This window comes from Streptomyces sp. NBRC 110611 (genome assembly GCF_001590865.1).
In the GTDB taxonomy this organism is placed as follows: domain Bacteria; phylum Actinomycetota; class Actinomycetes; order Streptomycetales; family Streptomycetaceae; genus Streptomyces.
The window spans coordinates 305,713-363,383 of sequence record NZ_BBUY01000002.1 but is presented as its reverse complement, the minus strand read 5'-3'; the positions used below and the strand labels follow the sequence as shown (position 1 = coordinate 363,383).

The window sequence follows — 57,671 nt, the reverse complement described above, 5'->3', positions numbered from 1 at the left end:
TAGATCTCGGCCTTGTCCTCGGGTTCGGCCTGCCGGACGACGGCAGCAAGATCACTGACAGACCGGACGAGGCGGGTGATCTCGTCACGGGACATGCGGCCGCTCGGGCCTTTGGCGGCGGTGCGCAGCTCGGCTTCGGCGCGGGCCCGGCGGGCCTGGGTTTCGGCGGTCCACTGGCTGATCAGGGCAGGGGCGGCACCGGCTTCGAGCGCGGCGCGGTGGGTGGCGAGCTTGGCATCACAGTCGGCGATCCGCGCGCGGGCGGCTTGGGCCGCGGCGGTGTCCTGTGCGGGGGCTGCTCCGGCTGCCATGAGGTCGATGATGTCGTCGAGGCGGTGCGGCAGAACACCTTGCCGAGCCAGTCGTCGAGCGGGGGCAGGATCCAGCTCTCGCGCAGGTAGACGTTGCGGGGGTGGTGCCGGTCCGAGGCCGGCCCGCCGAGCAGGTCGCTGAGGGGCAGCACGACGATCTGCTGCGCGTAGTCCGCCACGATGTCCCTGCCCGGCCCGGCGTTCATCGCCGACGACAGCAGATCGTCCGCCGCCGCGTGCACCGTCGGGCGCTGCTCGTCGATACGGGATTTGCTGAGGGCTTTGAGCAACAGCGTGCGCAGCCGGGTGTGTTCGGGGGCATCCAGGGTGATGTTGATGCCCGATGAGTGCGGCAAGCAGCTCCTTATCGCCGACCGACTCCGCGGGGAGCCGCAGATGCTTGATATCGACCCACCTGAAGGCGGGCGACCTCGAATCCTGGAACTTGTAGTTCCGAAAGTTGATGAAGGTGCTGCCTTCGTGGGTGAGCTTGTTCTGCACGCCTGTCAGCCCTAGATGCGCCCAGGACACGCTCGGCGGATCCCTCGGATACGCCCTAGCCCCCAAACCAGACTGGGCGTACCCCGCACACCAAGTGGGATGCGCCCCCGGCGTCCTGGCCCCGTGCCCGGGGAACCGGATCGGGGCCGTATCCGTGCCAGGGTCTGTGCTCCTCTTGGAGGCCCGCGTGTGCGTCGCGCCGGGGCTGTTGCTCTGCTGGATGGAAGGTGTCTGTGCCGCGTAGCCGGCAGAGGGGCCGATACGGAGGCCTGCCGTCAGGGGTGTGCACTGGCCCTGGCGCTCGACGTGTGAACCCGTCGGAAGGTTGTACCTCTGGACGGATTCGCCGCTCGTGATCGTTTTCACAGCGGACTCAGAGTGGCGCGCCGCCCTCCTTTTTCAGCTGATTTTGCGGGGTGCGGTCCGGTAGCTGTCGGTCGCCCTGTCGGGACTGGTCCGCGCCGACAGTGAATCTGTGAGCACCCTCGGAGGGTTCGACCGGTGTCTTGTTTTCGCTGTTTGGGGCGTAGTTGGCCGGGGTTCGTGTCGACTCATCCGGCTTGACGGTTTTTCAGGGAATCTTAAGACTTCGTCGTGTCCGCCCTGTACACATCAGGTCGCCCCATTGTGTGGGGCTAGAGGGGTTCCTGACACACCATGCACAAAACTCACACCACTTTCGCGCGCACGCGGAAGGTCATCACATGCGGGATAGTGACCGCCGCCGCGTTGGCCGCTGTCACCGGCGTGGCCGCACCGGCCGTTGCCGTCACTGAGACACCGAACGCGGTGGCGGCGGACGCTGTCGGGACCACTGGCCCACAGCGTGTTGCCGCAGCGGCTGTGGTTGGCCTCGACCCGACCCCGGACGTGATGCTGCTCAGCGACCGGGACTTCATCTTCGCGTTGTGGGAGAAGGCCCGGGATGCCGGGGAGCGTTTGACGGCGGTGCGCCTGGCCGACGAGGAGGCCATGGCCAGCACGGTGGCCGAGGACCATGTGCGGTTCATTGCCACCGGCATCCACCAGGCGTATGAGGTGGACAAGCAGCGTGAGCAGGAGAGGGCAGCTGCCGAGCGCGCGAACCGGCAGGCCAAGACCCAGGTACTGATCGCGGTGGGTATCCCGGTTGCCCCGGAGCTGCTGGGGCTCAGTGATGACAACTTTATCCGCAAGGTCATGAAGCATCCGGACGCGGGTGCGGAGGTCAGGGCTGCGGCCGCGCGCGCTCTGGCCGACGGGCCGGCGCAGTGGCGGGAGTTCATCACCAACGGGGCCCGCGAGGCGCATGACCGCGATGTGGCCAAGGAGCTCAAGGAACTGGAGGAGAAGGACCGCGAGGAGGCGCAGCGCCGCAAGGAGCTGGCCGCCCGCACGAAGACCGCGGCACTGTTCGGTATCACGCCCACCGAGGCCATGCTCGCCCTGGGTGACGACAACTTCATCCGTGAGCTGATCCGCAGTGCACCGGCCCGCCTGAAGGGCTCCGAGCTCCTGGCCGCGGCCCAGCACGCGGTGCTCAGCTCTGATCCGGCGGACTGGAAGCAGTTCCTGTACACCGGTGCCGAGCAGGCCTACAAGCGCGATGCCGAGGCCGAGCGCAAGAAGATCGCCGACGCCAACCGCAGGTTGGTGCTGAAGGTCCAGGCGGCGGCTGCGAAGACCGGGATGTACCCCAACCTGGTCGAGGCGGCGAAGAAGGCACTGGCCGGCAGTGACGAGGACGTCGCCGAGTTCCTCAAGCCGGACAACATCTACCGGGCGGCGCGGCAGTCGTTCATGTCGTATGACCCCAATCTGCTGAACAAGGACCCTGGCGGCAGGTACACCTGGTACATCCGCCAGTCCACCGCGGACGGAGGCGCGGCCTTTGTCGCTCCAGTCGACTATGGGAGCAAACAGTCCGTCAAGGAAGACGCCACCTGGGTCATCAAAGGCGCGCTGAACGGCCAGCGCGGCTGTTACTCCTTCGAATCGGTGAGCAAGAGCCACTACTACCTGACCGTCTCTGACGGCCACCGCGCGCGGATCTCCCCGGACGACGGCAGCGCAATATTCCGCAAGGCCGCCACCTGGTGCGCCCGTAAGGGCCTCAGGGATGGCTTCGGGACGTCGTTTGAGTGGGCCGGTCAGCGAGGCTACTGGCTGCGGGCACACCAGGGGAGCCTTTATGTCAGTGGTGCCACCAAGGACGAGGACTTCAAGAACGAGTCCACCTGGGTGATCTTCCCCCCGCTCGCGGCCTGACACACACCGCCCCGGTCGCATCCCCTCTTTGAGAAGAACGGAAAATCCTCTATGTCTTGGACCTTGCGGGCGGCACTCGCCGCCGGTGCCGGTGCCCCCGCACTGATCGGCAGCGCGACTGCCGCCCACGCCGCCCAGGCCACGCCCCGCGCCGCTGCTGCCGCCCCGTCGGTCGTGCAGTTCCAGAATGAGCACAGCGGCAAGTGCCTGACCATCGACAAGGGGGGCCTTGCCAACGGTGCCAACGCCGTCCAGGCGACCTGTGCCGACGATGCGGACAACCAGGCCTTTGAGCTGATCCCTGCCGGCAACGCGACCTTCATGGTGCGGGCCCTGCACAGCGGCCAGTGCCTCGAAGTGGAGAACAGCGGCAAGGGGGACGGCGCGAACGTCCAGCAGTGGTGGTGCTCGGAGGGCCCTCAGATGCGCTGGCGGCTGGTCATGGTCGATACCACCAACAAGCTCTACGAGCTGCGCCCCGCGCACGTCGACGACCGCTGTGCGGGCATCGCCATATCCAGCAAAGACGACGACGCGAACGTACTGCAGTGGACCTGCAACCAGACCACGCCCGAGCACTGGCGGCTCAAGCCGGTCACGGCCTGACGGCCTGCTGCGCGGATCGCTGAGCGGCCGCGACACGATACCGAGCCGCGTTGCAGCGGTGACTCTCAACGAAAAGAAACGGAAGTTCCACGATGTCCCGGACCATCCGAGCCGCGCTGGCCATGGCCGGCAGCCTTGCCGCGCTGGCCGGCGGCGCAACCACCGCCCACGCAGCAGGCACTTCCCCTTCCGCCGACAGGGTCCAGACCGCCAGGGACGCCGCTTCGGGGAGGGGCGACGTCGTCCAGCTCCAGGCCGCTCACAGTGGCAAATGTCTGGGCATCGGTGATCCCAAGACGGACAACGGTACCGGTGCGCTGCAATGGACCTGCAACGATGGCACGCCACAGCAGTGGCGCGCCATCCCCACCGTCGGCTCCTCCTACGTGCTGCGTAACGAGCGCAGCGGTAAGTGCCTTGAGGTGGAGAACAGCGGCACCCAGGCCGGTGCCCGCGTCCAGCAGTGGGACTGCAGTGGCGGCGGCCCCCAGTTGCGCTGGCAGATGCTCCTCATCGACCCGGCCAAGGGGCTCTACCAGCTGCGCCCCGCGCACACCAAGGACCGTTGCCTGGACATCGATCACGCTCAGCAGGGGGATGGAGTGCGGGCCCAGCAGTGGTACTGCAATCAGACCGATGCCCAGCTGTGGCGGATCCAGCCGGTCAAATGACACCGGTCAACGTCGTGCGCACGCGGGCGGGTGAGTTCCGCAGTTGAAGGGGACACGGCCGTCTTCGCGGCTGTGTCCCCGTACAGAAGAGGACTGCCGCTTTCGGTGAGAGAGCTTCAGGTGTTCCTCTCTTCCTTCTCGTCCGGTGGTACGCGGCCTGTCGGACGTTTCTTTTCCTCCAGGGAGTTTGAATTGAGTCGTACATGGTGGGCCGCGAAGGCGTTGACGGTCGGCGTGCTGGCCGGCGCGGGTGCTGCCGCGCCCGTCGCACCGGCATGGGCACAGGCCAGGCAACCGGCCGCCGTCTCGGCCGACGAGCCGTCCGGCCAGCAGGTCAGCCAGTCATCTGATGAGCTGTCGCGTATCAGGGACACGGCGGCGACGCAGGCGCGTGAGCGTGTGCGGGCGATAGCGATGTCGTACCTGCCGGCGGAGATTCGGGTATCGGCGTGGAATGCGTTGCGCAGTTCGCGGGGAGATGAGGCGATCGCGGAGTGGTTCGCCCCTGGAGGCGGCTATGACTTCGCCAAGCAGTGGGCCAGCAGTACCCGGGCGAGGAACAAGGCCTTCTGCGAGCGGGTGGTGCGCACCCATACCAGGGAGTTTTCCCCCGAGGTGCGCCGGGCGGCGGAGCGTGCGCTGAGGGGTTCGGCGGCGGATCAGGCGGCGTTTGTGAAGACCGGGTATGCCCAGGCGAAGGAGAAGGACCGGGCGGCGCGGGAGGCCGATGCCGCACACCGGCAGCAGATCGCCGACAGAGACCGGGACTTCGTACGTTCCCTTGCTGAGCATGATCCGGGCGAGCAGGTGCGGGTGGCGGCGCAGTGGGCGCTGCGGGACGGCGCCGGTGGCGAGGATGTCGCGGAGTTCTTCGGCTACGGCTGGATGAGCGGTGCGGCGCTGGACCTGGCCGGTTACCGGATGCGGGTAGCGGATGCCGGCGTCGGGCAGCACCGCGTACTGTCCCGTCTGATCGAGAAGGCCGAGGCGGCCGAGGCGGCAGTGCAGGGTTCGGCCGATGCCGCCAAGGCCCGGGCCGAGGCCGGGCGTGCCTGGAAGGCGGTGGCCGATCACGCCGGTGCCGCGCACCAGGCATGGCTCGCTGAGCAGGCCGCCGCTGCGGCGCAGGCGGAGAACTGGAAGAAGATCGCCCAGGCCGCGAGGGAGACCACGGACGGGCTGTGGAAGAACATCGCCGGCCCGGCTGAGAAGAACCAGGATGCCTGGGCCAGGGAACATCAACAGGCCGGCCGGGAAGCGGCGTTCTGGAAGGGCATGTCCGACCGGGCCCAGGATGCCGAAAGCCGCGTCACGAGCTGATCTGTCAAGGTCCGTCATACATGGGCCTCATCGGCGCCGCTGCTGCTTCTTCCCGCTTTTGCTGCTGTGTCAATTGTCCCTGCCCTGCTCGCACATGCAGGGCAGGGGGCTTTTATGTTTCCGTTCACGAAGAGGGGGTTGTTTCCCTTGATAGGTAGATTCCGGCCGAAGGCCGGGCGCCCACGCCGTCGTGTGGGCGGGGTGATGCACAAGGCCGTGTCCACGGCAGTGGCCGCGGCCATGCTGGGCGGTATATCGGCCCAGTCTGCTGCCGCCACTCCTGCGGCTTCGCCGTCTGTCCGCCCCGGCGCGTTCACCCAGGCTCTGTCCACCCTGGACCATGCGGCCGCTTCGCTGCCGGCATCGGATTCCACACCGGCTCCTGCTCCGCCGTCGAAGTTGGAGCGGATGAGCCGGGACTGGGACCGGGAGATGGTGGAGACCTACGCGGAGTTCGACGAGTTCGAAGAAGTCCGCGAGGCCGCCAAGAAGGCCCTGGAAAGCAGCGATCCGAACGCGATCCGGGAGTTCCTGGAGCACGGTATGGCCGAGGCCCGCAAGCGGGCCCTGGAGAAGAAGGACGACACCGACGCTGGCAACCGCAAGAAGATCGAGGCGATGCGAGGCACCGGCGGCCCGCACTTCAACGCCGAGGTCGAACGCGTTCTGGGCCCCAAGGCCACGGCCAGGGACCGTGCCGACTTCCTTGCCTTCGGCGCCGAGATCGCCCGGGAGCGGGATCAGAAGGACGAGAAGACCGCCAAAGAGCGTGCGGCCGAACTCCGCCGCCGAGTAGAGATGCTGGCCGGTGCCGGCGGGCCGGAGGTGCAGAAGGCAGCTCGGGCCGCGCTGGCCGCCGGCAGTGACAAGGCGATCGAGGAGTTCCTGGAAAAGGGCTACCAGATCGCCGCGCAGAAGGATGCCGACGACCGGGCGGCGCACGAGAAGGCGCTGAAGGAGGCCCGGGAGGCGGCGGAGAAGCTGCTGGATCTGGCGGAGCGGACCGCCCGCGCGGCCAAGGCGCGTACCGAGCTGATCGCTGTTCACGGCGATGCCGTCAGGGAGCTGAAGACGGCTTCCAATGCGATGACGCAGGCAGCCGCGGCCGCCCGAGAGGCCGACCGGATGCTGTCGGCCGACCGGGCCGGCAAGCGCCTGTCGGACTACGGCAACGTCAAGGCCGAGGTTGCCCGGCAGGTGAAGTACGCCGGTGATGCAGCCTGGCGTGCCAAGGTCGCCGCTCTGCAGGCCAAGGGGCAGGCCGACATTCTGGTGGAGACCGGGCTGACGCACGGCGTCCAGTGGGCCGAGGTCGCCTACGGCATCGAGGCTGCTGCGGAGGCGGCGGCCAAGGCTGCCCAGACCGCCCAGCACGCCGTGGACGCCACCGAGGCCGATGCCAAGGCGCTGAACTCGAAGAACGCCGCCCAGGCGCATGAGCAGCAGGCCAAGAAGTGGCGGGCCAACGCCGAGGAGCAGGCCAAGGCCGCAGCACAGATGGCCGCTGCCGCCGAGAGGCAGGCGAAGATCGCTGCCGATGCGGCCGCCCGCTCCAAGCAGGCTCGTATAGGGGCCGAGAAGGCTCAGGAAGAGGCCTGGGAGCACGCCAAGAAGACCCGCCAGGCACGCCTCGAGGCCGAACGGCAGGCCAAGATTGCCGCCGAGCAGCGCAAGATCGCTGAACGTGAGCGCAACCTGGCCGCGCAGGCGCGGGCACGTGCCGAGCGGGAACGGAACGCTGCTGCCGCGGCACGCGCTCGCGCGGAGGCTGAGGCACGTACGGCGGCGGCGCTGCGGGCGCAGGCCCAGGCAGCCGCGGCGCAGGCAGCTTCGGCACGGGCGAGCGCTGCCGAGAAGGAAGGCATCGCCGCCAAGGCCGACGAACGAGCCCGCAGCGAGGAGAACAACGCCCGCGAGGCCCGGAACAAGGCGTTCAAGGCTGAGCAGAACCACCAGGCCAAGGAAGCCCGCGCTCGGGCGATCGAGGCGATGGCCGCCTCGGGCCGGGGCACCGCGGCCGCTGGTGAAGCCAATGCCGCCGCCCAGGCAGCACGAGCGGATGCCAACGCCGCCGGGGCAGCAGCCAGTTCGGCCCGCAGTTCGGCCGACGGAGCCAGCGGCGCGGCCATGAGATCCCGCGCAGCGGCCACGGAGGCCGCCGGGCACGCCGCCCGGGCACGGGCCGCGGCGGCCGAGGCCACCGCGCACGCCGCCAAGGCCAACGCCGCGGCGAACAAGGCCGAGTACGCGGCTGCCCAGGCGAATGCTGCGGCGAACAAGGCCGAGGCCGAAGCCGCCGCCACCCACGCGGCGGCGCAGAAGGCGAACGCCGAGGCCGCCGAGGCCACCGCCCAGGAGGCCCGGGCCGGCATCGCCGCCCACGAGTCGGCTCGCCTGGCCGGACTGGCCGCGATGCACGCCAGCAATGCCCTGCAAACAGCCAACCGCACCAAGGACGAGGCTGACGGCGCCGTCCGCGAAGCCGCGATGGCCCGCATCCAGGCCACCATCACGGTCCAGGCGGCCGGTGCTGCCCGGACCACCGCGGCCGGTATCGCCGACCCGGCCAACACCGCCCTCACCCTGACCGCGCCGTTCTCCGGTAAGGACGTCGACGCGGACTTCGCCGCGGCGGTGGCCAATGCTGCCCTGCAAACCGGGCAGGAACAGGTGGCCTCGGCCGAGGCCAAGGCCACCGAAGCGCTCAAGGCCGCCCAGGCCGCCGAAAACGCCGCCAAGAACGCCAATGCTCAGGTAGCTCCGGCGTTCAAGGCCGCCGCTGATGCGGCACGCTCCACGGCGAACGCGGCGCGTTCAGCTGCGGATGCGATGAAGTCGGCCGCCCAGGCCGCCGAGGACGCAGCCAAGGCCAGGGCAGCAGCTGCCAGTGCCAACAAGGCTGATGTGCAGGCGCAGGCTGACGCCAAGCTCGCCCGCGAGGCAGCCACTCAGGCCTACAAGGACGCGGCAGCCGCCCGCAAGGCCGCCAACGAGGCCGAAGCCGAAGCAGCCCGCGCCCGCGGCGCCGCTGCCGACGCGCAGAAGCAGGCCAACGCCGCCAACAGCGCCGCCAGCCAGGCCGAACACGAAGCCAGCGTCGCCCAGGGAGCAGCAGCCCAAGCCGAAAAGGACGCCGCCGACGCCAACAACCTCGCCGCCTCCGCCGAGAAGCACGCCAAATCAGCGGAAGAAGCAGCCAAGAACGCCAACACATACGCCCAGGAAGCCAAGAAGGCCGCCGAAAAGGCCGAGGAATACGAGCGCGAACAGGAACGCAAACGCCGCGCAGAAGCCGCCAAACAAGCAGGCAAGGGCAGCGAATCCGAATTTTCCGAAGAGGAAGAACTGGCGCTCGAAGATGAGGGATTCACGCCCGAAGAAATTGCTGAGGCTCGCAAGAACGACGGGAAGTCAATTGGTGACTTCCTGAAGGAAAACGGCGGCGAGATCCTCGAAGAACTCGTCGGTCTCGACGACATCAAGAAGTGCTTCACCGAAGGCAACGTCGAAAGCTGCATCTGGACACTCGTCGGCGCCCTCCCCTGGGGCAAGGCCCTGCAGGTTGTCAAGAAATTCCCGGAAATCTCCAAAGCCGTATACCGTGCCGTCACCGGATTCGGCAAGTTCATCCGTGAGTCCTCTGCGGCAAAGAAGCTTCTCGGTAGGCGCGGAGAGGCTCTTGCCAAATATCGGGAAGAAATTGAGGCATGCGTACGCGATAGCAACAGTTTCACGCCCGAAACCCCGGTATTGATGGCTGATGGTACGCCTGAGCTGATCAAGGATGTCCGAATCGGGCAGCGGGTTTTGGCAACCGAACCCAGTACCGGGCAGACTGGGGCGCAGACGATTGCCGATGTCATAATTCACACGGGGCAGAAGAACCTGGTCGCGATCACCATCGATTCTGATGGCGAAGCCGGGAACGCTATCGATACTGTCAATACCACCGAGGGGCATTCTTTCTGGGTGGATAGCCGGGGTCGATGGCTGAACGCCAAGAATCTGAAGGCAGGCGACTGGCTCCGCACTCCGCAGGGTGAAATTCGAGAGGTCGTTAGCACCCGAACCTGGACCGAGAGCCGCAAGGTCTATAACCTCACAATCGAGGGCGTTCACACCTACTATGTATTGGCAGGCGAGACGCCCGTACTCGTCCACAATGCAACCTGTGGTGCCTTCAATGCACTCAAGGGTTGGCAGACCCGGCACTTCGACGCTGGAACGGACACCCTTCGATTGACGAAGGAGCGGATGAAGCACATCCTGGAACGTCATCACCCTAAATACCGTGTGGGTGCGGACAAGACCACTCAGACCAACTTCCGGAAGTCCATGACGATCGATGATATCGCGGATGCGGTCGGTGAGGTCGTGCAACAGAATCGTGGCCTCATCGTAAAGAAGGGAATCCACGAATTCTATAACGTGGAAGGCGTATACAAGGGCGTGCGCTACCAAATGGGCATAAGTGGCGGCCGCATCGGCAACTTCTTTCCGCTGGAGTGACCAGTGATCACTATCGAGACCTACTGCAGAACAGAGGCTGGTGAGTTCCTTCCCTTCGAGTCCATGAGCGACTTCTCGAGCGAGTTTGACCTCATCGAAGGGGCCGTCGAGATTACGATCGACGGTCAGACGCTGATTGGCATCCAGGAGTGGGACTACGTGTTCCCTCTCTGGGCCTATATCACTGATATGGCAGCAGAGCTGGGATCGGTGAATTCTGCATCGCTGCGCTTCCCGGATCAACCAATTCGAATTGATGCCCTTCGCGGCCCGAATGGAATCCGTCTCCATCTCCATGGTGGTGCCCTGGACCGAACGGTCGTCGCAAACGAAGCGGAGTTCCTGGAAGCTGTTCACGGTAGAGGAAAATCCTTCTTCGAGGGGGTTATCTCCCAATTCCCCACCCAGCTTTCTGTCATTGCGACCTACCGTGACAAACTCGAGGAGTTGCACGAGAACTCGTCTCATGCAGTGCGTTGGGAGGAGAGGATCGGCAGTCAAAAAGTGGCGGCATTTCGCGAAGCCGAGCGACAGGCAGGTCGCCGTCTGACTCCGGCAGAGCGCGAGAGTCTGATCACCGAAGTAGCCGGCTGTCGGATCGCCTTCCAGGACCTGGTAATGCGAGTGATCCGGGTTCTGGAAAAGGGATGATTAGCCAAAGCGCCTGAGAGGAATTCGCCCGCATCTGAAGGTCGGAGGCCACGCTGTAGCACTTCAGCGTGGCCTCCGCGCTACTGAAACTCGCATAACGGCTGTCGTGAAACAGCGTTGTTTGATGCCAATCGGTCGTAGACCTCACCCCCAAAGGCAAGAGGGAAATGATGCATGTGTATGCGGATGACGGGCGGTCAGGCCATCAACATTGAGCAGCTCATGGAATGTCTCAGAGAGTCTGGCGCCTGCCCAGGCGACTGGAAGTGGCTCGACGAGCTTTTCTAGAATGAGGCATGGACATTCGTGATCGATAGCAGAAGCCCTACTGGAGTTGGATCCAGCAGGGCTTCTGCCCGTCTACTGAGGGGGCAGCGTGACTGGGTGTTGCACTCATTCAGGGATCACCGCTCGGTGAGGAAGCGTGATTAATTCATGGGGTTCTATAGCTCTGAAGATTCTCTTGTCGAGGTTGCCGTTCTGAGCGGCGGGTAGGGGTGCCGCTCCGGCGGTACCGGAGCGGCACCCGGGGTTTCAGGTGTGGGTGGTGGTCAGGGCGGTGGTTGCGGCTTTGGCGATGGCGGTGGTGGCCTGGGCGGGGTCGGCTTCGTCGGGGGAGTGGCCGTGGGAGGCGACGACCAGGAGGCAGCCTGCTTCGGGGCGGTCGAGGTCGAGGCCGGCTGTGAGGACGTCGGTGACTTCGGCGAGGCTGTGGCCCATTCCCTTGGCGCTGAATTGTGTGACGCGGGTGGGGGTGCGGCCGGGTGCGGTGATGGCGGTGACGGGCCGGCCGTAGGCGGCGGTGGCGGTGGCGGTGCGGGAGTCGGGGTCGGTCAGGGCGGTGGCTTTGGCGAGGATCCAGGCGGCTGAGGCGATGGGGGCGGTGGCGCGGTGCATGGATCCGGAGACGCCGACCGTCGCGGGCCAGGGCCTGGCGCATGTCGAGGCGTCCGGGCGGGGCAGCGGATGCGGTGTGGGTGGTGGTGCGTTCCCGGTAGGCGGCGGCCCGCAGGGCTCGGGCCGGCCGTCCGGCGGCGGTCTTTGCCGCCTGCCGTGCCTGTGTGGCTTGGCATGGCGCGGGTGGCTCGGGCGGCAGCAGCCTTGGCCCTCGGTTGCGGCTTGGGCGGCCTCGTTCGCCTGGATGCGGCTGATGACCTTGCCGATGGCTTCGGCCAGCTTGCCGCCGGTCGCTGGGGGTCTGGTTGGTGAAGCCGTCGAGCACCAGGGTGTGTACGGCGGTTCGGAGGTGGCGGCGGTCGCCGGGGCGGCGGCGCAGGTGTGCGTGTTCGGCGCGGGACTTCTCCAGCACCCGGCCTGCCTGGTCCAGGGCGGTGCCGCGCAGCTGGGGTGGGGTGTGCCAGCGTCTGTGGGCGGCGTGTGCGGCTTCGTGGAGGAAGGTTCCCCAGGCGGTGGGGTAGTGGTCCTGGTCGCCGGGCTGGTGGGGGCGGATGGTTGAGGGGGTGAGCGGGGCGAGCGTCCGGGAGTTGTGCCAGGGCCCTGGGGTGGTACTGCTGCCCGTTTGGGCGGGTGACGGGCTGCGGCTTCCCGCCCGGCGGTGTTGGTGCCTGCGGAGTGGCCTTGGCGGGCCGGCCAGTGGGCGTGGCGCAGGCACATTCGAGCCCGGACCGGGTGGGGCGTGGGGGGGGACTGGGCGGCGGCAGTGGTCTGGGGAGTAGAGCGGTACATACGGGGTTTGGAGCCCACCCGATCACTGTTGAGGCCGCGTACAGCCTTTCATAACCCTGTGGCGGGCACGGACCCTGCCGAGTGGTGGTCAAGCGTGGCGGTGTGCCCTTGGCGTGTGAGCTGGTAGGACCATGGGCAGGCGACTTCGAGGACCGATCGGGACGCTGCACCGACGAGATGCAGCAGACCTTCTATGCCATGACCGCCCACCTGTGCTGCCAGACCCTCTTCTGATCCGACCGTGCTCGCCATCCGGTGCCGTTGCATGCGGCACTGCAAACAGACCTTGACCACTCGCAGTACCGGCGCGAGGTAGTCGATGCGGAGCCAGGGAGTGGGGACGAAGCGGGAGAGGGAGAAGCCATGGAGTAGGGGCGACGCCGTGGGGGTTGCCTTCCAGCAACGCCTTGGCGAGCAGGGCGGGCTTCGGCCCGGTGCCGGCGCGGCGGCCCTCGTGGCCGCTGATGGTTGCGACCACTCCCCGGCAGGATTCGAACCTGCGACACCTGCTTTAGGCGTTTCGCCTGGGCGGGGCTGCGACCTGTGAAAAAGATCACCGTAGTGCGGTTGACCTGCGGAAACAAGTTTCGCTAGTTCTCGTGCGTTCGCAGCGTCTCTCGGCATCATGTGTGCCTCATATGTGCCGAACACCGGGAGGGGGGAAGCGCCCAGGAGCAGTTGCCCCAGGTCGCGGCCCGGCGCCACCGCATGGTGCGCATCTGGCACGCTCGCGATTTTGCCATCTTCCAACGCCCTGTGGAGTTGCCGTCCCGGCAACGTGTGCAAGTACCTGAGCCGATCGGCAAGAGCACGTCGAGGGGCCCATAGCTGAACCATGGGACCGTGGCTGCTGTCTCTGGCAAAGTAGTCGTCATTGCTAGACGATTCTCGTGAGGAACTTGTGAGTACGCTCGGTAGCTTCATCTGGTCAATCGCTGACCGGCTTCGGGGTCCCTATCGCCCCAACCAGTACGGGACAGTGATTCTTCCGTTCACGATCCTGAGACGGCTCGACTGCGTACTCGAGCCGGACCGCGCGGCGGTACGGGAGCTGGCTGCGAGGTACGAGAACCCGAATCGGCTCAAGGTCGAGGTCAAGAAGGCCACAGGGCGGACGTTCTACAACACCTCCAACTACGAGTTCGACAACCTGCTGGCCGATGCGGACGGGCTGGCGGACAACCTCACTGACTACATCGACCGGTTCTCCGCCGACGTGGACGTGTTCGAGTACTTCGACTTCAAGAAGGAGATCCTGGCCCTGGAGAAGGCCGGGCTCCTGCGCGAGATCGTCAAGTCCTTCGGCGCCGTCGACCTGCATCCCGAGGTGGTGTCCAACGCAGACATGGGGGATGCGTTCGAGTACATCATCCGCAAGTTCAACGAGGCCGCGAACGAGACCTCCGGAGACCACTACACACCGCGCGACGCGATCCGGCTGCTGGTCGACCTGATCTTCGCGGAGAGGGACGTCGACCTTACCGAGGACGGCATCATCCGGTCGCTGTACGACCCCACCGCCGGCACCGGCGGCATGCTGTCCCTGGCCGAGGAGCACCTGCTCGCCGAGAACCCTGAGGCGAAGCTGAGCTTGTACGGCCAGGAGTACAACCCGCAGTCGTACGCCATCTGCAAGTCCGACCTGCTCGCCAAGGGCCACGACGCGACCAACATCGCCTTCGGTAACACGCTCACCGACGACGCCTTCATGGGCCGTCAGTTCGACTATTGCATGTCCAACCCGCCCTACGGGGTGGACTGGAAGCAGTACGCCAAAGCGGTCAAGGAGGAGCGCGACTCCGCCGGCCCCTACGGTCGCTTCGCGCCGGGACTCCCCGCGACCTCGGACGGCCAGATGCTCTTCCTGCTCCACCTGGCCCACAAGATGCGCGCACCCGAGGATGGCGGCGGCCGCGTCGGCATCGTCATGAACGGCTCGCCGCTCTTCAACGGCGCCGCCGAATCCGGTCCCTCCAACATCCGCAGGTGGCTGTTGGAGAACGACCTCGTCGAGGCGATCGTCGCCCTGCCGACCAACATGTTCTTCAACACCGGCATCGCCACCTACATCTGGATCCTCGACAACACCAAGCATCCCGACCGCCAGGGCAAAGTCCAGCTCATCGACGGCACGTCGTTCTGGACCAAGATGCGCAAGAACCTCGGGTCCAAGGGACGCCAGATCAGCGACGATGACCGCGCCGAGGTCGTGCGGCTGTACACCGACTTCCAGGACGCTGACCCCGACCTTTCCAAGGTGCTGCGCAACGACGAGTTCGGCTACTGGACCATCACCGTCGAGCGTCCCCTGCTCAATGAGGACGGGAACCCTGTCGTCGACCGCAAGGGCAGGCCGAAGCCCGACTCGAAAAAGCGTGACACCGAAAACGTCCCCTTCACCTACGGCGGTTCAACCGCCGGCGCGGCAGGGGAGCGCGAAGTCATCCAGATGTACTTCGACGCGGAGGTGAAGCCACACGTTCCTGACACCTGGATCGACTGGGCCAAGACCAAGACCGGCTACGAGATCCCGTTCACTCGCCACTTCTACAAGTATGTTGCACCCCGCACGCTCGCCGAGATCGACACCGACCTGGAGAAGCAGGTCGCCAAGATTCTCGAACTGCTGCGAGAGGTGGAGCAGTGATGCGCTTCGGCCACGCGATGGAGAAGATCGACGAGCGAATCCCCGGTGTCGACCTTCCGCTCATGTCGGTGTCCCAGACGCGAGGTGTCATCCGGCGAAGCGAGTTGACGGACGCCCCTCAGCGGGCTGAGTCACTCGACAACTACAAGGTGTGCCGGGCCAACGACATCGTCTTCAACAAGATGAGCATCCGCTCGGGCGCTATGGGTGTCGCAGCAGAGGACGGGTTGGTCACCTATCACTACGAGGTCATGCGACCGCGCGAAGGGGCGGATCCACACTTCGTCGCGTACCTCATGAAGTCTTCGTGGTTCACCGAGGAGCTCATCAAGCGCGAGCGGGGAATCGGCGCAGGCAACCAAGCCAACGTTCGGACCACGGAGGTGCCGTTCTCGGTCCTGAAGACGATTGACGCCTACATTCCCGACCGCGCCGAGCAGCGGGCCATCGCCGGCTACCTCGACCGTGAGACGGCCCGCATCGATACGCTCGTCGAGGAGCAGCAGCGACTGATCGAGTTGCTCCGCGAGCGGCGTAATGCCGTCCTCTCCGCAGCGTTCAGTCCCGGGCCCTCAACTGACACAACCAGGGTTGGCAGGTTGCTGTCGGTTCGTCCCTCGTACGGGGTGCTGGTGCCGAGGTACGTGGACGAGACGGAGGGCGTCCCGTTCGTCCGGGTCGGCGACATCCTGAACCTCGCGACGGAACGACCCCTGCTGGCGATTACGCCTGAGCAGTCGAATGAGTACTCTCGCACGAAGATCAGCGGCGGAGAGGTCCTCCTTGGCGTTGTCGGCAAGATGGGACAGGCTGCGGTCGCGCCTCGGTGGCTCGCGGGGGCGAATGTGGCGAGGGCTGTGGCGGTGCTCCGTTGCAGAGACACGGCTGTGGCGCCACTCCTGTGCGCCTGGCTCGGATCGAACGGCTTCCTGCGTCAGGCCGAGTTGGCGACGAGCGGCGACAGCATTCAGCCCACGCTCGGCATGAAGGACCTCGCGCGGTTCGATATCAACCTGCCGACTCATCCGCATGCGGCCGCGGATCTCGCAGGTCAGTTGGCGAAGATCGACACGCTCATCGCGGAGACGGAGCGTTTTCTCGAGCTTGCCGGCGAACGCCGGTCGGCACTGATCACGGCTGCTGTAACGGGGCAGATCGACGTACGAGAGGTGGCGTGATGGCCGACCACAACGAGGTGGTCTTCGAGACGGAGATCTGTGAACACCTCGAGGCTCACGGTTGGCTGTACTCGGCGAACGACCGTGACGGTGGTGACTACGACCGGGAGCGGGCGCTGTTCCCGGGCGACCTGTATGCGTGGCTGGAGGAGACACAGAAGCCGGCGTTCGAGAAGGCGTTGAAGGCGGCAGGGTCGCAGGCGAAGTTCCTCGACGTGCTGACCGCGGCGCTCGACCGGCCGCTGGAACATGGCGGCGGGACGCTGAACATCCTGCGCAACGGGGTGCAGTATATCGGCGGTGGCCGGTTGAAGATGGCGCAGTTCCGTCCGGAGACGTCGCTCAACGAGACCACGACGGCGCACTACGAGGCGATGCGGGTGCGGGTGGTGCGGCAGGTACACTTCTCGACCGCTGACCAGCGCAGTATCGATCTGGTGTTCTTCGTCAACGGGCTCCCGGTGGCCACGGTGGAGCTGAAGACCGACTTCACCCAGTCGTTGGACGAGGCGGTCAACCAGTACAAGCAGGATCGTCATCCGTTGACGAACGGGCGGCCGGAGCCGTTGCTGTCGTTCGGCCACCGCGCGCTGGTGCACTTCGCGGTCTCGAACGACCTGGCGGCGATGACCACGAGGCTGGAGGGGGAGAAGACCCACTTCTTGCCGTTCAACATCGGCTTCGACGGCGGTGCCGGCAACCCGCCCGGCGCGGACGGACGGTCGGCGACGGCGTACCTGTGGGAACGCGTCTGGGAGAAACACGCCTGGCTGAACATCATCGGGCGGCTGATGATCGTGCAGACCAAGGAAGAGTGGGACGTCACCACCGGCACGTCGGTGCGGCGTACGAGCATGCTCTTCCCGCGGTTCCACCAGTGGGAGGCCGTCACGAGCATCGTCGAGGCGGTGAAGAAGGAGGGTGTCGGGCAGCGGTACCTGATTGAGCACTCAGCCGGGTCGGGGAAGACGAACACCATCGCCTGGACGGCCCACCGGCTGGCGCGGCTGCATGTCGGTGATCGGAAGGTCTTCGACTCGGTCATCGTGGTCGTGGACCGCACCGTACTCGACTCCCAGCTGCAGGATGCGATCCGGCAGATCGACGGCACCGGCAAGATCGTCGCGACCATCAGCCCCGAGGACGTCCGCAAGGCCGGCGCGAAGTCGAAGTCAGGGCTGCTGGCGCAGGCGTTGAAGAACGGTGAACTCATCATCGCGGTGACGGTGCAGACCTTCCCGCATGCGCTGACCGAGATACGGACCGACGCTGGCCTGAAGGGCAAGCGGTTCGCCGTCATCGCCGATGAGGCGCACTCCTCCCAGTCGGGTCAGATCTCCTCAAAACTGAAGCAGGTGCTGACTGCTGAGGAGGTCAAGGAGATCGAGGAGGGCGGCGAGGTCGATGTGGAGTCGATCCTGGCATCGGAGATGACCGAGCGGGCCGAGTCGGAGAACATCTCCTACTTCGCCTTCACCGCGACGCCGAAGAACAAGACCCTCGAACTGTTCGGCCGCCAAGGGGTCGACGGCAAGCCGTGCGAGTTCCACCTGTACTCGATGAAGCAGGCGATCGAGGAGGGCTACATCCTCGACGTACTCAAGGGCTATCAGTCCTACGACACCGCGTTGAAGATCGCTGGCAGGGCCGAGAGCGGTGACGGGAGAGAGGTTGAGGAGGCAGCCGCCCGCAAGGGTCTGATGCGGTGGGTGCAGCTCCATCCGACGAACATCAGCCAGAAGGTGCAGATCATCGTCGAGCACTTCCACGCCAACGTCTCCTACCTCCTCGAAGGCAAGGCGAAAGCGATGGTGGTAACCGACTCGCGCAAGTCCGCGGTGAAGTACAAGCTGGCCATCGACGCCTACATCGCCAGGCGCCGCACCGAGGACGCCTCGTACAACTACCGCACCCTGGTCGCCTTCTCCGCCGGGGTGACGATGACCGAGGACGAGACCTGGCACAGCGCCTGGGGCCCGCAGCCGTCGAAGGATGACGAGTTCACCGAGGCCAACATGAACCCGGGCGCCGGGGCTGATCTGGCAGCCGCATTCAAGGGCGAGACGTACAAGATCATGCTGGTCGCCAACAAGTTCCAGACCGGCTTCGACCAGCCCTTACTCTCGGCGATGTACATCGACAAGAAGCTGTCAGGTGTCACCGCGGTGCAGACGCTCTCGCGGCTCAACCGCACCCATCGCACCGCTGGTGGGGAACAGAAGCGCAAGACGTTCGTCATCGACTTCGCCAACAAGCCCGAGGACATCAAGGCAGCCTTCGAACCGTACTTCAAAAACGCCACCCTGGAGACCGAGACCGACCCGTACGTCGTCATCCACCTGGCTAACAAACTCGCCCAGGCCGGAATCTACACCGACGACGACGTCCGCAAGGTCGCCGAACTGTGGGTGACCCGGAAGGGCAACAACGCGCTCTCGGCGGCGATCAGCCCGGCGCAGCACGACTTCCGACGCCGCTACGCGCGGGCGATCGAGGAAGAGGACAAGGTCACGCTCAAGGCGCTCGACCTGTTCCGCAAGGATGTCTCCACCTACGTACGTCTCTATGACTTCATGTCCCAGATCGTCGACTACGGCGACCCCTACATGGAGATGCTCTCCATCTTCCTGCGCTTGCTGGAGAAGGTCATCGCCGAGTCCGCCTGGGCCGCCGACGTAGACCTCTCCGACGTGGTGCTGGTCGGGGTCAAGCACAACAAGGCAAGCCCGGTCAACATCTCGCTCGTGGGCGACGGGCAGCTGAAGGGCATCAGCGCAGCCGGCACGGGCACGAAGAAGGATCCGAAGTACGTCGCGCTCCAGGTCGTCATAGACAAGATGAACGACCTCTTCGGCGCTGAATCGTTCGCCGAGTCCCAGGTCAGGGAGTTCGTGCAGGGACTCGTCCAGCGGTTGCTCGCCGACCCGAACCTGATCAAGCAGACCAAGGTGAACTCCAAGAAGCAGTTCGTGGAGTCGCAAGACTTCCAAGCAGCCGTTACGGAGGCGGTTGCAGACAACCAGGACGCCCACAACACGATGGCTGACTACTTCTTCACCGACGGGCCGGCCATCAACTCGATCATCGTCGCCCTCGCGGATGCCTTCTACGAAGCAGCGGTCGATCAGCAGGTGAATTAGACACGGCGGCATGAACGTCCCGCACGCCCCGCCCCAGCAGGCCACCAGCACCGGGCACACACCACTTGGGACTACACCCCCGGCAGTCACCGCCCGTTCGCCCAGCTCGACCACGCACTCAGTGATGCCGAGGTCGAAGTCCGCTTCCACGCCATCGTCACCGACCTCGCAGGCACACCGACCGAACTCGTCTCCCCCGACGGCACCCTGGCCTGGCATCTGCGCACCACCCTGTGGGGCCTCCCGCTCCCCGGGCAGGACCAGGGGCAGCATCGACTGCCCCTGCGCTTCGCCGACCAGATGGCCGCGCAGGACGGACGAAGGGCTCGCACAAGGCGGCGTGCCGGTCTACCAGAGCGGGCCGAACGCGGGCATGAGGATTTCGAGGAGCGAACTGACGTGGCGTAACTCCGACCGTGACATCATCCCGTCGCACGAACTCACCTACTAACACCTGAACTCGGTCGTGCAATACTGGAACAGTATCGGATGCAATTTGGGACGGACAACTCGGAATGGCTTCTGCAGCGACGTAGACGATATGGAACCGATGGCGCGCAGCGAGAGCTCCAGTGGCGGGGCCCGCATGGGTGCAACCTGCCGGCAGGGTGCCGGCCCCAACTACTCCTGCAATTAACGCACGGCGAGGGACAGGAGGCGCTTAAGTGAATCTGACTGCCAAAGTTTCCGGCATTCCCGGAGCTGCGCCTTTTGGCTCCCTTCTAGGGGCATGGCACTGGTCACCGAACCCCCGCTTCAACTTCTTCGCCGCGCTGGACAGGGACGGCGAGCACTTGCTCCAGGTCAACGTGGTGGACGCCTGCGACCACGACCTGGTGCGCGCGCTCCTGGAGTTCGCACGCGAGCACGCCGCTGAGGTGATCGCTGTCGGCCGCCCGCTGACGTTGCTGGAGGGATTTCGCCACCCTGGTCATGATTTCGATGGTGTGGCCATCGCTGCTCCCGGCATACACGGATACCTGGCCAGAGAGTTCCCGGATCTCCATTCCGTCGCCTACGCAGTATTTCCCGGATGCCACTCGGAATTCTCTGGAACTGAGAGTGAGGAAGAAGCCCAGGAGCGGGTCCGGAAAATGCTGCGGACAACCGAACTTGACCGTGACCCGGTCCCCTTCCTGAAAATTCGCTACGAGAACACGCGGACCAAAAGCAAAAGCACCGGCCTGGACCGCGGACTTGCCACGCTCCCGGTACTCCTGCAAGAGCTTCAGCTCCTGCAGGACGCTCCCGGAAGCTTCGTGGAGTGGGAGAACCGCCACGGCGACATCTGGCGGGCCCAGTGGGACGACGGCCTCCGCTTGCACGGCCCCTCAGTGGCGGATCGGCCAACGGACCCCAATGCGCTTCTCCCCTTTGCAGAGCAGACCATCACCGGTGACTACCGCCCTTCCTAGCCTAGGCGCCTTCGGATTCTGTCTGGGGGGTCCGAAGAAGCGAAGCGTGGTGTCGAGGCCTCCTCGGGTGGTCGCTGGGGCGAAGGTCGGTGTGAGTGCCTTGGCTCGGAGTTGTGCGATGGCTGCGACCTCGGTGGGTGGGGCTCCGCTGCCTGGTTCTGGGAGTCTTCCGTCCGGGGCAGTGGTGGTGAGTCGGATGACCGGATGAGTAGGGCGGGCAGGTGCGGCAGGATGCGGTCCTCGCGTATGTACGCGTTCTGCGGCCGGGCAAGGCCGGGTGGGGTGGCGCTGGTGTGGCCGTGGCGGCAGCGGTACGCGGGCCGGTGGTTTCGACCAGCAGGATTTCATCCGGCGGCTGCATACCCCGCAGCGCAGCAGTCCTGCCAGCAGCAGATAGGTCCGGCCTGGTGCAGTTTCTCTGACCGCTCGGGTGTGCTGTGCGGCGATGGAGTCGGCTTCGGATATCAGCGCCGGATGTGCGGGCTTGGTGGAGGTGACCCAGTCCTCGGGGGTGTTCCCGCGCATGACGTCTCGGTGTCCGAGCCCGGTGTTGTCCGGAAGCTGAGCTGATAGGTATGGCCCATGTTCATGGTGCGGACCGTCGCGGGGCTTCTCGATGCGTCTACGCTTCTCGGTCCGGTGTTGTCCCACGAGCACCTGCGTCTCGATCTTTGTCGGCGGGGCGACGAGGGTGCCGTTCTCGATGGCCGGCATGCCGAGCATGTCGTCGCCGAACTCTCTTCTCTGCGCGAGGAGTTCGGACTGTCCTTGGTCGTCGAGCAGACGTGCCGAGGTATGGGGCGGGATGTGGCCGCGCTCGTCGGCCTCTCCGCGGCCTGCGGCGTCGCCGTGGTGGCCGCGACCGGCTGGTATCACGAGGCGTTCCACCCCGCGGAAGTGCGCGGTGCGGATGCGGACTTCCTGGCCGAGGTGCTGGTGCGGGAGATCGAGGTGGGGATCGGTCCGCGGCGGATCCGGCCCGGGCTCATCGGGGAGGTCGGGACCAGTGGTGAGGAACCCAGCGCGGCGGAGCGCCGTACGTTCGCGGCCGCGGCCCGGGCCGCCGTCCGCACCGGACTGTCGGTGGCCACGCACGCCCACCTCGGGTGTGGCGGCCTCGTCCAGCTACGGCTGTTGACCGGTCAGGGGCTGGCACCGCACCGCATCGCGATCGGTCATCAGGACCTGCTGGACGACCCCGCCACCCATCGCCGGCTGGCCGCCGAAGGTGCCTACGTCTCGTTCGACACCATCGGCAAGTACCGCTACCAGGACGACGACGTCCGCCTCCGGCTGCTCCTGGCGCTGCTGGAGGCCGGTCACGCCGACCGGCTGCTGCTCTCCTGCGACGTCTCCCGCCCCGCCTACCTCACCAGTCGCGGTGGCATGGGCTACGGCCATCTGCTCCGCACCTTCCTGCCCCGGCTGCGGGCTGCCGGTGTCACGGACGACCTCGTCCAGCAGATGACTCGCCGCAACCCACTGAGCTTCCTCACGGGCGCGAGCGGCGAGGAGTCCAGCAGCGAGTCCAGTGGCAAGTCCAGCGGTGAGCCCAGTGGCGAGTCCGGCAGCGAGTTCAGTGGCGAGTCACCGCGGCAGAGTTCGTGACAGGTGGGCCGTTACTCGTGAGCGATGGTGAGGTGGGCGCGTGCCCGGAGTTCGGTGGTGGTGAAGTAGTGCCGTTCGACGGCCTGCCAGGTGGTGATCCAGGCCAGTCGCCGGGCGTCGCGGCCCCGTGCGTAGAGGCGCCTCAGGCACACGTCGCCGGGGGTGTCGACGAACACGACGAGGTGGTAGAGCGCGGCGAGTTCCGGGCGGGCGGTGAGTACGCCTTCGACGATGACCGTGCCGGTTGGGGTGATGTGGCCCGGTTCATCGTGTCGCAGGCTGTTGGTGGCCGGGTCGTATCGTTCGTAGTGCGCGGCGCGGCCCGCGCGCAGCGGGACGAGTACCTGGTCACGCAGCCGTTGCCAGGTGAACAGTCGCGAGTAGCCCTGCCGTGGGGTCATGGCGACCCGCTCGCGCCAGGGCAGGGGGCGGAAGAAGTCGTCCCCGTGCACCACCGCGGCCGGGCGGGGGCCACCGAGGCGGTGGGCCAGCTGGGCGGCCAGGGTGGTCTTCCCTGCCCCGGCCGGACCGTCGAGCGAGACCAGGGCCGGTCCACGGCCCGCGCTGCGGGTGATCATGTGGGCGAGCTCTTCAACTGCGGGAGAGGGCACTGCCATACGCCCATCACACACCGCGGCGCGCGCCCGGTGGGAAGGCTTCCCGCCATGAGGACATTCGCAGAGGGGCCGCGCAGCGGCACGTTCGGGGTGGCGCTCACCCGCCGGACCGTGGTCGCGGGTGCGGTCGGCAACTTCATCGAGTGGTACGAGTTCGGCGTCTACGCGTTCTTCGCCACCGTCATCGCGGCCAACTTCTTCACACCTCAGGGCGGCGGAGCCGCGGAGGCACTGGTCACGACCTACGCGTCGTTCGCGCTGGCCTTCTTCTTCCGGCCCGTGGGGGCGTTCCTCCTCGGTCGCGTCGGCGACCGCTTCGGACGCCGACCGGCACTGACCATCACCGTACTGGCCATGACCTCCGCGACGACGCTGATCGGTCTACTGCCCACGTATGCCATCGCAGGCGCTGCCGCCCCCTGGTTGCTGACGGCGTTACGGATCGTGCAAGGCCTGTCAGCCGGCGGGGAGTTCGGCGGCGTGGTCGCCCTGATGACGGAGTGCGCACCACCCGGGAAGCGGGGCGCGTACGGCGCGTGGCAGTCGCTCACCGTCGCGCTCGGGCTGCTCGCGGGTGCCGGTGCTGCGACACTGGTGACAGCCGTACTGACGGAGGGACAGGTCGCGGCCTGGGGGTGGCGGCTGCCGTTCCTGGCAGCCGCGCCGATGGGTGCGGTCGCCCTGTGCCTGAGGCTGCGACTGGGAGAGTCCCCGGAGTTCTTCCGAGCCCGGCAGGCTCGGGCGGCGGATGCCGTGCCCGCGGCGCGGCGGTCGCGACGGGCATGGCGGGCACGGTGGGAAGCGGTTCCGGGGCCGGCCGCCGTGTCCCTGTGCGCGGCTGCCGAGGCCGATGCTTCCGGACCGCCGGCAGAGGCGAAGAAGGTGGTGTCCGGGGTTGTCCTGGGGTGTGGGCGGCTCATGGCGTGGTCGGCGGCCGGATACACGTTCCTCGTCGTCCTGCCGACCTATCTTCAGCACACAGTGGGCGAGAGTCCGAGGCGGGCGCTGCTGGCCACGCTCGTCGCGAACCTTGGTTTCGCCGCCTCGATCCTCCCGGCGGGTGCGCTGAGCGACCACCTGGGCCGGAAACCCGTCATGGCCACCGGCGCCGCCATGACCGGGCTGTCAGCACTGCCTCTGCTCCATGTTGTGCAGTACCGGGACTCCCCGGTGTGGCTGACGTACGGCGCGGTGGCACTCGCCGGCGCCCTGGTGGGCCTGTTGGCCGGTCCGGGCCCGGCGATGCTGGCCGAGATGTTCCCCACGCCGACCCGGCACACCGGCCTCGGCGTGGCCTACGCGCTGGCGAACGCGGTCTTCTCCGGCTGTGCCGGCCTGTTCATCACCGAACTCATCCGCCGCACCGGAAACCCCGATGTCCCCGCCTATTACGTCCTCGCCACCTCTGCTCTGGGCACCCTCGCCCTCGCCACCATGAAAGACGACGATCACCGCCGGAGGCTGGGGGATTGAGAGCCGTCCCCTACACCCGGTCTCTTCAGGCGCGCCCCTGGAAGCTCGACCAGAACCACTGACGGCTCCGGGTGTGCGTACGGGGCGGCTGTCGCGGCTCTTGTTGCCGCGACGTGAGGACGTAACGGAGTGAGGGCGCTCTCTGCCAGCGCGTTGACCGCCCCCAGGTCAGCAGCCTTGGGTCGAGCCGCTCGCCAGGGCCTTCCCGCCTCCGGCCCGTGCACCCGCTTCCGCCCGTGCGCGCCCGGCCGGTTGGCCGGTTGGCCGGTTGGCCGAAGCCTGTTCGTACTGCGCCGAGGCGAACGAACCGCGCGTGCCGGGCATGGGGCGGCGGGTGTTACTTCTCGGCCGTGCCGGGCTTCCCCCTGATGGATTCCTGGTAGACGTCCGCATAGGTGGGCGAGTCCTTGACCAGGTCGTCGCAGAACGCGGCGACGTCGTTGCCGATGAGTTCCAGGACGCCCTTGCCCCCGGCGACGCCCTCCTCGAAGAAGTCGACGATCCCGGGGAGCAGGGGCCCGTCGGCCAGGTCGATCGGTCCGACCTTGAACAGGTACCTCTGCATCTCCGTGTAGACGATGTGGTAATCCGGCGGGAGCGCCTTGACCCGAGCCATGTGTGCCCGCCACTGCTTCTTGCCCTCGATGATGTCCTGGATACCCACGTCAGCCTCCCAGCGAGGTGGCCCTTGATCTGTTCCCACGCTGCCCGGTAGTCGTCCGGCAGGGCCTCGGCCCGGGCGTCGAACGCCTTCCATTCCCGGGTGAGATCGCTGCCTGTGATGGTCTCCCAGAACTTCATCTCCGGCCCTCCTTGAGCCTGTCGATGCGTGATGAGACGTACTGCCATTTCGCCCAGAACTTCGTGAGTTCCTCGTGTCCGGCGTCGTTGAGCGCGTAGAACTTGCGCGGCGGACCGACCCCGGATGGTCGTTTCGTCACCTGGACGAGACCGTTCCTCTCCAGTCGCAGCAAGATGGTGTACACCGTCCCCTCGACGACGTCGGCGAAGCCGAGCTCGTTCAGCTGACGGGTGATGGCGTACCCGTAGGTTTCCTCGCCGCTGATGATTTCGAGCACGCACCCTTCGAGCGTGCCCTTCAGCATCTCCGTCAGGTCGTCCATCGCGAACTCTCCTCAGCCTCTCTCAGTACTTCGTGCTACTGAGTACCGGTGTACGGTATCACCGAGTAGCGGGGGAGGGGGGGAGGGGAGGAGTCGGTAGAACGATGCAATGACGGCAGGCGTGGACAAGGCCGGTTACGCGCCCTTCGCGCACCTGACCGCACCCAACGCCGCCCTCTGCCGTCAGGTGATGGTTGCGTTCCCGGTGGCCAAGGAGCGGTTCGCGGTGCACCTGCGGCCGGAGGCCGTGCACGCCGCGCTGCCGCACATCGTCACGCAGCTGCGGGCCCTGCTGGTGATCGCCGCCGAGCAGGAGGAGGACGGGCCGGACGCGGCCAAGGCGCATCTGGCGCTGTCGGCGCTGACCGGCCGGTTCGAGGCGCTGGCGGAGAACGCCCGGGCGTTCATGGGGTCGTTGCAGCGCACCATCGACCTGCACGGTGTGGAGGTCGAGGTCTTCCTCGCGTACAAGGACCGGTTGATCCAGTACCTGGAGCGGTTCATCCAGGGTTTGATCACCCTGGGTGGGCGGATCGCCCTGCTCATAGGGGAGTCGGAGGAGCAGGGGCGGGCGGGGCTGTCGGCCGTGTTCGTGTCGGCGGACGGCCGTGAGTCGCAGGCACGTCTGCTGCGCGGGCGCGCGCTGGGAGCGATTCCCCAGCCTCTGGCCGTGGTACGGCAGTTGAACGAGCGCAGGGCTGGGCGCTCGGACCGGTCCGCGGACTTCCGCACCCTGGCCCGCTGGTTCGCCGAGGCCCCCGACGACGAGGCCCGGCACCGGCTGTGGCGCGCCGCGTTCGACCTCCATCCCGCCCGTCATCTGACCGTCGACGCCGAGACCCTCGCCGGACGCAGCGCCCGTCCGGTGGCCGCGTCCACCCCGTGGGCCGAGGCCGAGCCGCTGCGGATCAGCCCGCAACTGCGCCGCACCGGAAGCTACGAGCGGCGCGGCGGGGCGCGCAAGGTCCAGGACCGTTCCGAGGGGCGGCAGCGCCTCGCGGAGATCGCCGCGAAGCAGGCGGAGGAGGCGGAGGAGGCCGCGGCGGCCCGGGCCCGGCTGGCCACGGACGGCACCACGCGGCTGTCCGCGCTCGGCGAGCTCGATCCGCTCACCTTCGGCCTGTTCCTGCGGTTGCTCGGCGATGCTCTGGCCACCTGGCGGCCGGGCAGCACGACGACCGTGGCGACCAGCAACCCCGGCTCGATGGAGATCCGTCTCACGGCCCTGACAGACGGTACGACGGCCGAGATCCGCACGCCGGGCGGGGTGTTCCGCGGGCCCGACCACCTGGTCGAGATGCTGCTGTGCCTGGCACTGGCCGCGCTGGAGCGCGGCGAGGCGCAGATCGCCCTCGGCCGGCTCGCCGAGCAGGTGGTCCTGGACGCCGCCGACCCCTACCTCACGCTCGACACCCTGATCCGCACCCGGAAACCCGAACTGGCCGAATGGGCGGACCGATTGCACCGGGACGGCCTCGTACGGCGCCTCGCCCGCCCCCCCCGCACACGGCCCGCACCCTGCTGGAGCGCGCCACCGAAGCCCTGCGCCGCCTGCCCGTCGAACCCGCCGTGTCCCTCCCCGCCTTCGCCGCCCACACACTCGGCGACGCGGGAGAGCCAGCCGTGCTGACCCTGCGTCAGCTCGTCCGTGCCCCAGCGCGAACGACACCCACCACGGTGTACCTATGCGAGAACCCGACCGTCCTGGCCACCGCAGCCGACACCCACGGCCATGCCTGCCCGCCCCTGGTGTGCCTCCAGGGCCGGCCCTCGGCCGCCGCCCTCACCCTGCTCCGTCACCTGCACGCCCACGGGGCCACACTCCGCTACCACGGCGACTTCGACTGGGGCGGCCTGCGCATCGCCACCGCCCTGCTGCGCCGCGTTCCCTGGCGTCCCTGGCGCTACACGGCGGCCGACTACCGCAGTGCGGCCGCCGCCACACCCCTGGCCCCGCCTCTGACCGGTACGCCCACCACAGCCGGATGGGACCCGGACCTCCGCCCGGCCCGCACCGAACTCGGCGTACGTACCGAGGAGGAGTCCGTCCTGGCCGACCTCCTGGCCGATCCGGCCCCCGCACGCTCCTGACCCCGGGGTTCGGCGGGCGCGGCCTGAGTCTCCGCTCCGGCTCGTCGGCCCGCTCACGCCGCCGTTCGGCGGGTGATCAGTTCGAGTAGGCGCAGCACGGCGGCATCCGCGTCCGGGCGCCGAACCGCGGCCACGGTGGTCTTCAGATAGGGCGATTCCCCGCGCAGTGGAACGAAAGCAACGCCGGGAATGGGGAAGTCGCGCAGACGCTCGGGCAGGAGGGTCACACACAATCCGGAAGCGACATAGCTGAGGAGGCCGGTGAGATCGTCGGACACGGCCCGGCCCAGCGGCGTGAAACCCGCGTCGTGGCAGGCGAGTTGAACCTGCTGGGCCAGCGCCGGCAGTGCCGCGGCGGCGGGCAGGACGAAATCCTCACCCCGCAGGTCGGCGAGGCCGATTTCCTCGGCCGCGGCCAAGGGGTGATCGTGCGGCAGGGCCGCGGCGATGCGCTCGACGGCGAATTCCTGGCTGACGAGCTCGGCCGACAGGGGCGAGGGGTCGCGAAGGAACCCCAGGTCCAAAGCGCCGGAGCGGACCATGTCGGCGAGGGCGGCCGCCGAGTCCTGGTGCAGGTGCACGCGCAGCCCCGGCAGCTCCTCGGACGCGGCCCGGAGGAGTCCGGGCAGGTAGTGGTGACTGAGAATGCTCACGTACCCCACGCGGACGTCCCCCTCCAGGCCGGCCGCGACCCGCCGTACCCGCTCGATGGCCGTGGACTGGGCCTCCAGGAGCCGCTGGGCGTCCCCGGCGAACACCTCGCCCGCCCCGGTCAGGGAGACCCCTCCCGGGCCCCGCTCGAACAGCCGCACCCCGAGGCCCCGCTCCAGTCGCTGGATCGACTGGCTGAGCGGCGGCTGGCCCATCGAGAGGCGCTCCGCGGCGCGGCCGAAATGCTGCTCTTCGGCCACCACCAGGAACTGCTCCAGCAGGCGGTTCGTGAGATTGATATCCCTCGCCATATGGATCATGAATCAATCATATATTGGACAGACATGCTTCGGGAGGCGTCCACTGGGTCGTGGGCGCTTCGCACAAGAGCGCGGCGCTCCTTCCCCTGGAGGCCAAGATGCATAAGCAAGATGTCGCGCGGCTGGTCACCACCCCGCTGGACTCCCCGGCCTACGCGCCCACCCGGTACCGGTTCACCAACCGCGAGTACCTCAACATCTACTACCGCACCGATCCCGAGGCGCTGCGCCGGCTCGTCCCCGAGCCGCTGACCGTGACCGAGCCGCTGGTCCGCTTCGAGATCATGCGGATGCCCGACACCACCGGCCTGGGGGACTACACCGAGGCGGGCCAGCTCATCGCCGTCGAGCACGAGGGCGAAGCGGGCGAGTTCAACCTGGCGATGTACGTCGACAGCGTTCCCGCGATCTCCAGCGGACGCGAGTTCAGCGCGTACCCGAAGAAGTCCGGTTCCCCCAGCCTCCGCGTCGACTCCGACACCCTGGTCGGCACGCTCGACTACGGCACCCTGCGGGTGGCCACCGCCACCATGGGCTACAAGCACCACGCCCTCGATCTCGACGAGGCGCGCGCGGAAGTCTGCTCCCCGCACTTCATGATCAAAACTGTGCCGCACTACGACGGCACTCCCCGCATCTGCGAGCTGGTCCGCACCCAGATCACCGACGCCACCGTCAAGAGCGCCTTCACCGGCCCCGCCCGCCTGCAGCTCTTCGCCCACGCGATCGCCCCGCTCGCGGACCTGCCCGTCCTCGAAGTCGTCCGGGCCAGCCACCTCGTCACCGACCTGACCCTCAACCCGGTCGAGGCGGTTTACGACTACCTCGCCGGCTGAGACGGCACGGCACCCTCTTCGAGAAAGCTGCACCACCATGACCCTCATTCCGGAGCCTGCCCCGGACGCCACCACCTCCGGTCAGGACGCCACCACCTCCGGTCGGGACGGCAGCGCCGCCCTGGACTCCTACCGGCGCGCCGCGATCATCGGCGGCGGCGTGATCGGCATCTCCTGGGCCGGCCTCTTCCTCGCCCGCGGTATCGACGTCGTCATCAACGACCCCCGACCCGACATCGAGGGCCTCGTCCTGGCGGGCCTGGACGAGATCACCCCCGCGCTCGCCGCACTCGGACTGCCCACCGAGAACCTCGCCGGCCGGCTCTCCTTCGAAGCCGACCTGGCCACCGCCGTCGCCGGCGTCGACATCGTCCAGGAGAACGGCCCCGAGCGCCCGGAGCTCAAGCAGCGGATCTGGCAGACCATCGAGCAGGCCGCTCCCGCCCACGCGCTGCTGGCCACCTCGACCTCCAGCATCCCGGCCACCGCCATCGCCCAGGCGATGCGGCAGCCCGAACGGCTCGTCGTGGGCCATCCCTTCAACCCGCCGCACCTCGTGCCGCTGGTGGAGATCGTGCCGGGCGAGAAGACCTCCGAGGACACCGTCCGGCAGGCCAAGGCCTTCTACACCGCTCTCGGCAAGAAGCCGCAGGTACTGCGCAAGGAGATTCCCGGCTTCGTCGCCAACCGCCTGCAGTCCGCCCTCTTCCGCGAATGCGTCCACCTCGTCGCCCAGGGCGTGGTCACGGAGCAGGAACTCGACGACATCGTCACCGCCTCCATCGGCATGCGCTGGGCCGTCGGCGGCCCCTTCCGCACCTTCCACCTCGGAGGCGGTCCCGGCGGGCTGCCCCACTTCATCGAGCACCTCGGCCGCGCCATGGAAACCAGTATGTGGCCAGCCCTGGGCACCCCCGCCTTCGACGACTCCACCGTCGCGGTCCTCATCGACCAGGCACGCGAGACCTTCGGCGACGGCACCGTCGAGGAACTCGCCGCTGAGCGCGACCGCGCGCAGATCGCCCTCATGCGTGCCCTGGACGCCACCCCGGACTCCGGCTCCGTCAGCCGCGCCTGACCCCCTCCCCGCCACCGAAACACACGTGAGAAGCGAAAACACCATGTCGCTCACCGAAAAGATCACCAGGGCCATCGCCGACCCGGCCACCGACGACGCGTTCGATGTCCATGCCGAAACGGCCGAGGTTCTCGCGGGCATAGGGCTGAAGCCGGAGGACACCGGCGGCACGATCACCTACGAGGGTGCCGACCCGGTCGTGCCCAGCACCCTGCGCCTCGGCGCGGCCTCCGGCATCGCCATGGTCGCCAAGTCCGCTGCCGTCGCCGCCCTGTGGAAGGACCGCACCGGCCGTGGCCAGGACCTCCACATGGACCTGCGCGTGGGGCCGCACCGCCTGTGCCCGTTCTACGAGCAGAAGTGGGAGCTGCTCAACGGCTACCCCGGCGGTACCCCGTCCATCATCAACATGGCTCTCGCCAACAACTTCTACCGGACCGCCGACAGCCGGTGGATGATGCCGTTCAACATCTACCCGAACATCAAGGTCGCCGCCGAGAAGCTGCTCGGCGTCGGTGACGTTCCCGAGCACGTCGGGGCCGCGATCGCGCGGTGGAACGCACGGGAGCTGGAGCAGGCCGGCGCGGAGGCCGGGTGCGTCATGCCGATGGTCCGCACCCCCGGCGAGTTCCTGACCGAGCGTCAGTACACCGAGGTGCTCGCCGGCCTGCCGCTGGTGGAGATCACCCGGGTCGGTGACAGCGACCCCGAGCCGCTGCCCGCAAACCCCACCGCCCCGCTGGACGGCGTGCGCGCGCTGGGCATGGGCCACATCATCGCCGGTGCCGGCGCCGGTCGCGCCATGGCCCTGCACGGAGCGGACGTGCTGAACCTGTGGCGGCCCTACGAGCTGGAGCACGACGTCACGTATCTGACGACCGGTGTCGGTGTGCGCTCGGCCATGGTGAGCCCGTACACGAAGGAGGGCCTGGCCAGGATCCACGAGCTCCAGGCGGGTGCCGATGTCTTCTTCGCCAACCGCCGCCCCGGCTTCCTGAGCTCCATCGGCCTGTCCGTGGACGAGGCCATCGCCCGGCGCCCCGGTCTGATCCACGCCACGGTGTCGCTGAACGGGCGGAGCGGACCGTGGAAGGACTACCTCGGCTTCGACCAGACCGCGGGCGCGCTCACCGGCCTGCTGCACTTGGAGGGCGACGGCGACAAACCGGCCCTGCCGCCCATCACCGTCGTCAACGACTACCTCGTCTCCTGGTTCATGACCGCCGGCATCACCGAAGCACTGCGGCGCCGCGCTGTCGACGGCGGCAGCTACCGCGTCCACGTCTCACTCTCCCGCGTCGCCCTGTGGATCCTCTCCATGGGCATCTTCGACAAGGCCTACGCGCAGCAGGTGGCCGGTACCGGTGAACTCCACGCCTACCCGGACCCCGAGGTCTTCACTGCCGAAACCCCGCTCGGCCACTACCAGGGCATCACCGACCAGGTGAAGATGTCGGACACCCCCGGCGCGTACCGGCAGGTGCTCGTCCCGCGCGGCTCCCAGCGCCCGGAATGGCTGCCCACGGCCTGACCCCTCCACCGCACGTCCTGTCCGTCAGCCCTTCCGTCAGCCCTTCCGTCAGCCCTGGGCGGCGTCCAGCAGGGTGTCGAACGCGGTGGCCACCGCGATGCTCTTGGCGATGTCCCTGGGGCTGGCCTCCGGGTTCGGTCCGCCGTACCAGACGTGGGCCTCCACTTGGTGCCTGGCGATGTAGGCGATCGCGTCGTCGGAGGCCAGGCCCGGGTAGTCCACTGCGACGTCGGTGAACATGTAGTCGATCCAGGGGGTGGCGAAGCGGATGACGTCGACGACGTAGGGCTTGAACTCGTCGCTGTAGGTCGCGCAGAACAGCACCTGTTGACCGTCGTTGATGAGCGCGACACGCAGGTCGTGGACCGTCCCGAGGCGGTTCTCCCAGTAGGGGGCCTCGATGCAGGCTTTCTCGGCGCGCTCCAGGAAGACGGCCGGACCGGTCGGCTGGATGACCGGTGCCACCAGGGTGAACTCGGAGCGGTTCACCGCTCGCAGACCGACACCATCGGTCTGCGAGCGGGGGCGCTGGAAGTGCTCGGCGATCTCCTCGACAGGTACGTCCGGGGAGATCGGCCGGTAGGTTGACGGGTCGAAGTCGTACATCGGGGTCCCTTTCGGGGAGACGTCAGGCCGGGTCGGGAAGGACTTCGGCCGCCGAGGCCGGTTCGGAGCGGGGCTGACCGTTCAGCTCGTGGCGCAGCAATGACGAGCGCCGGTACACCTCCTTGCGGACGGTCTGGATCGAACCGATCGGCACATGCTCCGGTGGACAGCGCCATGGCGTGAACGACAGCGCGTCGGCGGCGGTGAGATTGCCCTCGCCGCCGATGTCCTGGCGGGGGAAGCGCAGTGTGGCGACCGTCACGAAGGGGGACTCGTGCTCTTCCCATTCGACGGTGAGGTCGTCGACGGGCATGGTCTCCAGGGATGCGCACAGCTGCACCTGGAAGTCGAACTCGTGCTCCTCGCGGGCGAGTTCACTGATCAGGGCGGGGCGGAAGACCTCGTCCCCACTCGTCGGGTCGAGGTCGCGGGCCCGCACGCCGGCCGCCGATGCGTGCGTCGGGCGGATGCGCAGTTTGGCGAGGTAATCGCCGTGGCGCACCGCTCCCATCGAGAAGAACGAGCTGAGCAGGAGGTTCTGCCAGCGGGCCCGCTCGCCCAGCCGCAGCATCGCGCCGAGCTCGTCCCAGGCCCACTGTGACGGAGGCAGCGTGCCGTATCCGGTGACCCAGTCGTAGAACATCTGGTGGCTGCCACTGCGGCCGGTGAGCCGGTACTGGGGCAGGTCGATGAAGAGCTTCGCCAGGAATGTGTAGTGTGCCGCGGTGTTGCAGAAGAAGACGGGCCCGTTGATCATGTTGAAGTCCATGGTGTGACTGGCGGCCTCGTCCGGCAGGGTGGTGGTGGCATCCACCCCGAACACCTTGGTGGCCATGCCGACGACGTTGCCCAGCATCCGGTCGGCGCCCAGATGGGACAGCCCGTTGGAGTAGCGGACCAGCGCGTCGTGGGTCCCGGGCCTGCCGTAGATGCCCTGAGCGTACTCGGGCGGAACACCGTCGAGGATCTCGAACGTGCCGCGCACCAGCCCGTACGCCTTCGCGTGGGCGAAGCGCACGGCACGGTGTTCGCCCTCGCCCTCCACCGAGCCCCGCTCGAAGTCCTCGACGACGTCGATGACCTGCTGAAGGTTCCGGTCGAAGTCCGGTTCCGGCGGCGCGACATCGGGTGCGTACCGTACAGGGGTGAAGCTCAGCTCGGATGGTGTCACCTGTCGTCCTCCGGACGTGACGAGTGCGGCGTGGTGGAGGGGGCCCCGGCCGGGTCGGGCAGCCCGGTGAGCCACGTGAGCGCGGCCAGGCCGGGCAGGAAGCAGTACTCGCCGCCGCGCACGGTCACGAACCGGGGCAGGCCGGTGAGCCGGCGGCGGACCGGCCGGGCCGGGATGGTGTGCGTGCCGGTACCGGCGTTGTCGCCGACCAGCGGGTCCCGCTCGGTGCCGAGGCCGGCGAAGTCGCCGCGGTTGAGCCACACCTGCTGCACGAACTCGAACTGCCGGGACAGACTGGCGCCCAGGAAGACGAAGATGATCCCGCGCTCCGCGCCGTCGTCCTCAAGGACCCCGTCGGGCAGCACCGGGCCGTACGCGGCGCCGCGCCGCAGCACACGATGGATTCCGGTCTCGACCACCGTGTCCACGAGACTGTCCCTCGGGTTGGCGCGCCGGATGTGCGCGCCGCGCGGCACACACAAGCCCCGTGGGTCGTCTTGGTAGCGGAAGTCGTTGTTGCGCATCGGGTCGGCGCCCAGCTCCGGGTCGTCGTGGTCCGGTGCCAACGCGAGCGGGGCGCCGCTGCGCCAGCGACCGACGATCTTGGCGGCGAGCAACTCCTCGTCCTCGGCGGAGCGGGCGGTCTCGCGCAGGTACCTGCGGAACGCGGCGACGTCCGAGTGCATCTGGCGGAAGGCCAGATAGCAGCCGTTGCGACCGAGCACGTCCGGGACCGGTCCCTTCGGCGGCACCCCGGACTGGTCCGGGTAGCCGAAGACGAACTCACCGGGCTGGACGCTGTCCTGGCCGGGCAGCGGCCGGTCGGCGCTGCCGAGCAGGTACGGGCTGGAGATGCCGTCCCGGAACCCGAAGTGCTCGCGCCCGGTGACCGGGACACCGACGTCGAGCCGGTACACGAGACTCACCCCGGCAAGGCGCCCGGCAGCGTCGACCGGCTCGTGAAGTCCCGCGGGCGTCTCCGCGATGATCATCACCCCGATGTGGACGTCGGGGCCGCCCAGCGGCGGGGTCCAGTTGTCGGGGTCGTTGGCCCCGAGGTCGCCGAGAACCTCCTTGCGAGCGGCCATGCCGGCCCGGAATTCCTCGGAGAAGGAGGCGAGCGACTCCTGCGGCACGCCCAGCCGGGCCAGCCCACGGTAGGTGAAGGCGACGTTGAGGGTGAACGGCCGGGGCAGCTCCCAGTCCGCCGCGCTGGTGATCTTCGGCAGGACCTCGCGCAACGACCGCTTCGCCGCGGCCGGGTCATCGATGCGGTAGAGCAGGTACACGCCGTGGTAGTCGTCCGGGCGGCGGCGCAGCACAGTGCCCTGGATATCGTCCAGCTCCAGGCTCGGCACCGCACACACGGGAAGCCCGCTCAGCCTTGCGGCTCGAACTGACGGGAGATCAGGGACACGGCGGGCCTCCTCCATACCATCACAAATATGCACACACTATGCACCGTGGAGGTCGACGTCGGGCGGACATTCGGTTGCCGTGTCGCGCAAGGGAGCAAGGAGTGTCCGGAGGCGAGACAAGGACCAGTGGCGCCCGTGCGGGCACAGGCGCGAGGTGCGACCATCACCGGGTCCCGGTCACGGAAACGTGGTGACCGGGGCCCGGGATCAGCCGCTGTGGTGGGTGCCGGCTGCCGTTAGTTGCGGTACCGGAAGACGATCCGGCCGCGCGTCAGGTCGTACGGCGGGAGCTGCACCAGCACCCGGTCTTGCAGGTAGATCTTGATGTAGTTCTTGCGGATCTTCCCGCTGATGTGTGCGAGCACCTGGTGGCCGTTGTCGAGCTGCACGGTGAACATGGCGCTGCGCAGGCACTCGACGACCCTGCCCTCGACTTCGATGACGTTCTTGTTCTTCGTCATCGCACCAGCTCCAGGTTGCTGCCCACCGGCCGGGCGCCGATGCCTTCCACCAGCGCCGAGGCCGCGTGGTGGGACTCGTGCACTTCGGTGAAGGCGGTGGTGAACCCGGAGCGGTGCAGTGTGCCCAGTGCGTGGGCCAGCAGTGCCCGCGCGATGCCGCGGCGCTGCTCGCCGGCCCGGACCGCGAGCAGCCCGATGCGCGGCCGGTTCACCGTCACCACCCGGATCAGACCCAGGTAGCGGTCCGGCGCCGCGGCCACCGCGTACTTCTGCGGGTCGACGAGGGTGTCGCCTTCGGGGCGGGCAATGACCTCCGCGGGCATCGACTGCCACCACCCGACGGTCGCCTCGACTTCGTCGCGGATCGCGCGGTCCACCGCCCGCAGCAGACTCTCGTCCGCTTGGCCGGCGGGCACGATCGTCACACCCGAAGGCGGCAGGACCGCTGCGAGCCCGGTGACCTGTGGGTCGGTCGGCACGGCGTACTCCCACTCGCGGCGCCGGACCGTGAATCCGGCCCGCTGCCAGCCGGCCGTCAGCGTGACGTCGGCTTCGTCGACCACCGTGTACAGCGGCGCCGGCAGTGCCGCCAGCATCGCCCCGGCGAGCCGGTCGAAGGCGGCCTCGTGCCAGGCGTCGATACTGACGAACAAGCGCCCGTCGGGCCGGTGCTCCGCATGCCCGCGGCCGACCACCAGGTCGTCATCCAGTGCGTGCCACTGCCTGTCCGCGACGCGTGTGATCATCACCGCGTCCTCGCTCGGGCCAGAGGTGGACGAGGTGGAAGAGGCGCAAGGCTTCGTGTTCATCTTCATCGGAGTCTCCTTCCAGGAGTGCCTCGATCTCAGGCGCTCCTGGCGACACCGACGTCAGCCGCCGGACCGTGACGGGTTGAGGGAGCACCCATGGGTGACTGTGTTCACGGGGCTCACCTCCATACGACGACGAATTCACGGTCCGCCACGAAAGTAGCAGCGCGGTGCCACCTCGCTCCAACCCTTTTCTGCGAGCTCGTCACGCGGCCGTGATCCGGCCTTCTCGAGGCGTCTCCGGCACATGAGGCGACATGAGGCGGCCGGCTTGGTTCAGGCCGTCAGGTGTGCCAGCACCGAGCGCATCGCGTGGTGCACGGCCTCGCGTGACTCGTCGGTCGGGTCGCGGGTCTCGAAGCCGTGGTGACCGTGCGGCACGTCGACGACCTCGACGTTCACCCCGCAGTCCTTGGCCATGGCCAGGAACTCCTCGACGGTGGCGGCGATCTCGGGCATTTCGAGACCCGCCCGGGTGAGCACGACGGGCAGGGCGCCCGCGTCCGCCACCGCCTTCGCCGGATGGAACCGGCTGCCGGCCAGCCCCCAGTTCGGCATCGGCGCCAGGATCGGGTAGCTGGCCGCCAGGCAGCGCAGCCACGCCGGGGGTGCCCCCAGCCAGTCCGCCGTGAGCAGACCGCCGCCCGAGAAGAACCACAGCGCGACCCGGTCCGCGTCCACCCGTGGATCGGCCCGGACCAGTTCCACCGCGGCGGCCACATCCGCGGCGGCGCGCCCGTAGTCGGCCAGGTCGTGCAGGCGGTGGTCGAAGGTCACGCCCACCACCCCCTGCTCGGCCGCGTACCGGGCGTACCCCACGAAGGTCGGCCAGTCCCGCGGGGTCGGGCGGGCCTCGGCCGGCACCGGGCCGCCGTGGACGAACACCACCGCCGGACGCGGGCCCTGGGCGTCGGGCAGGTACAGGTCGACGTTCTCCGTCCGCTCACGGGGGAGTTCGGGTACGTCCAGCAGAAACGGCCGCAGGTGTGACGGCGGCTCCGCGGCGCCGGCCGGCTCCAGCCGGTGCCCCTCGCCGGCCGCGGCCCGCAGCAGGACCTCCGCCAGCTCGGCGGGGCAGGACAGCATCGGCCAGTGCCCGGTAGGGAGGTCGAAGAACGTCACACCGGGAGCGGTCAGGGCCTGCAGGGCGGGGTCGCCGAAGCCCACCTGCAACTGGACCATCTCGATGCTCGCGCCGTTGCCGTTGCACAGCACCCCGGTGAGGGGCACCGCGGCCACCGCCCCGGTCAGCCGCAGCGGCTGGATCAGGGTGCCCAGCGGCTGCGGCGCGGCAAGGGCGGTGAGGCGGTCCAACGCCGCCTCGGGGATGCCCTCGGTGCTGCCCCAGCGCTGCCAGTCGTCGCGGCCCGGGGGCGGCAGCTCCCCGTCGCCCCCGTCCGCCCCGCCCGGCCCGCTCGCGCCGGTACGTCGGGCCAACTGCTCGCGCAGGGACAGGTCAGGCACCGCGGCCAGGGCCGGGACGCCGTCCTTGGGCATCCCCGAGTCCAGGTAGACGATCCGGGCGATGCGCTCCGTCCGGCGGTCGGCGGCGCCCAGCACCGGGTGTATCCCGTAGTCGTGGCCGACCAGGACGATCTCCCCGTCGGCCGCCGCGCCGGCCGAGTCGATCGCCGCGAGCACGTCGGTGATATGCGTCTCCAGATCGATGCGGACCCCGGCGGTACCGCGCGGCCCGCCGAGCCCGGTGAGGGCCGCCGTGTGCACGTCAGCGCCCGCCGCAGCCAGCCGCGCGGCCGTGTCCTCCCACACGTGCGCGCCGGTGAACACGCCCGACACCAGGATGAATGCAGTCATGACCCTCTCCTCAGTACGCCGTCGTACGCGGATCCGGACCGATCCCCGGCCGCGCTCGCCGGTACGGTAGGAACTCCCCCTGAGGGAGGTTCAAGTGTTCACGACATACGACGGTCTGTGCAGCATCGGCGAACTCGCCGAGCAGGGTGGCGTCACCGTCAAGACCGTCCGCTTCTACTCCGACCGCGGCTTGCTGCCGGAGGCCTCCCGCAGCGCCGGCGGGCACCGCCGGTACGGGCCCGACGCACTCGACCGGCTGCGCCTGATCCGCTCCCTGCGCAACCTCGGCCTACCGGTCCCCGAAGTGCGCCGAATCCTTGACGAGGAGGACGAGGGGGGCGAGGAGGACAAGGGGAGCGGCGTACTGGAGGGTGCCGTGGCGGGGCAGCTGCGCGAACTCGGCTCCCAGCTCAAGTCCCTGCGCTGGCGGGAGGCGGCGCTGCGTCTGGTGCAGGAGTGCCCGCCCGGGGAGCGCGCCGACCGGCTGCGCCTGCTCGGCGCGGTGACCACCCCGCCGAGCACGGATCCGCTGGTCCGGTTCTGGCGCGCCTGGCTGCCGCCGCGGATGCCTGCCCGGTCGACCGCCGCGTTCCTGGAGGTGGCCGTTCCGCAGCCGCCTGACGACCCGAATCCGGCCCAGGTGCTCGCCTTCACCCGGCTGAACGCCTTCGTGACCAGCCCGTGTACGGGGGGAGAGCAGCCACAGCCCGAGGTGCACAAGGCGGCTGGGGCCCGCGGGGCGGCTGTGCTGTACGCGGGCTTGACCGAGGCGTACGAGCTGGCGGGCGCGCAGCTGCGCCAGAACCGGAGACCGTGCCCGGGCGAGGCGCTGGACAGCTTCGTGGCCGCGTACGCGAGTGCGTACGCGGCTCGGGACACCCCGGACTTCCGCCGTCTGCTGGCCGGGCAGCTTGCGGTCGACCCGCGGATCGACCGGTACTGGGAGCTGGTGGCCGAGGTGATCACCCCGCCGGGCGGCCGGCCGGAGACAACCCCCGGGGCCGCGCACGACTGGCTGCTCGTGGCACTGGACGCGCAGACGACCGCCGCGGCGGGGTGAACCGGCCGCCCGCCACCCGGCCCGGTGCCTGGATCGGCCCGGTTCCTGGCTGGGCCCGGTTCCCGGCTTGGACCGGTCGGACCGATCTCGGTCTTCCCCCGGTCCGGCAGCCTGCTTATGCTCGGACCGTTTCCGTGCGAAGTGATCCACCTGCTCCCGGCACAGTGAGGTGGCGTGCATGCCCGGATGGATGGACCTGGCATACACCACGGCCGGTGGTGTCGTCGGTGCCGCGGTGACCAACTACCTCTCCAGGAACCAGGAGCGCCGACAGTTGCGTGCGGCGGTCATGCAACAGCTCCTGCGTGTGGCAACGGTGTGCGACAGGGTAGGAGACATCGCGCCGAGCCGCGGACAGAGCCCGAGCCCGTCCCGGTACCTGGTCGGGGAACGCCTGCTTGCCACGGCGCGTTTCGGCGTCACGGCGGTCCTGGACGACGGCGGTGACGCCGAGCAAACCCAGCGGGAAGCGATCTCGGATCTTGTGGTGGCCGCGCTCTCGGCCGGCATACCGCGCACGGTCCTGGACTTCGCCGGCGGTGGCGAGGAACGCGCCCTGCAATGCAAGGCCATCGAACTGATCGATGTCCGCCTCGGCGGTGTCCTGGGGGAGTCTCTTGACGAACTCATGGCGCACAGTGAGGCATACCGGCAGGCGACAGCCCAACACTTACTCCGGGCACTGTGGCACCCATGGCAGACGCGATTGCGGTTGCGTGCACGTCTTCGCGCGTTGCGCCAAGACGTCGACGCGCTCCATCGCAGACAACAAGCGGCGATGTCCGTCCTGGCTCAGCCGGAGCACACCCAAGCCCTCGCCGAGCGACTCGGTCACCTGTAGTTCGGCCAGTCGTTCCCCGGAGTGTTCCCGTGACCGGTCCCTGAGCATCGCGACGAGCGATGCGTCGATCGTTCTGGATTGTCAGGTCAGCGATGTCGGCCAACTGCCGTGCACGCTCGATTTCGTAGCGGTCCACTCCGTCATCGAGCTCATCCGAGGTGAACTCGGCCGAGTTCATGGCGTGATTGCAGCAGGATTCGATGTTCTCCCGATCCAGCGTTTCCCGGTACTTACATGCGTAGTACAGCGAGGCAGCGCCGTCGTACGCGTACGCGAGCAGCCCGTCCGGCTCTTCGTCGCCGACCAGCTCCGGCAGATGCTTCAGCCGATCGGCCAGGTCCGACCCGCCCGTTCGGCGTCACAGCCGTCCAGGAACTGCTCCAGCGCTGCTTCGTAACTCACCAATGGAATGTCCTCACTTGCGTGCCCATTTCCTTCGGATGCACGCGGCATCCGCGCCAGAGGCAGCAGCTCCGGCTCCGGTGCGGGCCTCGGACATGTGGGCCTCGTATCGAGGGCACTGACCTGCGCGTGCACGTCGCCGACGCCACCCGCGACCTCTGGCGCGCGGAGAGCAGGGAGAACAGCCTGGCCGAGCAGGAACGCTTCCTGCTCGACCAGCACGACGGCCTCTCGCTCGAAGAGGTCGGCGACCCCGGACGCCATTTCCTGCGCGACCCCGCCCCGGAGTTCGTCGGCCCCTCCACCGGCACCACGCCGGTCCTCGGCTGCTCCTGCGGCCACTGGCCCTGCTGGCGCGTGCACAGCGGCGAGGGCCGAACCGGCGAGACTCGTCCGCCTCGTGATCACCGTTCAGCAGGGCCGTCCCATGGGGTTCGTCGTCCAACGGCGGCAACGTCGCGCATCGCCAGCAGGAAACGCTGCACCACAACCAGGTCCGCCTCATCGAAGGAGCGCATCGCGGCGACCATCTCGTTGATCAGCGGCCCGAAGAAGGACCAGCCCAGGGCGACGGCCTTGTCCTCGACGGCCAACAGCACCCGGCGCCGATCGTAGGTGTCACGCTCACGGCGCACGAGCCCCCTCCGCTCGAGCCGGTCGACGAGAGCCGTGACGGCCGCCGAGTTGAGCCCCAGCTGCGCGCCCAGCCATCCCGGGGTGGCCGTTGCGCCCGACCGGGCGGCGTCAAGGAGGCTGATCAAGGCGCGTACGTCCGTGGGGTGCAGCCCGTTGCGGGCCGCGAACTCGCCGCCGAACAGGTCGAGTTCAACCGTGACCGCCCGGAGAAGGTGCACCAGTTGCAGACCAGGGTCATGATCGTCCGGCATCGAGGATCGGTCTCCCTCGTTCCCAGCCTCCCCGGCCTCCCCAGCCTTCCTCACCCGTCTTCGTCCCCCATCTCTTATTATCTCGTTCATCGAGATAACTGTTGACCGAGACATTACACGGGCGACCACGGCGGCGACAGCAGCAGTTCGACATCAGTGGGGGCAGGACCATGGGGCAGGGCAACACCACCGACCGGGCGACCTTCTTCGCGGCGTACGACGCCATGCTGCGACGCTGGCCCGTGGACGTCACCAGCATCGACGTTCCATCGCCGTACGGCACCACGCGGGTCCACGTGTGCGGCGCGGAAGGCGGCACCCCGCTCGTGCTGCTGCCCGGAGGCGGAACCACCTCCATGGCGTGGTTCGCCAACGTCAAGGACCTCTGCCGCCACCACCGGGTGTACGCGGTCGATCTGATGGGCGACATCGGCCGCAGCGTCCACGACGGGGCGCCGCTGCGCGGCATCGGGGATCTGATGGTGTGGCTGGACGCGGTGCTGGAGGGGCTCGGCCTGGCGGAGACGCGACTGTGCGGCCACTCGTACGGCGCCGCGATCGCGCTGAACTACACACTGCACGCGTCCCACCGCGTCAGCCGGCTGGCCCTCCTCGACCCCACCAACTGTTTCGCCGGGCTGAGCGCGCGCTATCTGCTGCGCGCGCTTCCCGCCCTCCTGAGGCGCACCGTGGGGCGACAGCGGGCCTTCCTCCTGTGGGAGGCCGGCCGGCTCCCCGCAGACCCCGCGTGGCGGGACTTCCTCGACAGCGCCACGACGGCGGCGCGTTCCAAGGTCATCGCCATGCGCCGTCCCCGGCCAACGGATTTGCGGGCCTGCACCGTTCCGACTCTGGTGCTCTTGGCCCAACGCAGTCGGGCCCACAACGTGCAACGGGTGGCAGCCGCGGCCCGTGGCCTCCTTCCCGAGGCAGGCGTTGCCATCCTCCCGAACGCCTCCCACCACTCCCTTCCCACCGAGCGGCCCGCCGAGCTCAACCATCTGCTGACACAGTTCCTGACCTGAGAGCCGCGTCCGCCGGCTCATCCGCCGGGCCGAGACCGACCTCGACGACATGCCGCCGGAGCGCCTCCGGCATTGTCCGCCGAGCCGGCCTGGACCGCAGCTTCTTCTCTCGCCACAACGACCTGCGCCAGGAGATCCAAGCCGGCCGAGACTCAACCACAGGCCGACGGCGAGCGCCGCGTCCCCCTGGCCTCGCTGGCCTCGCCGAGGGCAGATCTCGCGAACACCAACGGGCCGGGCCTGGCGAGAGTCGGGCCTCGGCGCCCCTCGCGGAGTGCCCGGGCAAGGAGTTCTGTGAGTCCGCGGGCCCTGTGGCGACCGGCGGCGCATCCGACTGCGATGCACGGGGCCTGCCGGGAGGTCGGCGTGGTCCGCGAGTTGTCGCGCAGTTCGCGGGCGCCGGGGTGTTCAGGACGATGTCCTGGACGCGGGGGGGGAAGGCGTCGGGGTCGAGGCCGAGGACGTCGCGGGCAGTGGCCGGGTAGTGCAGCCGGTCTCGGACGTCCTCTGCACGAAGTTGTGCCCTTCTGCGTCCCTGCAGCGGTGACGTGGGCTCGCACCGGGCCGCGGGCCGGTTCAGCGCGTGCGCAGGCCGCGCCCGGCCACGGCCGCGAGCGCCCCGGTCAGCACGACGAGCGCGGCCGTCTGTCCCAGGACACCGGCGAGGAGTACGTCGGGGGTGGGCACGTCGAGCCACTGGTACAGGGCCGCCGCGCGTAGCGCCAGGATCAGCAGGCCCAGTGCCGCGAGGGCGACGGCTCCGCAGGCGGTGTCCTGGTCCGTGCGCCAGGCGTGCCACAGCAGCCAGCCCAGTGCGCCCGCGAGGTAGCAGGTGGCCGGTGCCCACACCGAGTCGGCGACCAGCGGCAGCAGCACGATGGAGGCTGCCATCACCACACAGCAGGCCATGAAGAGCAGTCCCGGAGAGCCCGTGGGAAGGGAAGCCGGGGGTGCATCACGGTGGTAGGCCGCGCAGAGTGCGAGCGCCGTCAGCCAGGCGAGGAGCGCCGAGGTGGCCGCGTACGCGGGGTCCGGCGGGACTGATGCGTCCACCAGCGGTGCCACCAACGGCCAGGCCGTGGGCAGGGCGGCCAGCAGCACGGCCGCCCGGGCGAGGTGCCGGCGGTCGTGCAGGAGGGCGACGTATCCGGCCGTCCAGAGCAGCGGGAGCGTCCAGTCGACGACGGAGATGATGCCGGTCGGCAGTCCGTGGCCCGTGAAGCCCGACGCGAACATTTCCCACCGCGTGGCATCGCCGGTCGACGCCCATGCCAGTGCCAGGACGCGGTCGACGACCGCGGCGGCCGCCTGGAGCAGGACGGCGAAGAGCACGAAGAGCCGCGCCGCCGCGCCGAGCAGGGCATAGGGCCGGGGCGCGCCGGCGGCCGCCAGTCGGCTGCGCACCGCCAGAGCGGCGACGCTCGCCACCTCTCCCACGGTGGGCCTGCTCTGGTCCGCCGTCTCCTGGTCGATGTCCCAGAGGTACGTCTCGACCATCTCGTCCTCCCGCGCCCGGCGGTAGTACGCGGGCAGCAGGCGCAGTACCGCGCGGTAGCGCGTTTCGAGCAGGGTCGTCACGCGAGACCTCCGGCGAGACCGGGACCGGTGGCGGGCTTGGCGGGTTTGACATCGGCCGGGGCGGGGGCGCGGCGGCCTTTGGTGATCCGTTTCCTGGCCGCGCTGGCACCGGCCGCCATTCGTTCCGCCTCGGCGGTGAGGGCCTGGACGCCTTCGTCGGTGAGGCGGTAGTAGCGCCTGAGCCGGCCCTGCTGGACCTCCTCGCGGTCCAGGACGATCAGTCCGTCGGCGGTGAGCCGGTCCAGCACTCCGTAGAGGGTGCCGACGCGCAACTGCACCTCGCCGCTGGACAGTTCCTCGACCTCGCGCAAGATGCCGTACCCGTGTCGCGGCTGGTCGGCCAGGGCGGTCAGGACGAAGAACGCCGCCTGTGTCATGTTCCTCGATGCCATGAAGCCATAATATATCGGCTGCCGATATATTCGGCTGAGCGAGGCCGGGCACGCTGCGGAACCCTTCGAACCTCACAGGAACGCATCGGAAGCCGGCCGGTGGGCCGAGGTGACCAGGCTGATCGGCGTTGCCTGGTCGGAGGCAGGTAGGAGAGGTGATACGGATGAGTGGACAGGTAATGGCAGAGAGTCCGCCGGGGCAGGGCGTCCACGGGGCGTGCCCTCGGGACATCTGGACGGGCAGGGCCATCCTGGTGTCGACGGCGGCCCTGGTGGCTGAAATGGCCATCGGGGGTGTCGGCGGCGCTGCTTGGCGTAGGTAGCGCGCTGCACACGATGACTGCGGGGGCAGTGGGCTCGCCGGCGGCCCATGCCTGGTGGTGGCTGGCACTGACCGGGACCATCGTCCCGGGCGCGCCGCTCGCCCGGCTGGCGGTGTCCCGCACTGAGCCGCGGAGCGGCCTGAAACTGGCCCTACAGGTGGTCGCATCGGGAGTCGCCAGTGCTGTAGGACTTGCGCTGTTGGGCGGGCTGGCCTACGCGACTGGCCTGGTGAAGCTGTACGAGCCGCCCCACCTGAGCCCTACCGACGTGGTCGGCGTCTGGCAGGACGGCCGCGGCGGCACGCTCGAACTCACCGCCGACGGGCGGGCGACTGCCCGTCGGCTGAGCGACACCGACCATGGCCACTGCGAGGGAACGGGCAAGTGGAGCCTTGGGAACAGCGGGACGTACAGCCAAGAACTGAGGCTTGCGGGTGCCTGTGGCATGACCTGGAGCATCGGCGGAACGTCGGAACGCCCCACCCTCTACTACTACTTTGGCGACCCGGACAGCGAGCCACGTTACACCCTGCTGCGTGGCAGCGAACGCTAGATCATCCGTCGTCCTGCTGGGTCAGCTTCCGGTGCCAGTGGTAGACCTGCTCGTACAGTTCCCGATGGCGCGCTCCACGCGCTCTCGCTCGCCCACCGACGCCGGCGAGCGCCCCACGAACCGTAGGCCCGTAGCACTTCGGCCGCATTCTCGCGGGCGACGGTGTGATCTTCCGCTTCCTCCCACCGCTGGCCGCCGGCTGCGGCTCGCACCAGCTCCCGCCCCGGCCCCTCGGTTGCGAGTGTGCAGGCCATGAGGGGAATGCAGCCCTTGTCGCCCATAGCTGGTATGGGCGGCTGCCTGTCACCGCCCGGATCGGGGAGTCGTGACCCCATGAGGCGTTCTTCCGGACGTCGTGTGTGCTGTCCACACTGATCCCGAGGGACTCAGGGGAGGGGCGGCATGGCTACTCGGAAGGGACATCGTTCTGCGACGCGCAGGCGTCGTCAGGCGTTACAGCAAAGGGCTTTTGCCGGCGGTGCGCTGCTGCTCGTTCTGCTCGTGGTCTTCTGGTCGGCTATCTGGCCCTACGTGCTGGGTGCTGTTGTGCTGGGGGCCGTGGGTACTTCGGCGTGGTGGCTGTGGCGTACGGACCGACTTCTCCGGAGTAGGGATCGGGCTTGGCGGCATGGGGAGGAAGTGAAGGCCGGTCGGCGGACGCTTGCCGAGGTGGACGCGATGTCCGGGACCGAGTTCGAGGAGTTGGTGGCCGCGTTGTGCAGGAGGGACGGTTGCGCGGAGATTCGGCGGGTGGGCGGATCCGGTGACAACGGCGCAGATGTGCGAGGACGCCTGCCGGATGGACGAACGATGGTGATTCAGTGCAAGCGCTACGCCCCCAGTCGCGCCATCGCCAGCCATGAGGTACGCGATCTGAGGGGCGCCCAAGCGCACTTCGACGCCGATGTCGCCATCTTTGTGACCACCACGCGGTTCAGCCGACAGGCCGAGGACTTCGCTGTGAACAACGGCATCCTCGCCATCCACCGCAACCACCTTGGCCTATGGAACAACGGTGCTCGTCTCGAGTCACTGATCAGCGTCAATGGTGCCGGCCAGGGCGATGCGAAGCATTTGCGTCGATGGAAGCGGGCCTACGGCAAACGCGGCGAGACATAACCTGCCCTAAACGGCCGTTCTTTGCATGGCTTCGACCTGCATCACCGCCGGCACGCCAGGGAGGAGCCGGACGGCGGGAGCGGGACGCGAACCTTGTGTTTGTTTCTGTTCTGGATGACACTCCCCATGCACAGAAACGCGCGCTACTGAACATGTCCAGTCCTGGGTGACGGCCGGTCGAGGCGAGGAGAGCAGACATGACGCAGTTCAGCCGCCGTAGATTCCTGAACACGGCCATGGTGGGGGCCGCGTCCGTGGGCGTCGCCCTGGGCAGCAGCCGTACGACCCTCGCCCAGGCCGAAAGCCCGAGGGGCCTCACCATCCGCGGAGCCGAATTCCTGCTGGACGGTGAGCCGTTCCGGATCCTCTCGGGTGCCTTCCACTACTTCCGGACACACCCCGAGGACTGGCGTGACCGGTTGCTGCGCATGCGGGCCATGGGCCTGAACACGGTGGAGACCTACGTCGCCTGGAACTTCCACCAACCGTACGAGAGGACAGCCCCCGACTTCACCGGGTGGCGCGACGTCGCCGCCTTCGTGCGGACCGCGGACGAGACCGGACTCAAGGTGATCGTGCGGCCGGGACCGTACATCTGCGCGGAGTGGGACTTCGGTGGCCTGCCGGCCTGGCTCCTGAAGGACAAGGACGCACCGCTGCGCCGTTCCCACCCCAAGTATGAGCGGGCCGTTGACGCCTGGTTCGCCGAACTGCTGCCCCGGCTCGTCGATCTGCAGGCCACGCGCGGCGGCCCCATCATCGCCCTACAGGTCGAGAACGAGTACGGCAGCTACGACGACGACCACGCGCACCTGGAACATCTGCGGGACACCATGCGGGAACAGGGCGTGGACAGCCTGCTGTTCTGCTCCAACGGAGCCACCCAGGAAATGCTGCAGAACGGCAGTCTTCCCGATCTCCTGTCCACCATCAACTTCGCCGGTGACCCCACCGGGCCCTTCGCCGAGCTGCGCACGTTCCAGCCGGACAAGCCCGTGTTCTGCACGGAGTTCTGGGACGGCTGGTTCGATCACTGGGGAGAGCGGCACCACACCACCGACCCCGCGCAGACCGCCGCCGACGTGGCGAAGATCCTCGAAGCGGGAGCGTCGATCAACTTCTATATGGCGGTGGGCGGAACGAACTTCGGCTGGCACACGGGCGCCAATCTCAGCGGCAACGTCTATCAGCCCACCGTCACCAGCTACGACTACGACGCCCCGATCAGCGAATCCGGCGAACTCACCGAGAAGTTTCACAAGGTGCGCGAGGTGCTCGCCGCATACACCACACTGCCGGACACACCTCTGCCGGCCACGCCACACCGGATGCCGGCCCAGAGGGTCGCCGTCCGCGAGTCGGCGCCGCTGATGGACGCCCTCGACGCGCTGAGCCGCACGCCGGTGCAGCGCACCGACCCCGTCCATATGGAGGCCCTCGGGCAGTCGTACGGGCTGATCCACTACCGCACGCGGGTGCGCGGGCCCCTGGGGATCAAGGGGCTGACGGTCACCGGGCTGGGCGACCGTGCGCTGGTGTTCGGCGACGGCAAGCGGATCGGCACCCTCGACCGCAACCAGCCGGACCACTCCGTCGACTTCACCGTGGCCGACGCCTCCAGCACCCTCGATCTCCTGGTGGCCCCCACCGGGCGGGTCAACTTCGGCAAGGACTTCAACGACCCGAAGGGCATCAGCGGCAAGGTCCTCCTCGACGACGAGGAACTGCACGACTGGGAGATCCGCCGACTGCCCCTGGACGACCTCTCGGCGGTGGAATTCGGCACCGGAGACATCCCGAACGGCCCCGTGTTCCACCGGGCCTGGGTTCATGTCGACATCCCCGCGGACGGCTTCCTCGCCTTTCCGGGTTGGGACAAGGGCATGGTCTGGCTCAACGGGTTCGCGCTCGGCCGGTACTGGTCCCTCGGGCCACAGGTCACCCTGTACGCGCCGAGCCATCTGTGGCGGACGGGGCGGAACGCGATCGTCGTCCTGGAGATGGAGCGGACAGGGGACCGGATCGAAGTACGGTCTGCGCCCGACATCGGCGAGGCGGCCACATTCTCGTAGCCGGCCTTCACGTAAGAGCTGCTTGTTATGTACGTGCCTTACGTGACGCAGGCAAGTAAGGTACGCAGTCGGCTAGTGATCATTACGCTGTCGTGGATACAGTCGACTGCTTCGGGAGGGCGCGGTGCTTGCGGACATAGTCAGGACATGGGTGGCGGGCTGGGCGGTATCACGGCGTACCCCCGCGCCGGTCGAGAAGCCCTGGGGGTTCTACGTCGAGGTGGCCGACGACCCCGCCGAGGTGGGGCGCCATGTCCTGTTGCAGGCCGATGAGTTGTCGGTCCGCAGCGCGGTCGCCTCCGTGACGGTGCCGCGGACCTGGATGAAGATTCCTGCCGAGCCCGAGGAGGTCGAGCCCTGGCTTGCGGAGGGATGGGCCTGGGATGAGTCCGGCCATCTGATGGCCGTCGACCTGACGACCACGCAACCGATCGCGCCCGAGGGATACACCGCGACTGTTGAGGCCATCGACGACGTCGTCCACGTCCGCGTGCGGGATGCGGCGGGCCGGCCCGCGGCCAAGGGGCAGATGGCGATGCTCAACGGGGCCGTTGTGGTGGACCGGGTGGTGACCGAGGAGGCTCATCGGCGGCACGGGCTCGGCAGCTTCGTGATGCGTACGCTCACCAACCGGGCCGTGGAGGAGGGTGCGGTCCTGGGCGTTCTCGGCGCGACCGACGCCGGACGTGCGCTGTACGAGACGCTGGGCTGGAAGAAGCACTCCACGCTGGCGGAGTGCGTCTACCGGTCTTGATGTACCGGGTCTTGATGCCAAAAAGTGCGCGCTGCGCGAGAGGTTGGCGTACAGACCGTTGCCCGTCCGTCGGCCGGCTGGGCCCATCTCGGAGGCGCCATCGAGAGCACCACCCAGACGTACGCAGGTTCGGGCAAGCCGCGAGCCCGGCTCGCACTGAGACCTTCTGGACGGGGTCGTGCGGGCCGGGCGTTGGAGCGTCTGTCCTGCGGTGTTCCTGTGTGCCGGGAGTGCACGTGCAAGCAGACCTCACGGCCCCGTAGCGCAGCTCGGAGCGGGACGGCAGGCCCGGGACCCTGGGAACGACGTTACGACGTGGATGCTGCGCGGCGCGGCAACGACGCGCGGCATATGCCCGCGCGGGCACCATGCCGACGACGCCCGCCGTCACCGCCCGCTGGACTGGAGGCTCCCGCTGATGCAGCGTTCCGCTGTGTGCCGGTCACGGTGGAGCTCGGAGTCGTGGATGCTCCGCAGCCGGGTATTGTCCCCGGTCAGATGTGCGGTGATTATTGAGCCACCCATCGGCCGACGGTCGGAGGGCGACCGACCCGCCGATCCCCAAGGGACGCTCCGTGCGCAAGCTCGTGTACTACATTGCCGCTACCCTCGACGGTTTCATCGCCGGGCCCGACGGTGCCAACCCCACAGGACCTGACGGCTTCTGGCCGGTCCCCGATGACTATGTGCAGTACCTGGCCGCCGAGTACCCCGAGACCCTGCCCGCCCCGGCCAGGGAGGCACTGTCCATCACCGCAGAGGGCACCCACTTCGACACCGTCCTGGAGGGACGCAAGTCGTACGAGATCGGCCTGGACGCCGGTATCACAGACGCCTACCCGCACCTGCGGCACCTGGTGTTCTCCACCACCCTGGTGGAGAGCCCCGACCCGGCCGTGGAATTGGTCACCGGCGACCCGGTGGCGAAGGTGCGGGAGCTGAAGCAGGAGGACGGCAAGGACATCTGGCTGATCGGCGGTGGCACGCTGGCGGGCGTCCTGTACGGCGAGATCGACCAGCTCATCGTCAAACTGGGCCCGCTGACCACCGGCACCGGCATCCCCCTCTTCGGCCGCACGGCCGCCTTCGACCCGCGCGTCTGGAACCTCACTGACCACACCATCCTGGACAGCGGAGCGGCTTTCCTCACCTACACCCGTGCCTGAAGGCCGGCCCGTACCCGAAACGGTTGCGGCGGGACCGGGCAGCCCGGTGAGGTACCTCCTTGGGCGGTGGCACGGAGCAGCAGGAGCGATGGGCGAGGTCGGGAAGGGACCACGTGGTGACGGCGCAACCGGCTCCCTGGCGCAGGTCGGCGGTGCTCGTAGCCGTGATGCTGGCTGCCTTCACCTTCAATACTGCGGAGAACCTGCCGATCGGCCTCCTGGAACTCATCTCCGACAGCCTTCGGGTGTCCGTGTCGGCGGTCGGTCTGCTCGTGACCGGTTACGGGGTGACGGTGGCCGTCGCGTCCCTGCCGCTCGCCCACGTGATGCGGGCAGTGCCCCGACGTCATGTGCTCACGGGAGTGCTGGCCGTGCTCGCGGTGGGCCTGTTCGCAGCCGGGGTCCGTGGGCGTGTGGTCGGAGCGCTGTCCGTTGCGGGTTCGCTCGCCCTTGTGCTCGGCGTTCCCGTCGGGACCTGGCTGGGGCGGCAGAACGGCTGGCCGGTGCCCGTCGCCCTGCTGGCGGCTCTGGGGCTCGTCTCTCTGATGACGATCGCCGTCCTTCTTCCGACCACGCGTCCGGAAGAAGAGCCCGCCGCCTACGGAATGAGTCCGGACTCCCGCCGGTTCGGTATCGTGCTGGCGGCCGGGGCCCTGTCGGCTACCGGGGCGTTCGCGGGATACACCTACGTCGTGAAGTTCCTGGGTGACGTGAGCGGGCTTTCCCCGGGGGCGGTCAGCGTCCTGTTCGTGGCTTTCGGTGTTGCGTGTCTGGCCGGGGTGAGTGTCACCGGGGCGTTGCTGGACCGCTTTCCACAGGCCGCGCTGACCACCGCTGTGGCTACGCAGGCGGTGGGCATGCTCGGTCTCTACGCGGCCGGCACCTGTCCGGTGTCAGCGGTGGTGTTCCTGGTGCTGATGGGCGGTGCACTCGGGCCGGTGTTCATGACCACCCAGAACGCGATGCTGCACTGCGCACCGGGCCGCACGGATATCGCCCTCGCCGCCAACTCCGGTTCATACAACGCCGGTATCGCGGTGGGCGCCGCGCTCGGGGGCCTGATCCTGCCGCTGGCCGATGTGCGGAGCACCTTCCTCGTCGGCGGACTGCTGACCGCCGCGGCCTGCGCTGTGTCACCGTCACCACCGACCAGGCCATCCACGACAAGGACAGTCAGCTCGACCTCAACGCCGGCACCCACCACCTGACCGGCGAGCAGGCCCTCGGCCTGGTCCGCACCCGGCACGGCATCGGTGACGGCGACCTGGGCCGGATCCGACTGCAACAGAAATTCATGGCCGCGCTCGCCGGCGAACTGAACGGCTCCGGCCTGTTCACCGACCCGGTGCGGCTCTACAAGGCCGCCGACGCCGCGACCCGCGCGGTCACCACCGACAAGGCCCTGGGATCGCTGCCGGCCCTGCTCGACCTCGCCCGCAGCCGCGACCACGAGGGAGAAGTGACTGTCACCATGGCCGGCTTCTCCTCCCCTCTCCCGCCTCCCCACACCGCCCCGCCCCGGCCGGACAGCCCACCGGCCCGACGGCCGTACGCTCCTGGCCTCGACGGCCTGCGCGCCCTCGCCGTCACCGCCGTGGTCGTCTACCACCTCAACCCTTCCTGGCTGCCCGGCGGTTTCCTCGGCGTCGACGTCTTCTTCGTCCTCAGCGGCTATCTGATCACCGATCTCCTGCTCGCCGAACACCGCCGAGGCGGCCGTATCGACCTGATGAGCTTCTGGGCACGGCGGGCCCGCCGCCTCCTGCCCGCCCCGGCGCTCGTCCTGGTGGCGGCCACCGCCGCCGCGACCCTGCTGCGCCCGAACCGGCTGGCCACCGCGGCCGGCGAACTGCTCTCCGCCGCGACCTTCACCAGCAACTGGTGGCAGATAGCCACCGACGCCTCGTACTTCACCAGCTTCGGACCACCACCGCTCTTCCAGCACCTGTGGACACTCGCTCTGGAGGAGCAGTTCTACCTGGCGTGGCCGCCGGCACTGCTCGCCCTGCTGCGCACGGTCCGTGGCACAGGCATCCTAGTGGCCCTCGTACTCGCAGCGGCCCTCGCCTCCCTCTCCGCGATGGCCCTGCTCCACCAGCCGGCCGAGGACGCGTCCCGCGTCTACTTCGGCACCGACACCCACCTCTTCCCGCTGCTGGCCGGCGCCGCCCTGGCGCTCCTGCGGCCCGCCGCGGGTCTTCTGACCAGCCAACCGCGGCGGAGTGTCCTGCCGTCGGACCTGGCGGGCGCCGCCGGGATGGCCGTCCTTGCGGCACTGGCCGTCACCGCTGCCGAGGACTCCGCCGCCCTCTACCCCGGCGGTTTCGCGATCGCCGCCGTGGCGGCCACCGCCGTGGTGCTCGCCGCCGTACAGCCCTCCGGACGGCTCGGCGCAGCCCTCAGCGCGAGCCCGCTGCGCTGGATCGGCAAGCGCAGTTACGGCATCTATCTGTGGCACCTGCCCGCCCTCGCGCTGGCCACCCCGGAGGGCAACACACCCGCCGATGTGCCGCTGAGCGCACTCATGGCGGCGTTCGTCGCCGTCGGGCTCGCCGCCCTCTCCTACCGGCTGGTCGAGGAACCGGTACGCCGCCTGGGGTTCCGCGCGTCGGGCCACCGGCTGCGTCACGCGCTGACCGGCGTCACCACCCACCGGTTCGGCTCCACGGTGTGGGCCAGAGTCGCAGCCTGCGGCATCGCGACCGGCATCCTGATCGCGGGCTGCGGAGTGGCCACCGCTCCCAAGCACGGCAACGGTGCCGCCGGGCAGATCGAGGCGGGCAAACAGGCGCTGGAGGGCCAATCGCCGGCACTGAAATCCGTCGGCAAGGCCACCGTCATCGGCGACTCGGTCATGCTCGCCGCGGCACCCGCCCTCAAGGCCACGTTCCCCGGTATCGCCATCGACGCCAAGGTCGGCCGCCAACTGTCCGTCGCCGCCAAGGTGATCACCGAGCTGAAGCAGCGGCGCCCGCTGGCCGAAACCGTGGTCGTCGGCCTCGGCGCCAACAGCGTCGGCGGACGGAAAGACCTCCAGGCGGCCGTCGACGCCATCGGCACCGGCAAGCGGATCGTGCTGGTCACCGTCCATCTCCCCAAGAACCCGCAGACCCAGGACTCGGTGAACCGGGCCATCGGACAGGTGGCCGACAAGCACCCCCATGTCGCCGTCGCCGACTGGCACAAGGCCATCGGCAACCGCCCGGACCTCCTCGCCGACGACGGCATCCACCCCGGCCCCGGCGGCGGAAAAATCTACGCCGATGCCGTGAACAAGGCCCTGGCCACCCTTCCCGCCGGCCCGTAGTGGGGCCGGCGATACGAGAGAAAGCGAACCGCACCTGCCATGAAAACCACTTCGTACGCCGGCGTCATCCTGGCGACCACAACCCTGCTCTCCCTGACCGCACTCCCCGCCACAGCAGCACCCTCATACACGGACGGCGACCGGCAACCGCACAGCAACCAGCACCACACCAGCCCTGGTTGGGCCGGATACTGGAAACTCGGCGACTACGACGAGTACGACTCCGTCACCGCTTCCTGGACGGTCCCCACACTGAACTGCACAAAGACCCGGGAAAACTCCCACAACAGCATCTGGGTGGGGATCGGCGGCACCAAGAGCGACGCCCAGGGAAACAGCGCGGACACACTTCCGCAGACCGGCATACAACTCAGCTGCCTCCATGGGGTCGCGTCATACCGCGCATTCTGGGAACAGCCTGCACCCAACAACACGTGGAACGACCCCGATGAACACGGAATCCACCCGGACACGGTGACGGCAGGTGACGCCATCACCAGCAGCGTGAAACGGAACGCTGCCACCGGGAAATGGGACATGACCGTCACCAATCACACCCGGGGATGGACCGCCACCGCCAGCAAGCCGACCGTACCGGGCAATCGCACAGGCACCTCGGCCGAGGTCATCAACGAGATCGACCCGATCAACACGATCCCGTACCAGGTGAAGTTCACCGACGTCTCCCTCACCCGTCGCGGCGAGCAAACCGACTTCATCAGTCACACCGACGCCGTGGACACCGATTTCCACGGTGTCACCAAGGCGTCTGTCGGCAGCTACCGAAACCATGCTTTCCACTCAACAGTCAAATGATCCCGCACATTTGACCACCCATCTACCTCGAAGGAACGAGTCATGACCCAACCTCGAATCGCAAGACGACTGCTCGCCCTGGTCGGCGCACTCGCGTTGCCACTCCTGGTGAGCCCGCCGGCTCTCGCGGCTCAGGACCAACCCATCCGGTACGACGCGCAGGTTCCGGGCAACACCGCAAAAATCGGTGAGCTCATGAAGTCCTTCTGCAACCCCGAGGGCGGAGCCCTCCGTGTCGGTTCGGACGGGGCGCTGCTCATCGCCGCGTCGCCGTGGCAGATCGACCAGAAGATACTCCCGGCGACCGGAGGGCTGTGTGAGATTTCGGTGACCGGCTCGAAGAAACTCGACCCGGCCGTGGTCCGTGATCGGTGGCAAAGGCTCTTCGAGTACCAGAACAACGCCTCCGGCGATGCATTCGTCGAAAGGTCCGTGGCGCATATGACCTCCAGGACGCTTGGCTTCTCCATCGACCTCGGCGGGGACCGGAGTTGGTTCGAGAACCCCATCAAGGGGGCGTTGTCCGCGTCCTTCAACTACCAGGAGGTATCACAGACCACCAGGACACAACTGGCCCGGCAGACCGTTCCACCCCGGAAACATGTCACGGTGTATCAGGTCCCCGACGTCACCGAATACGCACGAGGAGAACCTACGGTGAACGCCTCGCCTCCCTGACCGGTAGGCGCCACCCCATCATCCGCCGGGCCTGCCGGCTTCCCGAGGTGACGTCCAGGGTACGCATGACTGGTCACGGGGTAGCCGACCGGAATCCCTGGAGGCGATGTGAAGATCTTTGTCTCGTCCGACATGGAAGGCACCGCGGGCGTCGTGGACTGGTCGCAGTGCCGGCCTGCGGAGCCCGAGTACGCCTACTACCGGGGCCTGTTGCAGGAGGAGGTCAACGCCGCCATCGAGGGGGCCATGGCGGGCGGCGCGACCGCGTTCCTGGTCAACGACTCGCACTCGACGATGGCGAATCTGCGCCCCGACAGCCTGGCCGGCCGGGCCCGTTACCTCTCCGGCCGGCACAAACCCCTGTACATGATGCAGGGCCTGGACCCATCGTTCGACGGTGTCTTCTTCGTGTCGTACCACGGCTCCATGGCAGGCGCCCCGGCGACGCTCTCGCATTCGTACAACCCCCGGGCGATCAGCGAGGTGCTGCTCAACGGCGTCACCGCGGGGGAGAGCGGGATCAATGCGCTGGTGGCGCTGGGCCACGGTGTGCCGGTGGTGCTGGTCACCGGGGACGCCACGACGGCTGCCGAGGCCGAGCCGTTCTGTCCGGGTATCCGCAGCGCCGTGATCAAGTCGTCGGTGTCCCGGTTCGCCGCGGACAGCCTGCACCCCACCGAGGCCCGAGAGCTGATCCACCGGACGGCGCGAGAAGCGGTACGTACCCTGCCGCAGGCCGCTCTGCCGAGGATCGCGCTGCCGGCCACCCTGAGCGTACGCTTCCGCAATCCCGACCTCGCGGACATGGCGACATGGATCAACGGCCTCGAACGCACCGACGCCGTGACGGTCCGGTTGACGGACGAGGACCCGATCCGCCTCTACCGCAGGTTCGTCACCGCCGTCCTGCTCACCCGGGGGATCGCGGAGTGACACGGCGCGGCGGCCGGCCCTCCCGCCGGCCCCCGGCGACGAGCCGATGCAACGACAGCCAGGCAAGGGCATGCCCCGTTGGCGCCCGTTCACGGGCCAGGGCGGCCCAGGCTGTTGATGTAGTCCTGCCACCGGGGGATGCCGTGGTGGGCGGCGCGGGCGTGGATGTGGTCGGTGACCTGCTGGACGTAGTGCGGGGGCAGGGCGCGGCTGTTGGCGTAGGAGGCGGCGAGGCGGTGGTGGAGGCGGGGTGGGAGGTGCCGGGCGGCTTGGCTGAGGAACCAGGGGCGGGCGCCGGGGCTGAGGCGCATGATGTCGGGGAAGACGGTGACGGCTCCGGCTTCGGCGCAGGCGTCGACGAGTGCGTTGAGCGCGTCGGGGTGGTCGGCGGCGTGGGGGATGACGGGGGCGATGAGGACGCCGGCGGGGACGCCCGCGGCGCGGAGGGCCCGGAGGGTGTCGAGGCGGGCGCGGGGCGGGGAGGCGGCTGGTTCGAAGGCACGCCGGACGCGGTCGTCGAGGGAGCCGAGGGAGGTCATGACCAGGACGTCGGTGACGCGGGCGGCTTCGGCGTAGAGGGGGATGTCGCGGCGGAGGAGGGCGGACTTGGTGGTGGTGGTGAAGGGGACGCGGTAGTCGATGAGGGCGCGCAGGATACCGGGCATCAACTGGTAGCGGCCTTCGGCGCGTTGGTAGCAGTCGGTGGAGGTGCCGACCATGACCCACTGGTCGCCGGTTCTGCCGGTGCGCACTTCGCGGCGCAGGACGGTGGCGGCGTTGGTTTTGACGTAGAGGTGGGTCTGGAAGTCCTCGCCGGTGTTGTGGCCGAGGTGGTGGTGGCCGTCGCGGGCGAAGCAGTAGGTGCAGGCGTGGGTGCAGCCCCGGTACGGGTTGAGGGTCCAGCCCATGCCGTTGGGTGCGGCACCTCGGATGCGGTTGAGGAGGGTGCGGGCCTGGATCTCGTGGAGGGTGATGCCGTGGAAGTCGGGGGAGGGGGGTGGTTCGGGGGCGATGGCGGAGGTCGGGAAGAGCGTTGGCTGCGGTTCAGTGGGCGTCATGGGCTGCTCGGTCGGGGTCGGCGGCTGGGGTGCTGATGTGCTGGGCGGCGTCCAGTAGTTGCTGTGCCAGGGCGGTGAGGTGCCCGGCGAGTTCCGGGTCCGCGTCGAGGGTGGCTCGGGGGCCGAGGGCGAGGAGACGCTGGGCGATGTGGAGGGGGTGGTCGGCGGAGATGTCGACGGTGCAGGTGCCGTCGCCGGCGGGGGTGATGCGGTCGG

46 protein-coding genes and 4 pseudogenes are annotated in these 57,671 nt (G+C 68.4%); 31 read left to right on the top strand and 19 right to left on the bottom strand.

Going from position 1 to position 57,671, the window contains the following annotated elements; all coding sequences use genetic code 11:
• Positions 1-181: 181 nt before the first annotated feature.
• Positions 182-667, bottom strand: a complete 486-nt coding sequence (locus tag AZE13_RS06145; RefSeq protein ID WP_066927756.1) for a hypothetical protein — start codon at positions 665-667, stop codon at positions 182-184.
• 859 nt (positions 668-1,526) lie between these two features.
• Here AZE13_RS06145 and AZE13_RS06140 point away from each other — a divergent pair.
• The 6 genes from AZE13_RS06140 to AZE13_RS06115 all read left to right on the top strand — a co-directional run bounded on the left by AZE13_RS06140 (position 1,527) and on the right by AZE13_RS06115 (position 10,816).
• Entirely contained in the window at positions 1,527-3,059 is a 1,533-nt protein-coding gene (locus tag AZE13_RS06140; protein ID WP_258527613.1) for an AbfB domain-containing protein, read from the top strand.
• Between the two features lie 51 nt (positions 3,060-3,110).
• The gene (locus AZE13_RS06135; protein ID WP_079123746.1) at positions 3,111-3,665 is read left to right on the top strand and encodes an RICIN domain-containing protein; all 555 of its coding nucleotides are present in this window, start codon (positions 3,111-3,113) and stop codon (positions 3,663-3,665) included.
• A gap of 92 nt (positions 3,666-3,757) precedes the next feature.
• Positions 3,758-4,336 carry an RICIN domain-containing protein gene (locus tag AZE13_RS06130; protein ID WP_066927750.1) on the top strand — a complete coding sequence of 193 codons (579 nt, stop codon included), beginning with the start codon at positions 3,758-3,760 and terminating at the stop codon, positions 4,334-4,336.
• 105 nt (positions 4,337-4,441) lie between these two features.
• A complete protein-coding gene (locus AZE13_RS06125; protein ID WP_258527612.1) occupies positions 4,442-5,656 on the top strand; it encodes an ALF repeat-containing protein in 1,215 nt (404 codons plus the stop codon).
• Positions 5,657-5,872: 216 nt separating this feature from the next.
• The gene (locus AZE13_RS06120; protein ID WP_147264612.1) at positions 5,873-10,165 is read left to right on the top strand and encodes a polymorphic toxin-type HINT domain-containing protein; all 4,293 of its coding nucleotides are present in this window, start codon (positions 5,873-5,875) and stop codon (positions 10,163-10,165) included.
• Positions 10,166-10,168: 3 nt separating this feature from the next.
• Positions 10,169-10,816 carry a hypothetical protein gene (locus AZE13_RS06115; protein ID WP_066927746.1) on the top strand — a complete coding sequence of 216 codons (648 nt, stop codon included), beginning with the start codon at positions 10,169-10,171 and terminating at the stop codon, positions 10,814-10,816.
• A gap of 534 nt (positions 10,817-11,350) precedes the next feature.
• Here the strand turns inward: AZE13_RS06115 and AZE13_RS37470 are convergent.
• The gene (locus tag AZE13_RS37470; RefSeq protein WP_066927744.1) at positions 11,351-11,713 is read right to left on the bottom strand and encodes a hypothetical protein; all 363 of its coding nucleotides are present in this window, start codon (positions 11,711-11,713) and stop codon (positions 11,351-11,353) included.
• Between AZE13_RS37470 and AZE13_RS37465 the strand changes: the two genes are divergently transcribed.
• The 6 genes from AZE13_RS37465 to AZE13_RS06075 all read left to right on the top strand — a co-directional run bounded on the left by AZE13_RS37465 (position 11,712) and on the right by AZE13_RS06075 (position 22,490).
• Positions 11,712-12,272 carry a hypothetical protein gene (locus tag AZE13_RS37465; RefSeq protein ID WP_220127566.1) on the top strand — a complete coding sequence of 187 codons (561 nt, stop codon included), beginning with the start codon at positions 11,712-11,714 and terminating at the stop codon, positions 12,270-12,272. The two genes, AZE13_RS37470 and AZE13_RS37465, sit on opposite strands and share 2 nt — an antisense overlap.
• 1,131 nt (positions 12,273-13,403) lie before the next feature.
• Positions 13,404-15,149: a class I SAM-dependent DNA methyltransferase gene (locus tag AZE13_RS06100; RefSeq protein WP_066927740.1), complete on the top strand. Its 1,746-nt coding sequence runs from the start codon at positions 13,404-13,406 to the stop codon at positions 15,147-15,149.
• Positions 15,149-16,327 carry a hypothetical protein gene (locus AZE13_RS06095; RefSeq protein ID WP_066927738.1) on the top strand — a complete coding sequence of 393 codons (1,179 nt, stop codon included), beginning with the start codon at positions 15,149-15,151 and terminating at the stop codon, positions 16,325-16,327. Before AZE13_RS06100 ends, AZE13_RS06095 begins: the two co-directional genes overlap by 1 nt.
• The gene (locus AZE13_RS06090) at positions 16,327-19,467 is read left to right on the top strand and encodes a type I restriction endonuclease subunit R (protein ID WP_066927736.1); all 3,141 of its coding nucleotides are present in this window, start codon (positions 16,327-16,329) and stop codon (positions 19,465-19,467) included. The genes AZE13_RS06095 and AZE13_RS06090 overlap by 1 nt, the downstream gene beginning before the upstream one ends.
• 665 nt (positions 19,468-20,132) lie before the next feature.
• Entirely contained in the window at positions 20,133-20,882 is a 750-nt protein-coding gene (locus tag AZE13_RS36220; protein ID WP_147264611.1) for a hypothetical protein, read from the top strand.
• Positions 20,883-21,464: 582 nt separating this feature from the next.
• Positions 21,465-22,490, top strand: a complete 1,026-nt coding sequence (locus AZE13_RS06075) for a phosphotriesterase (RefSeq protein WP_066927730.1) — start codon at positions 21,465-21,467, stop codon at positions 22,488-22,490.
• Positions 22,491-22,501: 11 nt separating this feature from the next.
• On the opposite strand, the gene AZE13_RS06070 is transcribed toward AZE13_RS06075, so the two are convergent.
• Entirely contained in the window at positions 22,502-23,107 is a 606-nt protein-coding gene (locus AZE13_RS06070; protein ID WP_079123744.1) for a uridine kinase, read from the bottom strand.
• 48 nt (positions 23,108-23,155) lie between these two features.
• Here AZE13_RS06070 and AZE13_RS06065 point away from each other — a divergent pair, with 48 nt between their 5' ends.
• Positions 23,156-24,580, top strand: coding sequence for an MFS transporter (locus AZE13_RS06065; protein ID WP_079123743.1), 1,425 nt, complete (start codon positions 23,156-23,158; stop codon positions 24,578-24,580).
• Between the two features lie 337 nt (positions 24,581-24,917).
• Here the strand turns inward: AZE13_RS06065 and AZE13_RS06060 are convergent, their stop codons facing one another.
• From AZE13_RS06060 to AZE13_RS06055, 3 genes and pseudogenes are all read right to left on the bottom strand, one after another.
• On the bottom strand, positions 24,918-25,244 hold the full coding sequence (locus tag AZE13_RS06060; protein ID WP_066927726.1) for a DUF1048 domain-containing protein: 327 nt from the start codon (positions 25,242-25,244) through the stop codon (positions 24,918-24,920).
• 14 nt (positions 25,245-25,258) lie between these two features.
• Positions 25,259-25,381 (bottom strand): annotated as a pseudogene (locus tag AZE13_RS38975) (DUF1048 domain-containing protein); the annotation flags it as partial.
• On the bottom strand, positions 25,378-25,704 hold the full coding sequence (locus AZE13_RS06055; protein ID WP_066927725.1) for a PadR family transcriptional regulator: 327 nt from the start codon (positions 25,702-25,704) through the stop codon (positions 25,378-25,380). The gene AZE13_RS06055 and the pseudogene AZE13_RS38975, both read right to left, overlap by 4 nt.
• 109 nt (positions 25,705-25,813) lie before the next feature.
• On the opposite strand from AZE13_RS06055, the pseudogene AZE13_RS06050 reads away from it, so the two are divergent.
• A pseudogene (locus tag AZE13_RS06050) lies at positions 25,814-27,795 on the top strand (TIGR02677 family protein).
• Between the two features lie 53 nt (positions 27,796-27,848).
• Here AZE13_RS06050 and AZE13_RS06040 read toward each other — a convergent pair.
• Complete coding sequence (locus AZE13_RS06040) at positions 27,849-28,766, bottom strand: LysR substrate-binding domain-containing protein (protein WP_258527611.1); 918 nt, start codon at positions 28,764-28,766, stop codon at positions 27,849-27,851.
• Positions 28,767-28,864: 98 nt separating this feature from the next.
• On the opposite strand from AZE13_RS06040, the gene AZE13_RS06035 reads away from it, so the two are divergent.
• From AZE13_RS06035 to AZE13_RS06025, 3 genes are read left to right on the top strand one after another with little or no spacing between them, the layout of a single operon-like run.
• A complete protein-coding gene (locus AZE13_RS06035) occupies positions 28,865-29,602 on the top strand; it encodes an acetoacetate decarboxylase (RefSeq protein WP_066928495.1) in 738 nt (245 codons plus the stop codon).
• A gap of 37 nt (positions 29,603-29,639) precedes the next feature.
• On the top strand, positions 29,640-30,680 hold the full coding sequence (locus AZE13_RS06030) for a 3-hydroxyacyl-CoA dehydrogenase family protein (RefSeq protein ID WP_079123742.1): 1,041 nt from the start codon (positions 29,640-29,642) through the stop codon (positions 30,678-30,680).
• Positions 30,681-30,723: 43 nt separating this feature from the next.
• On the top strand, positions 30,724-32,211 hold the full coding sequence (locus tag AZE13_RS06025) for a CoA transferase (protein ID WP_066927716.1): 1,488 nt from the start codon (positions 30,724-30,726) through the stop codon (positions 32,209-32,211).
• Positions 32,212-32,259: 48 nt separating this feature from the next.
• On the opposite strand, the gene AZE13_RS06020 is transcribed toward AZE13_RS06025, so the two are convergent.
• The 6 genes from AZE13_RS06020 to AZE13_RS05995 all read right to left on the bottom strand — a co-directional run bounded on the left by AZE13_RS06020 (position 32,260) and on the right by AZE13_RS05995 (position 38,491).
• Positions 32,260-32,817, bottom strand: coding sequence for a hypothetical protein (locus AZE13_RS06020; protein WP_066927714.1), 558 nt, complete (start codon positions 32,815-32,817; stop codon positions 32,260-32,262).
• A gap of 22 nt (positions 32,818-32,839) precedes the next feature.
• Complete coding sequence (locus AZE13_RS06015) at positions 32,840-33,988, bottom strand: catalase family protein (protein WP_258527610.1); 1,149 nt, start codon at positions 33,986-33,988, stop codon at positions 32,840-32,842.
• On the bottom strand, positions 33,985-35,346 hold the full coding sequence (locus tag AZE13_RS06010; protein ID WP_258527609.1) for a Dyp-type peroxidase: 1,362 nt from the start codon (positions 35,344-35,346) through the stop codon (positions 33,985-33,987). Before AZE13_RS06010 ends, AZE13_RS06015 begins: the two co-directional genes overlap by 4 nt.
• 296 nt (positions 35,347-35,642) lie before the next feature.
• Complete coding sequence (infA, locus tag AZE13_RS06005) at positions 35,643-35,867, bottom strand: translation initiation factor IF-1 (protein WP_066927710.1); 225 nt, start codon at positions 35,865-35,867, stop codon at positions 35,643-35,645.
• The gene (locus AZE13_RS06000) at positions 35,864-36,676 is read right to left on the bottom strand and encodes a GNAT family N-acetyltransferase (RefSeq protein WP_066928490.1); all 813 of its coding nucleotides are present in this window, start codon (positions 36,674-36,676) and stop codon (positions 35,864-35,866) included. Before AZE13_RS06000 ends, infA begins: the two co-directional genes overlap by 4 nt.
• A 276-nt stretch (positions 36,677-36,952) precedes the next feature.
• The gene (locus AZE13_RS05995; protein ID WP_066927708.1) at positions 36,953-38,491 is read right to left on the bottom strand and encodes a dienelactone hydrolase family protein; all 1,539 of its coding nucleotides are present in this window, start codon (positions 38,489-38,491) and stop codon (positions 36,953-36,955) included.
• 94 nt (positions 38,492-38,585) lie between these two features.
• Here AZE13_RS05995 and AZE13_RS05990 point away from each other — a divergent pair, with 94 nt between their 5' ends.
• The gene (locus AZE13_RS05990) at positions 38,586-39,551 is read left to right on the top strand and encodes a MerR family transcriptional regulator (protein WP_066927706.1); all 966 of its coding nucleotides are present in this window, start codon (positions 38,586-38,588) and stop codon (positions 39,549-39,551) included.
• Positions 39,552-39,729: 178 nt separating this feature from the next.
• Positions 39,730-40,392 (top strand): hypothetical protein, encoded by a 663-nt coding sequence (locus tag AZE13_RS05985; RefSeq protein ID WP_258527608.1) that lies wholly within the window; start codon positions 39,730-39,732, stop codon positions 40,390-40,392.
• A gap of 321 nt (positions 40,393-40,713) precedes the next feature.
• Here AZE13_RS05985 and AZE13_RS05980 read toward each other — a convergent pair whose 3' ends face one another.
• Positions 40,714-41,058 carry a hypothetical protein gene (locus tag AZE13_RS05980; protein ID WP_066927704.1) on the bottom strand — a complete coding sequence of 115 codons (345 nt, stop codon included), beginning with the start codon at positions 41,056-41,058 and terminating at the stop codon, positions 40,714-40,716.
• A gap of 140 nt (positions 41,059-41,198) precedes the next feature.
• Positions 41,199-41,681: a MarR family winged helix-turn-helix transcriptional regulator gene (locus AZE13_RS05975; RefSeq protein ID WP_066927702.1), complete on the bottom strand. Its 483-nt coding sequence runs from the start codon at positions 41,679-41,681 to the stop codon at positions 41,199-41,201.
• Between the two features lie 170 nt (positions 41,682-41,851).
• On the opposite strand from AZE13_RS05975, the gene AZE13_RS05970 reads away from it, so the two are divergent.
• On the top strand, positions 41,852-42,706 hold the full coding sequence (locus AZE13_RS05970; protein ID WP_066927699.1) for an alpha/beta fold hydrolase: 855 nt from the start codon (positions 41,852-41,854) through the stop codon (positions 42,704-42,706).
• Between the two features lie 576 nt (positions 42,707-43,282).
• Here the strand turns inward: AZE13_RS05970 and AZE13_RS05965 are convergent.
• Positions 43,283-44,284: a hypothetical protein gene (locus tag AZE13_RS05965; protein WP_066927697.1), complete on the bottom strand. Its 1,002-nt coding sequence runs from the start codon at positions 44,282-44,284 to the stop codon at positions 43,283-43,285.
• Positions 44,281-44,661: a PadR family transcriptional regulator gene (locus AZE13_RS05960; protein WP_066927695.1), complete on the bottom strand. Its 381-nt coding sequence runs from the start codon at positions 44,659-44,661 to the stop codon at positions 44,281-44,283. The genes AZE13_RS05965 and AZE13_RS05960 overlap by 4 nt, the downstream gene beginning before the upstream one ends.
• A gap of 351 nt (positions 44,662-45,012) precedes the next feature.
• Between AZE13_RS05960 and AZE13_RS05955 the strand changes: the two genes are divergently transcribed.
• The 11 genes and pseudogenes from AZE13_RS05955 to AZE13_RS05910 all read left to right on the top strand — a co-directional run bounded on the left by AZE13_RS05955 (position 45,013) and on the right by AZE13_RS05910 (position 56,397).
• A complete protein-coding gene (locus AZE13_RS05955; protein WP_147264609.1) occupies positions 45,013-45,552 on the top strand; it encodes a hypothetical protein in 540 nt (179 codons plus the stop codon).
• 402 nt (positions 45,553-45,954) lie between these two features.
• Positions 45,955-46,671 carry a restriction endonuclease gene (locus tag AZE13_RS05950; protein WP_079123740.1) on the top strand — a complete coding sequence of 239 codons (717 nt, stop codon included), beginning with the start codon at positions 45,955-45,957 and terminating at the stop codon, positions 46,669-46,671.
• A 197-nt stretch (positions 46,672-46,868) separates the two neighbouring features.
• A complete protein-coding gene (locus tag AZE13_RS05945) occupies positions 46,869-48,743 on the top strand; it encodes a glycoside hydrolase family 35 protein (protein ID WP_181690261.1) in 1,875 nt (624 codons plus the stop codon).
• Between the two features lie 124 nt (positions 48,744-48,867).
• Complete coding sequence (locus AZE13_RS05940; protein WP_066927691.1) at positions 48,868-49,497, top strand: GNAT family N-acetyltransferase; 630 nt, start codon at positions 48,868-48,870, stop codon at positions 49,495-49,497.
• Between the two features lie 575 nt (positions 49,498-50,072).
• Complete coding sequence (locus AZE13_RS05935) at positions 50,073-50,663, top strand: dihydrofolate reductase family protein (protein WP_066927689.1); 591 nt, start codon at positions 50,073-50,075, stop codon at positions 50,661-50,663.
• Between the two features lie 167 nt (positions 50,664-50,830).
• Positions 50,831-51,871, top strand: a complete 1,041-nt coding sequence (locus AZE13_RS37460) for an MFS transporter (protein ID WP_079123804.1) — start codon at positions 50,831-50,833, stop codon at positions 51,869-51,871.
• Positions 51,850-51,918: pseudogene (locus tag AZE13_RS37850) on the top strand (hypothetical protein); the annotation flags it as partial. The gene AZE13_RS37460 and the pseudogene AZE13_RS37850, both read left to right, overlap by 22 nt.
• Positions 51,919-51,957: 39 nt before the next feature.
• Positions 51,958-53,970 carry an acyltransferase family protein gene (locus AZE13_RS37845; RefSeq protein ID WP_258527639.1) on the top strand — a complete coding sequence of 671 codons (2,013 nt, stop codon included), beginning with the start codon at positions 51,958-51,960 and terminating at the stop codon, positions 53,968-53,970.
• Positions 53,971-54,009: 39 nt separating this feature from the next.
• Complete coding sequence (locus AZE13_RS05920; protein WP_066927686.1) at positions 54,010-54,786, top strand: G1 family glutamic endopeptidase; 777 nt, start codon at positions 54,010-54,012, stop codon at positions 54,784-54,786.
• Positions 54,787-54,828: 42 nt separating this feature from the next.
• Positions 54,829-55,464 (top strand): hypothetical protein, encoded by a 636-nt coding sequence (locus tag AZE13_RS05915; RefSeq protein WP_066927684.1) that lies wholly within the window; start codon positions 54,829-54,831, stop codon positions 55,462-55,464.
• Positions 55,465-55,572: 108 nt separating this feature from the next.
• Complete coding sequence (locus tag AZE13_RS05910; protein ID WP_066927682.1) at positions 55,573-56,397, top strand: M55 family metallopeptidase; 825 nt, start codon at positions 55,573-55,575, stop codon at positions 56,395-56,397.
• An 89-nt stretch (positions 56,398-56,486) separates the two neighbouring features.
• Here AZE13_RS05910 and AZE13_RS05905 read toward each other — a convergent pair whose 3' ends face one another.
• A complete protein-coding gene (locus AZE13_RS05905) occupies positions 56,487-57,455 on the bottom strand; it encodes a radical SAM protein (RefSeq protein ID WP_066927680.1) in 969 nt (322 codons plus the stop codon).
• Positions 57,442-57,671: pseudogene (locus AZE13_RS05900) on the bottom strand (WYL domain-containing protein); the annotation flags it as partial. The gene AZE13_RS05905 and the pseudogene AZE13_RS05900, both read right to left, overlap by 14 nt.

Excerpts from the sequence above, each read along its gene's own strand:
- AZE13_RS06135 (WP_079123746.1), top strand. The coding sequence starts at position 3,111 with ATGTCTTGGACCTTGCGGGCGGCACTCGCCGCCGGTGCCGGTGCCCCC.
- AZE13_RS06130 (WP_066927750.1), top strand. The coding sequence starts at position 3,758 with ATGTCCCGGACCATCCGAGCCGCGCTGGCCATGGCCGGCAGCCTTGCC.
- AZE13_RS37465 (WP_220127566.1), top strand. The coding sequence starts at position 11,712 with ATGGATCCGGAGACGCCGACCGTCGCGGGCCAGGGCCTGGCGCATGTC.
- AZE13_RS37470 (WP_066927744.1), bottom strand. The coding sequence starts at position 11,713 with ATGCACCGCGCCACCGCCCCCATCGCCTCAGCCGCCTGGATCCTCGCC.
- AZE13_RS06095 (WP_066927738.1), top strand. The coding sequence starts at position 15,149 with ATGCGCTTCGGCCACGCGATGGAGAAGATCGACGAGCGAATCCCCGGT.
- AZE13_RS06090 (WP_066927736.1), top strand. The coding sequence starts at position 16,327 with ATGGCCGACCACAACGAGGTGGTCTTCGAGACGGAGATCTGTGAACAC.
- AZE13_RS06075 (WP_066927730.1), top strand. The coding sequence starts at position 21,465 with ATGTTCATGGTGCGGACCGTCGCGGGGCTTCTCGATGCGTCTACGCTT.
- AZE13_RS06070 (WP_079123744.1), bottom strand. The coding sequence starts at position 23,107 with ATGGCAGTGCCCTCTCCCGCAGTTGAAGAGCTCGCCCACATGATCACC.
- AZE13_RS06065 (WP_079123743.1), top strand. The coding sequence starts at position 23,156 with ATGAGGACATTCGCAGAGGGGCCGCGCAGCGGCACGTTCGGGGTGGCG.
- AZE13_RS06055 (WP_066927725.1), bottom strand. The coding sequence starts at position 25,704 with ATGGACGACCTGACGGAGATGCTGAAGGGCACGCTCGAAGGGTGCGTG.
- AZE13_RS06040 (WP_258527611.1), bottom strand. The coding sequence starts at position 28,766 with ATGATCCATATGGCGAGGGATATCAATCTCACGAACCGCCTGCTGGAG.
- AZE13_RS06035 (WP_066928495.1), top strand. The coding sequence starts at position 28,865 with ATGCATAAGCAAGATGTCGCGCGGCTGGTCACCACCCCGCTGGACTCC.
- AZE13_RS06030 (WP_079123742.1), top strand. The coding sequence starts at position 29,640 with ATGACCCTCATTCCGGAGCCTGCCCCGGACGCCACCACCTCCGGTCAG.
- AZE13_RS06025 (WP_066927716.1), top strand. The coding sequence starts at position 30,724 with ATGTCGCTCACCGAAAAGATCACCAGGGCCATCGCCGACCCGGCCACC.
- AZE13_RS06020 (WP_066927714.1), bottom strand. The coding sequence starts at position 32,817 with ATGTACGACTTCGACCCGTCAACCTACCGGCCGATCTCCCCGGACGTA.
- infA (WP_066927710.1), bottom strand. The coding sequence starts at position 35,867 with ATGACGAAGAACAAGAACGTCATCGAAGTCGAGGGCAGGGTCGTCGAG.
- AZE13_RS06000 (WP_066928490.1), bottom strand. The coding sequence starts at position 36,676 with ATGAACACGAAGCCTTGCGCCTCTTCCACCTCGTCCACCTCTGGCCCG.
- AZE13_RS05995 (WP_066927708.1), bottom strand. The coding sequence starts at position 38,491 with ATGACTGCATTCATCCTGGTGTCGGGCGTGTTCACCGGCGCGCACGTG.
- AZE13_RS05985 (WP_258527608.1), top strand. The coding sequence starts at position 39,730 with ATGCCCGGATGGATGGACCTGGCATACACCACGGCCGGTGGTGTCGTC.
- AZE13_RS05980 (WP_066927704.1), bottom strand. The coding sequence starts at position 41,058 with ATGGCGTCCGGGGTCGCCGACCTCTTCGAGCGAGAGGCCGTCGTGCTG.
- AZE13_RS05975 (WP_066927702.1), bottom strand. The coding sequence starts at position 41,681 with ATGCCGGACGATCATGACCCTGGTCTGCAACTGGTGCACCTTCTCCGG.
- AZE13_RS05970 (WP_066927699.1), top strand. The coding sequence starts at position 41,852 with ATGGGGCAGGGCAACACCACCGACCGGGCGACCTTCTTCGCGGCGTAC.
- AZE13_RS05960 (WP_066927695.1), bottom strand. The coding sequence starts at position 44,661 with ATGACACAGGCGGCGTTCTTCGTCCTGACCGCCCTGGCCGACCAGCCG.
- AZE13_RS05955 (WP_147264609.1), top strand. The coding sequence starts at position 45,013 with ATGACTGCGGGGGCAGTGGGCTCGCCGGCGGCCCATGCCTGGTGGTGG.
- AZE13_RS05950 (WP_079123740.1), top strand. The coding sequence starts at position 45,955 with ATGGCTACTCGGAAGGGACATCGTTCTGCGACGCGCAGGCGTCGTCAG.
- AZE13_RS05945 (WP_181690261.1), top strand. The coding sequence starts at position 46,869 with ATGACGCAGTTCAGCCGCCGTAGATTCCTGAACACGGCCATGGTGGGG.
- AZE13_RS37460 (WP_079123804.1), top strand. The coding sequence starts at position 50,831 with ATGCTGGCTGCCTTCACCTTCAATACTGCGGAGAACCTGCCGATCGGC.
- AZE13_RS37845 (WP_258527639.1), top strand. The coding sequence starts at position 51,958 with ATGGCCGCGCTCGCCGGCGAACTGAACGGCTCCGGCCTGTTCACCGAC.
- AZE13_RS05920 (WP_066927686.1), top strand. The coding sequence starts at position 54,010 with ATGAAAACCACTTCGTACGCCGGCGTCATCCTGGCGACCACAACCCTG.
- AZE13_RS05915 (WP_066927684.1), top strand. The coding sequence starts at position 54,829 with ATGACCCAACCTCGAATCGCAAGACGACTGCTCGCCCTGGTCGGCGCA.
- AZE13_RS05905 (WP_066927680.1), bottom strand. The coding sequence starts at position 57,455 with ATGACGCCCACTGAACCGCAGCCAACGCTCTTCCCGACCTCCGCCATC.